The sequence below is a fragment of the Aureispira sp. CCB-QB1 genome, assembly GCF_000724545.1.
In the GTDB taxonomy this organism is placed as follows: Bacteria; Bacteroidota; Bacteroidia; order Chitinophagales; family Saprospiraceae; genus Aureispira.
In genome coordinates this window covers 115,344-173,014 of sequence record NZ_JHBV01000032.1, presented here as the reverse complement: position 1 = coordinate 173,014, position 57,671 = coordinate 115,344, and the positions used below count along the sequence as shown (strand labels likewise).

The following is a 57,671-nucleotide window of genomic DNA, read 5'->3' as shown; positions in this document are numbered from 1 at the left end:
TTGTCTGCAATAACCATTTTTTGAAAAAAACCATAGACCATCAACCGAAGCCCCAACCATATTTCAACAGCACCAACAGGCTGATTTTTTGCCAATTGCTGAAGCATATCTTTGGCTCGTATAATGGGACCTGCGACTAGCTGCGGAAACATGGACAAGTAAGCAAAAAAGTGCCAAATATTTTGTGTTGCCCGCAATCTGTTTCTATAAACATCTATGGTGTAGCTCATGGACTGAAACGTATAAAAACTAATTCCGACAGGAACAATGAGCGAAAAACTAGGCAAACGGCTGTACAAATCCCAATTTACACCAAACAATAGAGCAATATCATCAATGGTTCCTGCCAAAAAACCACTGTATTTAAAAATTGCTAAACTTCCGATGTTGGCAATGAGGGATATTATCAGCCAAAAACGCTTGTTAACATCTCTTTTTTGCATTCTGAGCGCAGCACCATAATCAACCAAACCACTAAATACTATCAAAAACAAAAATCTCCAATCCCACCAACCATAAAAGACAAAAGAAAAAACAACAATGCAAACCCAACGAGTCAAGTCCTCTTTTTTTGCCCAAATCCAGACCAAAAAGAAAACAATAAAAAACACTAAAAATACAATGGAGTTAAAAAGCACGTTTCATCTATTTAGTAGCAATTAAGTCTTGTTAGTCTTTTAGTAATTGAATGCTAACTTGAAGATCATCTATCAATATAGGTTGTTGACTATTGTTCCAACAATAAACCTGCAATTGCTCTCCTTTCTTCTGAGGGGTGTATTGTAGGTGCTGTGTCATACCATTCCAAGCCGTTCCATCCAATAAATGTGTAGAAAGTTTTTCATTTTTCCAAAGTAAGCTTTCTTTTTCATGCTCAATAGAGGTAACCAAGGATATTTTTTTGCTAGCCTCTAAATCCACTCCTTTCACCCAACAGCTAGTACTAATTTGTATCTTTTGGTTGATCCAGGAGCTATCTAAGGTTATTTTGTAAGAACAAGAATAATTAGAAGGCTCTACTCGAAAAGCGTTCTTACCACTAAATGCCTCTGTTTGTGTCAGAGCACTTTTAGGATAGTCTGTCCAAGAGCTATCCATTGGATATTCAAATAGCTGAATGCTTTTTGCTACTGTAGCATAAGAAGGTTGATTTTTCCCAAAGAAAGAATTGGGGCAATTAGGAGCGTTCACAAAATCTGTTATTTCCCAATCTATCGTTAAAGCATCTGTAAGTATTTTTTTATTTGAGGCATCCAATGCAATGGCAACAACCTTTTTTTGCTTATGCGGATGCGTTGGATCTATTACAAATGGGTTAATCCACAAACCATCTACTGCATTTTTGGGCACAATTCTGTATTTTTGGATAGAATGATCCGCAAATTTTAGATAAATAAAAAACTGCTCGTCTTTGTAGAAAAAGCTCTTCATTCTTTGTACCAAAGCCTTATCAAATGAAAGTTTTGCTCGTAACAAACCCGCCATATTAGAAGGACTCTTTACCCATTCTCCCCATGTTGTTTGATTGGTTCGAATGATACTTGAAGTTGTCTGTAAAGGGTATTTGCGTTGTTTGTAAACCAAATAATTTTTGTCTTGATACCACAACTCGTAGTGTTGGAGCAAAGTCAACATAGTTTGCGGCTCATCATTCAGCAGATGTCTATAATCTAAGCTGGACATCGTGCCTATATCCAAGCCCGTTGTAATTTTATTCAAATCCCAAATTAAATAAGTTGGCGCTTGATCTGATTTAAAATGATTGGCATCTTGCAAGTCCAACCAAGATGTATAAGCTGCATAACTTTGTAAGATAGGTCTTGGTTGAAAATTAAAGCCATTGGCAGGAATGATAGTATAGTCCCAAGGGTATACATCTACCGTTGCATTTCCTATTTCTTGAACAATTTTTTGAGGCAGTCGATTACTCGCTATATTTTTTTGAGTAACTTTTTGGGCATGGACTTTTATAGCATCCAAACGTTCTATGTAAGTTACCAAATTAACGACCCCATCCAATAATGGATAGGTTCTCGCCTGATAAGCATAAGCATTTTGCATATTTAGGTTAAAAAGTGCCAGTGCTACCCCTGCAAAAACTAAAAAAGACAGCTGTTGTTTGCGATTAAAAATATAGAATAATAAGAATGTTATAATGGCGTAATGATACGTTCCTCTAATATGATAAACGTCTTCTCTTGCCATTCCATGCTTCCATGCCGCAAATAAACTTAATGTAGTAAGGGCAGCAAAAAACAAACTTCGTTTGGAACGATACACCAAAGGATACCCAAATGTAAATATTAAAAAGGGCGTTAAATACCACCAATTATTAACAGGATAATACGCTGCCGCAGAAGAATTGTCTTGTGCTAAATTAAACAAACCAAAACAGTATCTAAAAAAACCAGTACCCGTACCATACATGGCTAGCCAAAGTGTAAAAATAAATGCCCACAAGACTAGTGCATCAACAATAAAAAGCTTGTATTTTTTCTTGACAATGGCTTCGTATAACAAAAACGAACCACTAATAATACAGGTGATAATCCCAACATAAGACTTGATATAAAAGGCAAATCCTGTTAGCAATAAAGCTATGTATTTATCTCTTTTTGTTGAAGTTTCAAAGTAATTGCAATAGCTTAATATAATAGAAAAAATAAGTAAGAAAATAAAGTTCGATAACAAAACAACTCCATATGCGCCGACAAAACCAATCAACCATCGCAAGGAGTTTTTAGAGTCTATCAACCGAACTAATTGAGCTGATAAGAATATCTTGAGCAAGACTTCTACGCTAATTGCTAATTCTATATTAGAGATAGTAGGATAAACTAAAAAAGCAAGTGGTCCATGTGGGAATATGACATTTTGAGCTACCTCCCACTGTGTATTAAAGAAAAAATTAGAGATCCACATCATAGGTGGATCAATACCGATGTTATAACTAAGGTGAATGCTTGGGAAGGTAAAAATTGCTATCGCTATCCCCAATATAATGATTGATGCGAATTCTTTGAGTTTGGAATAAGTAGCTGCAATTTTTTGTCCCACTAGTCGCCATTTTAGAAGCTATAAATAAAAATGCTCTTTGACAATTCCTATTCAATATTTAAGCAATTGCCAAAGAACGATCCTGTCAGTAGCACTAAAAGTAACTAAGAAATTGGTTAATTCAAAAACAAAATCTTACAAACGCCCTTTTGAGTTCCTTCTTCATTGACAACAAAAACCAAATAAACCCCTGACTGTGCTCTTCTTCCATTGTAATCTGTTCCATTCCATATTGCTTGTCCTCCCAATGCAGTCGTCTCATAAACCAATCGACCACTGGCATCTGTAATTTTCACATTGGCTTCATCTACCAAGTTAGAAATAGCAATTGGTCCTGTATAACCAGGCTCTACAGGGTGAGGGAAAACGACTACATTTTCTTTTTTCATTCGATTCTGTCCAGTAGTAGCCTCACCTCTAAAAGACTGAATCCCAACTGTACTAGAAATATATACCGTTCCAGTAACTCCATCTATTGCTAAATGATTGACTTCGTTGTCAAACAAAGGACTATTTTCTTTAGTAAAATAAGCGAGTTGGTTATAACCATCGGCTGAAAGTAAAAACAAACCATTGGTAGTTGCGACCCACTTTCTATTAGCAGCATCGACCACAATATCTAAGATGGTTTCCCCTTCCAATAAATATCCATTAAAATTATCTTGCGTAATAACAGGGCGATTTCCTCCACAGTCATTGTCAAACACATTAGAAGAACAATTAAAGATCGTAATTCCCGCATTCGTTCCAACCCAAATAGTTCCATTTTTATCAGCTACCAAGCATTTAACATCATTGTTAGGCAATACAGTATTGTTATCTCCCAACTGAATGCTTCTATCGTCTGTATCATCGTCCAAATCTCCGCTATCAAAAACGGTTATTTTTCCAGTAATATGTTTCACCCACTTATAACCATTTCGATCAATTACGACCTCCTCTACTTGAATTTGATTGCTAAAGTATGTGCTAGGAAATGCTTTCCAGCTTCCGTCTCGTTTTCTTACGGTCAAGGTGGCATCAAAAGTCCCCGAATTAGTCATCCAAACATTACCATCATCATCCACAGCCAATCCCAATACTCTTGTTCTAGCATTATCTCCATTCGTACCTTCTAGAGGGACATCAGAACTATACTGATCAAATACAGATACAGTTCCATTAGCATCCATTTCTAACACACCACTCATAAAAGAGCCTACGTATATTTTATTGTTAACAGGGTTACTAATAATTCGAATCGGATCCCAAAAAGTATCTGTTAGCACATTCGTTCTTGTGCTAAATTCTTTCCATTCACCATCTTTATAACTATAAAAGCCATTTCTACTAAAATAAGCCGTAATAGAGTTATATGGAGCAGAGGCTACCCAAAGTGTTCCTTCTTCATCCACGTGCATGTCAGCGACCAAATTACTTCGTGGTGAGTTCGGTTCAATGTATTTAAAATCTCGGTGCATATATGCTTCATCAGCAGCCCAATGAATATTGTCTTGATCAATCACTATATCTTTAACTCGCCAAGAGCGAGCATACGATTTTGTTTCGATTGTATTGGACACATCAATTAAATAATAAGTAGGGGTATTGGTCGTAATAATTAATTTATTTTGGGCATAATTTAAAGACATATTATAGTGTGGAACAAAATCTCCTGTTCCTGTTGGTCTCCAAAAGCTAATAGCCTGTCCTGCTGCCTGATCGAAGCCATCAAAATGATGCCATGTTCCGTTATAATATTGATACAATGTATCTTTTGCTGCGGCATACACTCTATCATTAAATGTAATTAAATTTCTAGAAGAATACGATGCAATATTAAGATTTACATGACTTCCTTGAAATTGCCATGTTCCAAAATCCAACAAGTTTCGACCATCCATTATTCCTTTGTAAATTCCTTGATCTGTCGCTATAAATAAAGTGTCTCCGTATTGAGTACAAGCATTTACATCAGCTGGCGTAAACGTTGTTTGGCTAAACGCCTCTATATCTAAGTCATAAACTACCAATCCGAAAGAACAAGAAAAATAAATTTGTTTTCCAGAACAATAAATCTGGTTAATCGACTTATCTCCAATGATGTTATTATTAGTAATAATAGCAGATAGATTAACAACTTGACCATTATCATATAACAAGTCAATATTTCCATTTGTGTAAGCAATTACCAATAGCTTCTCAGAGCGATTATACTCTATGGTTTTTATCCGCATATCGCTCAAACCAGAAACCTTATTGAGGTGCTCTAATGATTGGTCTTCCTTGTAAACTTTTAGAATAGCTTGGGTAGATGCATAAAATACGGCATCGTCACTTTCTGTCAACGCCACCATACTCTCATACGACAAGTGCGAGCGCCACTCCCCTAATGCTACGGGATTATCTTGTCCTAATACTTGACTACTAATTAATGCAACTAACAGGGCTGTTAAGCACTTTATTTTATTATATATCATAACCTTATACTCTAATTTAAATCTTTAGACTGTACATTTATTTAGTATAGCAGACCACTAATAACGTTTAGCTACATTACAACTGCATAAGATACCAAACCTTTGCAGGGTAGCACTATGAGTATAATTCCAACAGATTGTTACGAGTAGTAATAAAAAATAAATTAATTGTAATTCATCTTTTAAACAACTTCACTATTATATTTCTCAAATTTAAAAAATGTATAGGTAGATTCTATAGAATATCGTTTTATATTGTCAAGTCAAGGTAATTAATAGTATTCCTTTGCCATTTCATTCGGCATTCGATTAATTAACAGTCTGTTTTTTCAAACGTGCCCAATACGAAATACGCTGCTTTGAGTAGACACCAACCATTTCATACTAGCATCCTACTAGAACGCCAACTCACAATTCACTGTTCCATCCCTAAAATATAAAAAGAACAGCCAAAGACTGTTCTTTTTAACCCTATGTTTCGCTATAAAAATAGCAATTTAAATTTTAGTTGCGTTTCAGTTCAGGAACAGGTTGAGGTGGGATTGCCACCTCTAGCTTTTAACCTATTCCATCCCAAGCTGCAAAGTAAGTAAGTAAGTAAGTAAGTAAACTTGTTGTTGTAAGTATGTTGTTGTTGTTGTAAGTCAATTTCAAAATAACAGTTGAAAAATACTACTGATTGCTTTTTTGGTCGTAATGTTTTAGCAGTATTTTTCAAACTGTTAGAACTATGTTTTCTATTTCTACTGTTTAATCAAGGTATTTTGATATAGAAATAGATGCCTTTTATTTAAATAAAAACGGTTTTATACGCCTGTTATTGGTGAAAACGAGGGTAAAAAAAAAAGGGTTGGGTCTTTTTTTATTTTTTTTTACAATTCTTCAAAAAAGATTATTTTCTCTTTTGCACCTTAGTCTATTTCAACTCTATAAACCCCGCTACAATGGGCATTTCAAAAAAAAAGCCTGTATAAATGTACGTTAGAAAAACATTTATACAGGCTTCATTTTTTTTATTCTAAGTTTATTCTTTTTCCATCGGCAGGTTTGCTTGTACTCGATCAGAAGCCACAACTCCCATGGTAGAAACAGGCAACGAACTTTCTTTGTATCCCATACACTGACCAGAGATGGTATACTTTTGATCAGGCTCTAATCGCACCTCTATTTCTCCTTGAGCATTTACATCCAAAACCGTTTCTTCTTGTGTAAACTTATTTTTGACAACTACTTTAGCATCGCTCAAAGGTCTAGAATTCGCAACATCCATTACTTTTAAGACAACAGCAAGCACAATATCTTCGCTAGGTGTCGGTGTTGGTTCTGTATTTACTGGAGGATTGTTGGTTGGGTTTCCAGTTGAACTAGGATTGTTGGTTGGTGTCGGCTCCGTATTCGTTGGATCTGATTTGTCGTCAGGAAGTGGAGTATTCTTTGGCTCATCAGCCTTCGGTAAATCTATTTCTCCTTTGTTAGCCTTATCCGCCAAAAAAGCAATGTACTCATCATCTGTCATACCATCTGGGCGTTTAGGAATATCGCTTAAAATAACAGGATGTTCGATTTCTGAAATACCAATACTCGTTCTAGGTGGAATTCCCTCTGGCAAGATTTGTTTTTCGGCACCAACCAAAACAAATTTAAAAATATCATAACTCTTAGCTCTATTAGACGATAAAAAACCTTGAGTTTGATCATCTGACATAATAAAAGAAACGTCACTAAAAGAAGAATTAAACGGCTGCCCTAAATTTTCGATTGGCAACCAATCTACTCCATTTCCAAGTGGACGGGTGCGAAAGATATCATAACCACCAAAACCAGGGTGTCCTTTTGAAGAAAAATACAAATCTCCATCTGGATGAATATAAGGCCAAGCATCATCTTTCTCGGTATTAATATCTTTTCCTAAGTTAATAGGATACGTCCAGCTATTGTCCTCATAATTACTCATCCATATATCTAGCCCTCCAAATGTTCCCTTCATATCAGAAGCAAAATACAAGGTTCTGCCATCGGCTGATAGTGTTGGATGTGTAAAATTACTTCCTTGCATTAAAAATTCCAATGGGCGCGCTTCTGTCCAACGACCATCTCGAAAAGACGAAGTCCAAATTTGCAAAACAGTTCCTCCATCTCTTGTTGGAACACTTTGAGAATAAAATACATGCAGACCATCTCTTGAAAAAGCGGCAGGACCATCGTGGCGTTCGTTACTATTCAAAGATTGTGTAAATTTTTCAGAACGTTTCAAATTTCCTTCGGCATTAACACCACTTACACGCATATTCAAAAAGCCCCTTGTGCGCATATCCCCCAAATCTTCGCCCAATTCATCCGAAGCAAACACAACCCCATCTCCGTAGTACGTAATTCCGATTTGGCGAGTAGCAGTATCATTAACCAAATCTTGGTTTAAGATATCAACATTCGTAAACAAAGGCTCAATATTCTCAATATCTTTACATTGCTGTATCAACGCGGCTGGCTCAGTCGATTCTGGGTTCTTTTGAGCATATATTTCAAATTGCTTGATGGCTTCGTCATACCTTCCCAAAGACATTAAGACTTTTCCATATTCCAAATAAATAGATTGTCGGTCATCCCCGTATTGCATGACTTGCTGATACAGTTCTTTAGCTTTAAATGGATAATCCATTAAGCGGTAACTATTTGCCAAGTTCATTTTTGCATCTACCCCTAAAAGCTTCGCTCCCGCAGTAGAGTTCCACAGCTTTTCGTATTCTACAACAGCATTCGTATAGTCTTTTTCTTTATAAAAAGCATTTCCCTTTTTTAAGTGCTGTATTCTTTGGGCATGAATATTGGATACAGTTAGCAAAACGCTAAATACTAGTATTATAATTCTCATATTTTTTTTTATTTGATAACGTTTTGCTAAGATAGCAAGTTTTGCTTATTTTAGACAAGCTTTCTTTTACAAAACATTACTTTTCTTATAAAAATACTTAATTCCCAGAATCAATAAGAATGATTCTCTTTCAATTGATAAAGTAGTAGTAGTATTATAAGCCCTTTAGTGTTGAGAGTACACATTTGATGAGAACTCCTAAAATACAACATTATTTTGTGAAATCCTTTTTTTAAGCAAACAAAAACAAAAAATTATGAAAACATTAATGCTTACACTTTTTGCTCTTTTGGCTTTGGTGTCAACTAGTTGGGGACAAATAGAATCTCCTGTCAAAGAAGAGACAAAAGCCAACAGCAAAGGTAGTTTTAACGCCTTAACAATGGAATTACCTGGCACAACAGCAAAGGGGGTCAACAAAGCTTGGGGGAAATTCATCAAGAAGCTAAAAGGCAAGACAAAATTCGATCGTAAAATGAACGAATATATTGCTGACGATGCCACGATCAAAGATATGAGTGACAACACCGTCGATATTATTCTAAAAATCGAAGAAAGAGGTCAAGAAGGAACAGCAATAGCTGTTTGGTTCAATTTGGGTGCTTCTTATCTCTCCTCTAAAGATTATCCCGAGCGCTACCCTGCTGGTGAGAAAATACTAAAGGATTTTGCCAATGTAGTATCAGCAGATATGATTGAAGCAGAGCTAAAAGAAGCTGAGAAAAAACTAAAAGAATTGGAAGATGCCCTCAAAAAATTAGAAAAAGAGGAAGCTCAACGCACAAAAGATATTGAGACTTACCGTGCTACCATTAAAAAAATGGAGGACAACATTGTAACAGCAGAAAGTGATATCAAAAAAAGTGAAGAAGAACAAGGCAATACAAAGTTGACAATTGAAGAGCAACAAAAAATTGTTGAAGAAATTCAAAAACGCTTAGATAGCGTAAAATAACTCGCTAAATTATTTCGAAATTTTATTCATACAAAGCCACCTAATGAGCTTTTGTCGTTCTTTCACACAGATCCAAAAGCTTAATTCGGTGGCTTTTTTCATGAAGTTTGTTTCCTTTTGCAACAACTTCTACCAAAACAGATTAACATGCAAAACACCGCACTACTTTTTATTATTTTCTTTAGTTGTATCGGTTACAACACGCAAGCACAGGAGGGTTGGACACTTTGGTTCAACAAGAATCAATTTGCCGCTCAAGATATCCCCAACTCGTTGCTTGATAAACAACAAAAACTGTCCGCTCGTTCGTATGCTAATGTCAATTGCGTTGGCTTAGCCCCTGACGGAGGATGGGTTATTTCTTATACCAATACAGCTCAGCAACCAACTGAATCGCACCTGTCTTGGGACGGTACTCATCGTGACTTTATGGCTATCTTGCAAGATATAAAAGCAGCAGGTTCTTCCATTCAACAAATTGCTTTTTCTCCAATTAACTCTTACAACAAACAAAGTTGGATTATTTTATATGATAACAATGAAGCCAACTGGAAAAATATTGCCCCCTCTCTAATCGACAAAATTATAGAACTCAATCAAGCTAATAGAACAATAAAGAGTATTGGATTATCTATTAATGGAGGTTGGGTTTTGATTGCTGATGACAATACTGTTTTTTGGGAATTGATTCCTGAAAAAATGATTTCAGAAATTAAGTTATTACAAAATAGCAATAAATTAATTCGATACGTTTCTTTCAACTTAGATAATGGTTGGGTTATTCTTTATGATAATAATGGTGCCAGTTGGGATAAAATTCCCAATAGCTTAATCACGCAAATACAAACACTACAAAAGCAAAACGAGTTTATCAAAGGAATTAATTTTTATACTATCAAAGGAAAATTATAAAATTTGAGTTGCTAGATAAGTTTTCAAACACCCCCTAACTCCATCTTTTCGCAACTGCACCTCTGTCCTTTCCCTTATTTAGGTCGATAACAACAAGTGTCAACAAACAGCGTGTGGAAGTAATTAAAAACGCATCAAGTAGTTATTTCGGTTACAAAAGTTTATATCTTTGCCAAAACTTTAATTATTAAGAATGATAAATCGCAGCAAAGCACCTCATATACAAACTGTTGGAACACTCAATTTACATCGTCCTATTGTTCATCAATTAAGCAATGGAATTCCTGTTTATGAAGTTAGTTTAGGTAGTCAAGATGTTATAAAACTAGAACTTATTTTTAAGGCAGGACGTTGGTGCGAAAAAGAAAAATTAATTGCTCGTATTACCTCTCAACTGCTCAAAGCAGGGAGTCATCAGCACAATGCAGAGCAGTTGGCTGATTTTTTTGAGTACTATGGTGCTTCTTTAAATATATACGATGGTTTTAACACCGTCAATATTCAAGTGTATTGTCTTGCCAAGCATCTAAAAATGCTGCTTCCTATGCTAGAAGAGTTGTTGACAACTCCTGCATTCCCTACCGAAGAATTGACAAAATTACTCAAACGCAATCGACAAAATTTAAAGGTGCAACTGCAAAAAAATGATGTAGTGGCTTACCGTTTGTTCACCGAAGAGTTGTTTGGATCTGAACATCCCTACGGCTACAATTCATCAGAAGATTCTTTTGACAAGGTTACACTAACTAGCATTCAACAACATTTCAAAGACAATTACACTGCAAATAATTGCACTATTTTTGTTTCTGGTAAGGTTTCTACAACAATTATTGAGTTGTTAGAGCAACACTTTGGTAGTTTGCCTTCTAGCACGACTGCTCCAGCCCCACAATGGGAATTAGCTCCATTGCAGTTACCAAAAAAAATTCATCAAGTACTTTCTGACGACAGCTTACAAGCTTCTATTCGTATTGGACGACGTACTTTTTCTAGAGAACATCCCGATTGTGACCAATTTTATATGCTTAATATGGTATTGGGTGGATACTTTGGAGCTCGGTTAATGCAAAACCTTCGAGAGGAAAATGGATATACCTATGGCGTTTACTCTTCTTTGGAAACACTGCGTTATAGTGGTTACTGGTATATTCACACCGATGTAGGAAAAGATGTTAAAGATGCAGCCTTAACTGAAATATATCGCGAAATAGAACGTTTACAAGATAGTCCCATTCCTTTACAAGAAATGGAAATGGTACGAAATTATACGTTGGGCATGCAATTAACCGCCCTAGATGGTGTATTTAATGTCGCTAGTATCCTTAAAAGTTTGGTAACAGCTGATTTGGATGATTCGTATTATTACAAATTTATTCAAACCATCAAAACGATTACTCCTGAACAAATACAAGCGATGGCTCAAAAATATTTGAACAAGGAGGACTTACTAGAAGTTGTTATTGAATAGTAACTTTATTATTTCGTTCTTTGATTCATTCATTAGTATTTAGCTATGCTGCTACTGCGTGGTTGTGGACTTCTTGTATCATTCCATCTTACTTATCAAAGAATTTATTACGTTAAAAACCAATGATGTATCTAAAAACTATTATTAGCCTCTTTTTTTGCCTCTACTTAGGACAACAACTACAAGCGCAAGCACCAGAAGTTTGCGCTCGTTTACTCTTGGGTTCGGGACAAGACTCCGTTACTTGGCAAGGGACTCCCTGTGCAGGTTTTGGAGGTTATGTCATTTTGGGGCAAGAAAATAATACAGGACCATTTATTCCTTTAGATACAGTTACAACAAACAATATTGTCCATTCTAATCCTAGCGAATCAATTTGGAACTATCAAGTTGGTATGTTATGTAACGGTACATTAACCAGCCTTTCTACAACGGTTAGCAATCAACGACCAGTTACCCCTGATTTGTTAAGTGTGAATATTGTTGGTAATTTTCCTGTTATCAGTTGGTCTGCCAGCCCTAGCCCAGAAGTTATTGGTTATCAACTATACAAAGAAAACCCTTATGGCTCAGGGAATTACTTTCCCTATCCCAATGCTAGCACCATCATCACCACAACAACTTATACCGATGTTACTGCTGTTGATTTGCTTGCACGGTATGCCATTATTGCTGTCAGTTCTTGTAACAAAAGTCTTCTTGGCTTGGGTGACCCTGTTGATGGAACCACAGGACCTCATACATCAATGGTTCTTCAAGGTACAATTGATTCTTGCAGTCGTGCTATTTCGATCCAATGGAATGCCTATGAAAATTGGAAAGATGGTGTTTTAAACTATGAAATATGGTTGAACAAAAACGGCACTGGTTTTCAGCGTCTGGAAACGCTTTCTAGAACGGCTACAGAATATAATTATAACAATGCGCAAGACAACGATATTTTAGTTTTTCAAATCAGAGCAATAGAAAAAAACAAGACTAATCAAGCACTGTCTAACCACTTGCGTTTTGATGTTCGGGTCAACCGTCCTATGGATTTTCTACATTTAACCAAATTAACCGTTACAAATGACAATGAAATTGACATCAGTTGGGAATGGGATACTGATGTTGATTATGCTGGTGGCAACCTTTTGAGTGGCACAAATCGGAATGAATTATCCTCTCGCTTGTCGTTACCTGTCATCGGTTCAGTAGCCAATGGTTTTACAGACAATCAAGTAGAACCTTACAAAAACAGTTATTATTACCAAGTTCAAACAGAAGATGCTTGTGGACATATTGTTACTAGTAATTTAGGGCAGACCATCTTCTTAGAAGCAGAGGCTTTAGAAAACTTTGAAAATCATATTACTTGGACCGCCAATACATTGGAATATGGCACGGTTCAAGAATATTGGTTGTACAAATATACGGGCAATTCTCCTCAACGCATTGCTATTTTACCTCCTACGACTCTTTCCTATACAGACGTCTTGGATGTAACCAATGAAAATGAGGCAGAAAATTGTTATTTTGTTATTGCCAATGTCAGCTTAAGCTTTCCGAATGGTCAATCTACTTTTACTCAAAGTCAATCCAATAGAGGCTGTGCGGTTCAAGGCTCTAATATTCAAATTCCCAATGCTGTCTCTCCCAATGGAAAAAATCGTTCTTTTCGTCCTCTGATTGTTTTTAGTCGTAGCATTCACAACTACTCTATGCTTATTTTTGATCGTTATGGTCAACAAATTTTTGAAACCAACGATCTGTATGATGGATGGGACGGCACGAAAGATGGGCAATCGCTCAAAATGGGTATGTATGTGTATTTGATTCGATTTCAAGCACCTGACGGTACTTGGATTGAACGTCGTGGAACGGTGATGCTGGTGCGGTAGGGGCGGTTATTTTCTCTTTAATCTCTTTCGATCCAATTACTTTATCTAAAATTTCATCTAGTTTATACTTTAACTTAAAGTAAGTTCTCAATAAACTCTTTCTAATAAAAGTTCCTTTTTTTCTTCAAAATTTTATTAATATTCTAAACCTTTCTTCACATAAATTTTAAGGTTTTATCACTCTCCTCTATTGCTTTTCTCCTCAATCATTTGTAAATTGCTAGTTTATTATTTATTATAAAAAAAGAGAAGATAATAACACACAACAATTATACATATGAAAACAAAAAAAGAGATTGTCGATAATTGGCTGCCTAGATATACGGGCACAGAACTAGAAGAATTTGGTGAATACATTCTCTTAGTCAACTTTAGCGGCTATGTGGTAGAATTTGCAGAGATGCACAATGTGGAAATGAAAGGTTTTGGCAAAGCCATGCAAACAGCTACCGCAGATGGAATTACAATTATCAATTTTGGTATGGGAAGTCCTAATGCTGCTACAATAATGGATTTGCTAACAGCAATTAGCCCCAAAGCTTGTCTATTCTTAGGAAAATGTGGGGGATTGCGAAGTGATAAAAATAAAGTAGGCGACCTAATTTTGCCAATTGCTGCCATCAGAGGAGAAGGTACGTCAGATGATTATTTCCCACCAGAAGTTCCTGCACTACCTGCCTTTGCTTTACAAAAAGCAATTTCTACCACTATTCGTGACAATGACCTAGATTACTGGACAGGGACAGTTTATACCACCAACCGCCGAGTTTGGGAACACGATTTGGAATTTAAAGATTATTTGCGAGCCATTCGTTGTTTGGCTATTGATATGGAAACGGCAACTTTATTTATCACAGCTTTTCGCAACAAAATTTCTGCGGGGGCATTATTATTAGTATCTGATATGCCAATGACCCCTGAAGGTGTCAAAACGTCACAAAGTGATAATGCTGTTACAAAAAATTTCGTTAACAGGCACTTAGAGATTGGAATACAATCACTAAAACAATTAATTAATAATGGATTAACAGTTAAACATTTGCATTTCTAAGTTTTACGGTGCTATAACGTATTAGACACCATTACGATTCACTAAGGACATCTGGATAAAACCGTATGTCCATTTTTTATGCATTGTGGTAAATTTCGCTAACTTTGTTTTGTTCCTTACTCCGTCAAAAAATCAACGGAGTATTATTGATTAATACTTTGTATAAAAATGTTTTTATAAACTCGGATTTAACGCATTGTTCTTAAATCCTGCAACTACATTAATAAAATGAAATTCCATATAGAAATTATTGTTGATATCTCTTTTGCGAAATTACTAGAGTTGTTTGAGAATCCTGATAATTTAAAAAAATGGCAACCTAATGTTATCAGTTTTACTCCCCTATCTGGCGAAATAGGTCACGTTGGGGCTACTGCCGAAATTCGTTACAACATGGTTGTAAAAGAAATTGTCATGAAAGAAACTATTCTGAAACGCAATATTCCAGATGAATTTGTATTGCGTTATGACTCTGATGGTGTTACCAATACTGTCACCAATAATTTCAAAGAGATTGCTCCCAACAAAACTCGCTGGATTATGGAGAACAACTTCAAATTTAGTGGTCTTATGAAATATGCCGCCTTAGCGATGAAAGGCATTTTCAAAAAACAAACAGAACTAACGATGGAGCGTTTTAAAAAATTTGCTGAAGAAATTTCCAAAGAAGAGGCCTAGCCCTCTTAATACTATACTTGATTAGAAGATTGGAGTCAATACATTACTATTATTCCTCTTTTAATCTTCTAATCAAGTATATCGCACCATTCTTTAACCTTTTAATCTCCCGATTTGAATGAGAATTGCATGCACGCTCTTGCTTTGTGGCCTCACTATTTTATCTTTTGGACAAACGGTAGCTCCTGTTGATTTGAATAATATTACAATAGCACGAGATGAATGGGGCGTTCCTCATATTTTTACCCAAACGGATGTTGAGGCAGCCTATGGGCTAGCTTGGGCTCACTGTGAAGATAACTTTGAACAAGTCCAAGAACCTTTTTTAGCTGCCAAAGGAATATTTGGAGCTGTACTAGGAAAAGAAGGCGCTTTATTTGATGCTATTAGCTTTTTGATAAAATCTAGGGAGGTCGTTGAAGAAAAGTACGAAACTACTTTTTCGCCCAAATTCAAGCAAATGCTAACAGCTTATGCCAGTGCTGTCAATCGTTATGCCGAACTGCATCCTAAAGAAATTAGACACAAGAAATTATTTCCAATTACGCCCAAAGACATTGCCGTTGCCTACAATATTTCAACGTCCTTGATTTCTAATATTCAGTTTAACTTAGGTCGTTTATTTGAAAATAACTTAGAGCCCATCACTTCTAGCAATAAAAAAAACTTGAGTGCGGGGTCAAATGGAATTGCTATTGCGCCACACAAAACGCAAGAAGGTAAAACTTTTTTGGTTTCTAATTCTCATCAACCACTTCGCTCTTACTTATCGTGGTATGAAGTCCACATCCATACTGAAGAAGGTTGGAATTTTACGGGGGCAACATTTTGCGGTGGTATTACTCCTTTTGTCGGCACCAACGAGCACTTGGGATGGACGCACTGTGTCAATTACAACGATTATTCGGATGTTTTTGAACTAAAAATGCACCCAAAAGAAAAATTAAAATATCAACTGGATGGAAAATGGTTGGATTTAGAAGAACGTATTTGGAAAGCAACTGTAAAAGTTTGGATTTTTAAGTTTGGCATTAGAAAAAAATTTTATTGGAGCAAGTACGGTCCTGTTGTTAAAAACAAAACTGGTTTTTATGCCTTGCGTTTTCCTTCTAATATGGTTATTGGTGCTCCTGAACAATGGTACCACATGAATAAGGCAACTAATTTAAACGAATTTAAAGCAGCGCTCAACCTTCAGCAGCAACCTAGCATTAGCACGACATACGCTGACAAGGAAGGCAATATTTTATTTGTTGACAATGGCTTGTTTCCTTATAGAAATCCCAATTATAATTGGAAAAATATAGTTCCTGGCGATACCTCAGCAACACTATGGGCAGCCAATTTCATGCCCATGGATAGTATTCTAACGGTAGAAAATCCTCCCTCTGGATATGTATTTCATATGAATGGGACAGGTTTTAATTCTACGGCAGATGTTGACAATCCTAATCCTGCGGACTACAACCCAACGATGGGATACATTACAGAAAACCTTCCTAGACAGTTGCGGTTTAAGGATTTGATAGCACAATACAACCAACTGAGTTATGAAGATTTTAAAAGAATTAAATACGATTATAAACATCGTTTCCCACTCTATACGAGAACCATACAAAATTGGGATTTGATTAGGCACTTATCTCCAAAGAAATACCCTAAAATTGCGGATATTATTGCTGTTTTTTCCAAATGGGATGGCAATGCAGATATTCACAACAAACAAGCAGCTATCTTTCTTCTTTCTACAATTTATATTTCTGATTATAGAAATAAAAAAGGCAATTCTGATCTTCCTATTACAATGGAAGAAGCTACTTTTGCCGATGCCTTACTATATGCTAAAAAATATCTTTTAAAGCATTTCAAAAGCTTAGAGATAGAACTAGGTGATTTGCAAAAACATGTTCGAGGTACTAAAGTAGCACCTATTGGGGGCGTTGGTGAATCTATTGCAGCCATGTATACAGTCCCTTGGAAAAAAGGTATGCGTCAAAGTGACTTAGGAGAATCGTTTATTCTTTTTGCCACTTATAACAAAAATGGTGTTGAAAAAATAGAAAGCATCAACTGTTATGGTGCTTCTAATCGTCCAGAGAGCCCTCATTACAACGATCAAATGGATTTGTTTTTACAACAAAAAACAAAGGTAATGAGCCTTAATAAGACAACTATTCTAGAAACCGCTAAAAAAATCTATCATCCTCAATAATTAAAAGTAAACCGCTACCTTGGCGACTCTATTGTTATACATTCCAATAGAATCGCCAATTGTTGGGTATAGCGGATTAAAAGAATATCATTTCGCCCCTAGTGCTTCTCCTTTCAAAATGCCCTAGTTATTCCTCTATAAGCTGGATGCCATCATTGGGATTTTTAGCCCCTACTTGTGTGATTTTGTATCGAGCAGAGAGCATTATATAACGTCCTAATGTATTGGCTCTACTCTCCAAAATCATATCATTCTGGCTAATGCGTCGAACAGATAGTTGCTGATCTAAAATATTAAATACTCGTAGCTCAATTTTTAATTGGTTGGCATCTAAAAAGGTTCGGCTAATTCCTGCTGACCACATTGGAATGTATAGATTTTCTTCAAAGGAAGGATCAGCATAAATCTTATAATCAAAACTTGTATTGATGTTCCATTTTTTTGCAATAGTCACTTTTACATCGCTATAAGCAACATAGTTGAGATAACTTGTATTGAGTGAATTATTAATTGAGAACGCACTTTTATTGAAGTCTATTCGAGTTCCAACGATTGCATCAACTATTTTCTTTTTACGATTTTCTAAACTTGCTTTAAATGTATACCGCTGCGTCAACTCCTCGTTAGCAACTGCATTAATTTGACTTGTTCGTTGATTCACTTCAGCATTTACTCCTATATTAAACTTGATTCCCAAGACTTTGATTGGTCGACTAAAACTCAAGTACAATCGCCCTTGATATCCCACCGTTGTATTTTCTGGTTGGTAACGTATTCGCAAGTTTTCATCAATTATCTGATTGTCTACAATCTGATTTTGTAATACTGTAAAAGAAGCATTTGCAAAAAATGAAGTAAATGAGAATTGTTCAAATAAGTTGTATTGAATATCTATTTCGTGGTGGTACTCTGGATTTAAATTAGGATTACCAATATACAAAGCTAAAGGACTATTATTATTAATAATTGGTTGTAACTGTTGTATTTGAGGCTCTTTTATCCTTGTTTGATAACGAAAATCCAAATTACTTGAGTTACTAATTTTATAATCTAGAGCAATTGCGCCCAATGGATAATAATAAGTTCTTGCTAAATCAGCTTGACCATTGGTAAAAATTCCTTTGAGGAAACTGCGTTGCAAAGCGGCTTCTATTGTAATGGTATAGGGCTTTTGATTTCGTTGGAAACGTGCTGTTAGGGTTTGGTAATTGTATTCTTTTTGAAATAGATTGCTCAATGCGGAATTGATTCGATTATTTCCATGCTCAATATCATATACTTGCCGATCTTTTGTATCTAAATTCAACATTCCGACCAACTTAATATCTAAAAAGTTTCGTTTACCGAGCGGCTCTATAAAAGAAAATTCAGCTCCATAAATTTGCTGATTGCCCAGCACCAGTTGATCCTGATTCAGAGAATCGACCAATTGTAAACTACCACCATCATTGTACAAATTAGTTGTCGAAATATTGGTACTTGTTTGATTGTCTTTGCTATAACCAAACACCAAATTTGACATTAATACTCGTCCTTTTTTCTTGAATTTTTTTCGATACAGTACGTTAGAGTTTAACCCCCATCCCAATTGTTTTTGGTTATAACCTTGATCAATTTCATTAAGCAACTGGTTGTTTCCACCAAAACTCTGTTCTCTTGTCTGGCGATTAGATGCAGCATCATTCCATTTGAACCTTATCTCAAATTTTAAGTCTTGTGTTGGGTCAAACTCATGCGTAAAAGTCGAATTAAGGTTGTGATTTCCTGCTTGAACAGAACTATTAAGCCAACTATTACGAATAAAAAACTGATTGAGATTGACGGATCTCGAAAAATTATACGCATCCTTTTCTCGATTTAGAATACTATAAAAATAATGGGTGCTCCATTCTGTTTTATTACTAATAAACCAATTAAAATTGACGCCTCCACCAATTGTTTGTGCGATTCCTTCTTGATTATTCATCAATAAAGCTCCTAAAGGATCATCTTCACTAATTTCCAAATTAAGGCTTCCACCAGACATCATGGATTGAATGCCTCCCATCAAATTAATATAATCCATAAAGCTAAAACTTTCCTCATTGATATTATTAATTGCCCCAATGGTAGACAAGCGCATTTTGGGATTAAAATAATTCAAACTTACATTGCCCAAATAACGATGGTTTTCTGAAGTAGCTTCAAACTGATCTGGAACAGAATAACCATATCCACCTTCTAAGTGTCCAAAAAAACCATGCTTTTTATCTTCTTTTAGGGTTAGGTTAATGGTCTTTTTTTCAACACCATCATCCACACCAGAAAACTCAGCCATCTCTGATTTTCGATCATAAACCTGAACTTTATTAATCGCATCAGCAGGCAAATTTTTCATTGCCACTTCAGGATTATCTCCAAAAAACTCTTTTCCATCGACTAAGATTCGATCTACTGTTTCTCCCTGCGCCTTGATCGTTCCATCACGTTCGACCTGCACCCCTGGCAATTTTTTTAGCAACGCTTCTACATTATCGTGTTCTTGTGTTTCAAAAGCATCTGCACTATACTCTAGCGTGTCCCCATTCATACGAATAGGAATACGTTCTTCAACGACCTCTATAGATTCTAGCAACTCACTTTTTTCTTTCAAAACAATAGTTCCCAAGTCCATTTTTTGGTTCAAGTCCAGTATCTTTTCATAATCTTCATACCCCATGTAACTAATTTTCAACAGGTAATTCGTTCTTTTAGGTGCTGTTATTTTGAAAATTCCCTTTTCATTGGTCAGTGCATATTCCTCCATGGTAGAGTCTGGTAAATTTAATAGCAAGACCGTTGCACCAACTAATTCTGTTGCATTTTCATCTGTCAAGGTTGCTGATAATCCGTAATAATTTTGTCCATACCCAAAAAAAGATAGGCATAAAAAGCAGGTTGTAAAAAAGATACATTTCATAATTAAGAAGAGGATTGATAAGGTGAATTAAAGTGATAGCATGCAGCTTTTACACTGCATGATCTATCACTCAAAAGCACAAGCTATTATTGGTTATGGTTTATCGTTCAATTGTTTCGGTTTGAATAATAATATTGCCATCTCCACCATATTCATCCGCCATTTCTTTTTGTTTTTGTTCTACAATTTCTTTGAATTGAGCAGCCGTTACTTTTTTACCTTTTTTAGGGGCGACAATTTCTTTTCGATCTACTTTTTTAAATTCTACTTTAGTCGCATCAATCTTATAGGTACCATCTTTCATACGGACACTTAGAATTGCACCAGGTAACCCATGAAAACTACTAGGTCCCACTTCTACAGGAATAGCATTAGTAAACCAAGCTTCTACCGTTTCTCCATCTTCTGAAGAAGTTGTGGTAGCTTTAGTACAGGTATAACCCAATATTTCCTTTGTTTCTTTTGTTATTTTCCATTTTTCAGGTTTGGTTTCGCCAATTAGGAATTTTTTTCCAAATAGCTCTCGGCTTTCTATAGAAGATCGATTCTTAATGTTGTAGAAATAAGCACTTTCTGGAACTTCCATTTTTATTTCAAAATCAATATCTGAATCCCCATCTTGATAGGATATATCTTGCTCTGTCTCTTCTGGACTATTGGTATACAAAGATGCCTCTGGATGAAAGGTTAGTACATTTTGAGAAGACTGCTCTGTTGGTATTTGTGCCTTCATTTCTTCTGGAAGGTTTTTTAATTCCTCTAAATTGATATCTAATTGTATGGTTTCTGTGTAATGGATGGTTCCTTCTGTATTTTGTGAAAAAGCTGGACTGATTAATAATAATAAAAGTACGCTTGCAAATAATGACTTCATTCTTAGTTGATTTTATAAGTTTATGATTGAATTATCTGTAGGCTGCTTAATTTACTCTTGAGCATCTTGTGTCGATCATTTTGCCAACAAACAGCCATTGAATAGCCAAACTACTTGTTTATAATTCGTGCAGCTATTCGACCTTACAAAGGTAGAGGGAAGAAAAGTTAAGGGGTGTTGAATAAAGTTAATTAAGGTTAAAACAGCATTTTTAGGGATACTATAGACCTTTATTTTTTGCAAATTTTTTCAGAGAACTAAAAAATGAAAACAAGTTTAGACGGCTTGGCACTATTTTCAATACATACTTTGTATCTTAGGTGATAGTCTACTAAAAAACAGGTAGTTTATTGGTCACAGGTAAACTTTATGATTAACTTTTTTTACATGAAATTAAGTCTCTATCGATTTATTTTTTATTTCTTTTTAACAACTGTTCTTAGCTACTTTCCTAATATTTTGCTAAGTCAGGGACAGGTTCCTCAGCGTTCTTGTACTCCTCCTTCTGAACAAGAGTTGGGGCTGTTGCTTCAAGAAATTATTTCCACGACACAACATCAAGGGCTTCAAATTGGAGGAGTAATAACAGGAGCTTTTTCTCAAAAGGAACAAATGGATTGTGTTTTGTGGCTAAAAGAACAAACAACCAAAGGAACAACGACCAAACGTCAAATCTTTAAATTGGTTTGCCAACAGTCACAGTGGCAAATTGTTGGACAAGACAACCTCCCTCCTGGTATTCATCTATCTGAAAGAAATTTTATAGACGTTACTGGAGATGGTCTATTGGAATTGGTCTATAGTTTTTCTTATGTTAATCAACAATGTATTGATGGCTGTGCTATTGCCTCCTTTCAACAAGATCACCTTGATGTTTTGTATCAAAAAAGTGAACAACATCATTGTCAAGATATTGATTGGAGTCTTTATCAACAATCTATGGGTTTACCGTTTATCCGTTATCAATTAAATTTAATAGAACACCCGACAGAACCTTACATCATAGAGAAACGGTTTGTAAAAAAATTTCAAGGAGGGCATTCTCAAGAAACAGTCATTCAACAAGCAAGCATTGACAGTTCTTCCATTCAACTATTTTACCATCAAGGAAGCAAACAGTTTATAGAACCGATACAAGCCTCTTGCAATGCATTGGCTTTTGAGAACAATGTCATTGATATTCGGCATCCAGCCGTTCGTCTTGCACATCAACACATCAACAAAAATGCTAAACAATACTTTGATATTGAAGGGGTCTATAAAGCTAATTTTTCTAATAAAGATCAAATTGATTATCTCTTTTATACCAATACATTTCAACACCATAACCAAAGTCCAGTCAGGCGAAAAGCAATTAAAATCGTTTGTGATGGTCTGGCATGGAAAATAGCAGGCATTTTATACGTTTCTGAGCATTTTTCTGCACAACATATTGTCGATGTCAATGGAGATGGTATAGACGAAATTATAGATGAGCAAATACAGCCTGAAAAAAATGGTTGTACCAAAACGTACCGCATTCTCTCTTTTCAATCTAAAGTTGGGCAATTAATTTATAGCCATAAAAATCGCTATACCTCTTGTACCAATCAGCCTCCTACTCCAAGCCCTAATAATGGCACGCCTATCGGATTAGAATATACCATTCATTTTGAAGATGTAGACAATGATGGTGTTAAAGAACTGATACAAACTTCTGGGCAAGAAAAACATACCTTTGTTTACAATAGCCAACAAAATCGCTACATTCTCGAACGTTAAGTCAAGTTGAGTAAGGTTAAATAAGGTTAACAAATTCGACACGGCATTAATATCTTATGTATCTTGTTGTATGAATTTTGAGAAACAATATAGAAAATCGACTATTTTCTTCAGTATTAGCCTTCTTTTTTTGATTGCATTTTTAGGCGTTTGGCTACAAAACATCTATCAAGATAAACAAGAAGAATTGGAAACTGAAGTGAGTTTTTTGTGGCTAAAATCAATCAAAGGCATCGAGGAAAAGAGTTTTTCCAAACTAATTTTTGCAACCATCTCTGAAGTAACAGATTCTAGTAGTTTTACAGACAAACAAGAACACATCCAATCCATCATTAAGCGAACATTTGGAGATAGCGTTCCTCATGAGTTCAAAACCATTGAAAAAAAGACAGGTGCTAAGCAATTTATTTTCAAAAGTAAGCAAGAACATCAAGATGTCGAAATCACATTCGAGCAAGAGGATAGCAGCTTTTATTCTATTGACTCTCAAAATACGCAAATTACCATTAGTACAGACATAGACTTTGTTTCTGAAAGTTCCGATTCATTCTTTGAGAACATTTCATCTAGTCAGTTGCAATTTTTGGAAGTATTCTCTCTAGACACCAATCTCGTTAGTTCTAAATTAGAACAAGAATTAAAACTTGCTCAATTGCCTATACGTTATCAAATTCATGCCCTTGAAGATTCTATTAATACCCAAGACATGATGAACGATCGCTTTTTTACAGAAACAGCAACAGGAGGAAAATATAGACTGGAACTCGATTATGCTGCTTTTTTTCTCTTAAAAAAAATGTGGTTGGAAATTTTCATGAGCCTGCTGCTATTAACTGTCATCACCGCTTCTTTTTACTACATGCTAAACAGCTTAAAGGAACAAAATAGATTGGTTACCATTAAGAATGACTTAATTAGCAATATTACCCACGAGTTAAGAACACCTATTTTCACAGTATCGGCAGCATTAGAAGCCCTCGAAAGTTTTAATGGTCTAGACAATCCCGAACGAACAAAAGAATACTTGACCATTTCTAAAAATGAGCTCAATCGATTATCCATTTTAGTAGAAAAAGTTTTAAAAACTTCCTTGTTTGAACAAGATGCTCTAAAAATCAACTACGAAGTTTTTCCAATTGCACCATTGTTGCAAACAATTTCTAATTCGTTGCAACTACAATTAGAGCAAGAAAATGCGCAGTTAGAAATTTCATTTCAAGAAGCAAATTTATTGGTACGTGCAGACAAAATTCATTTAACCAATGTTATTTACAACTTGATTGACAATGCGTTAAAATACAAAGCTGCTCGTCCGTCCCAAATTCAAATAGAGGTTTTTAATACGCCAACTCAAACTAATATTGTTGTTAGTGATAATGGTATTGGAATTCCTGAGGCATACTTGAATCAAATTTTTGACAAGTTTTTTAGAGTTCCCAAAGGGAATCAACACAATGTCAAAGGATATGGTTTGGGGCTGAATTATGTTTCTAATATCATACAACAACATCACGGAACGGTTACGGTTCGGAGCCAAGAAGGCGAAGGCAGTCAATTCACTATTTCACTTCCTAAATATTCAACAACATGAGCGCAATAAAAATCTTTTATGTGGAAGATGAGATTTTTTTATCTAAAATCATCAAAGAAAGTTTAGAAAGTCGTGGCTATGAGGTTTGCTTGGTTCGAGATGGTCGCTTTGCCGAAGAAGAATTTCTTGCCTTTGAACCAGACATTTGCGTCTTAGATATAATGCTACCGAATAAGGATGGATTTGAGATTGGACAAATGATCAAAGCAGCCAATCCAACCATTCCAATCTTGTATCTTACAGCCAAAGACCAAACAGATGACGTTTTGAAAGGCTTTAAAATTGGAGCCAATGACTATATCCGAAAGCCTTGTAGTATCGAGGAGTTGATTGTTCGAATTGAAAATCTTTTATTATTAACCTCTAAAAAAACAGCAACTGAGGCAACCAACAACTATGAAATCCGCATTGGTGATTTCACTTTTTTTACCCACAAGTATAGTATGCAACACCTTGATGGCGAAAACATTTCGTTATCACACAAGGAGGTAGAATTGCTCAAGTTATTTGCCCACAATATCAATCAAACCATTAACCGCCAAGATATATTGGATCAGGTCTGGGGCGATGACTCTTTTTTTAATTCTCGAACATTGGATGTTTATATTACCAAACTGCGGGGGTATCTGAAGAAAGATAAACACATCAAAATTATAACCCTTCGAGGAGTTGGGTATCATTTTTTAGTAGAAAAAGCTAATTCTTAATTTGGTATTTTATTTTCAGCATTACATAACGCCCTAGGAGAATCGATTGATGTTCGGATATGACACCATCTTGATTGTAGCGATTTACTTGCAAAGCTTCATTAAGTAAATTTTCTCCCATCAGCTCAATTTTCAACACATTGTCTTTCAAAAATGTTCGGTTGATTCCTGCCGTCCAAATAGGTACTGCAATCGCATCGCCATATCCTGTATTGGTATAAATCTTATACTCAAAATTACTGGTCAAGTTCCATTTTTTGGCAATCGTTACTCGAACTTTCGCAGCGTAACTGTGATTGATATAAGAAACATTTAATTCACTATTATTGGCATATAAAGCATTTCCAACTACTAGTTTGGCGGTAGCTAAAATGTCTACAATTTTTTTCTTTTTATTACTTAGTGTTAAGCTTGCATTATAATCGTGATTGAGTTGCTCCGTCAAAATCCCATTCAACATAAGAGGACGTTGATTTAGACTTGCTCCTCCTCGCAAAGCTACCTTCATTTGTAGTTTTTTGAAAATAGTATTATAACCAAAATGTATCCCTGCTCGATAAGTCAGACCATCATTGATAGGTTGATAAATAGCTCTAAGATTTTCGTCAAATGTTTGGGCTTGGATAATTGTATTTTGTGTTAAGTTAAAATTTAAACTGGTATAGAAGTTGGTAAAAGTCAATTGTTCCCACCAATCCAATCGAATCCGAATATTATGATGATATTCAGGTTGCAAATCGGGGTTTCCTATTCTCAATACCAAGGGATTTTGGTTGTTAATAATCGGTTGTAGTTGTTGCAACTGAGGCTCAGAAAAACGAGTCCGATAGGTCAATGTTATTTTTTTGCTTTTGGAGATGTAATACCGAAATCTAAAGTTACCTGTTGGGAAATAAAACGCTTGAATAACTGGACTTGAAGCGGAAGCTACGACACCTTCTAAGGCACTTCGCTTGACGCCCAAACCAATATTTAGCTGATAAGCTTCTACTTTTCGTTTGAAGGTAATATTTAGTTCTTGATAATTATAATGCCTCCAATAAGCATCTGAAAAAGCAGTATTTTCAATTCGTTGCTGCCCCATTATATCATAAGCAGTTTGATCATTCTGTTCGTTTTTAATTCCTCCCAAGAGCTTAAAGTACAACTTATTGGATGTTCCAATTGGTTCTCGAAACGTTATATTTCCATTGTAATTCTGTTTATCCCCCATACCAATTTGTTCTTGTTGTAACGTATCCACAACCTTTAACACCCCATTGTCATTATACAACTCTGTTAAGGAATTGTTTTCAGAATCGTTATTATTAAAAGTAAAATCAGAGGCTATATTAACAACCAATTCTCGACCTTTTTTCTGAAATTCTTTTTGGTAATTTAAAGAAGGAGCAATCGAAAAACGCATGGACTCGGAGACATAGGCTTGGTTAAGTCTATTCTCCAAAGAATCATTGCTTCCTAATGTTTCCTCATTGATGGATCTTTTGTTGCCTCCAATCTGGTATCTTGTCCGACATCGAAAACTTATTTGCTGAGAAGAATCTATTTGATGCTTGATACTAGCAAATAAAAAATGCATTTGTGGATAGGATAAGTTTTGCTCTATGCTATTTCTTATGTACTCATTGTTGGGCAATACAGATTCTCTATAACTGTTTCTTTCAATGGTTGTCAAACTATTATTATAATAATACGTCAACCCTAACTCTGTTTTTTCAGAAGCAAAGATATTCATATTCATTCCAGATGTTATAGATCGAATAATTCCTGGGCGCAAATTATTAGAAGCCCCCCTCATATCACCCACGGGATCTATTTGCCCTGATTCATTCACATTGTTAATATTACCAAACAGGGTTGTGCGAAATTTAGGGTTGAAATAATTAAGGCTTACCACTCCTTTGTATCGATGGTTTCCCAACTCCGCAGGCAAGTTTTTCACAACCCTTGGCGGTAACGTGTAGCCATATCCCAATTCAACATTTCCTATTAACCCCGTTTTAGCAGACTCCTTGAGTTTGAGATCAATTGTTTTTTCATCCTCTGTTGTTTCAACTCCTTGTTTATTTTTTTGGGTATCGGTAATATCGATGTTCTTAATCGCATCTGCGGATAAGTTTTTAAGAGCAGCTTGAGCATTATCACCAAAAAAAGTCTTCCCGTCTACTAGGATTTCGGTTACTTTTTTGCCATTCATGGTAATCACTCCATTGGGGTCAATCTCTAAGCCTGGCAATTGTTTCAATAAGCTTCCTACATCATCATGTGTCCGAACATTAAATGCGGCAGAATTGAAAGACAGTGTATCTCCTTTCATCTGAACAGGAAGGTGTTCGGCTGTAACTTCTACCCCATCCAACAAAGTATTTGCCGCCTCCATTTTCACAACTCCTAACAAAGTATCTGTTGCGAGTAACAATGTTTTGGAGTAGGCACGATACCCCAAATAACTTATTTGCAACAAATACGTACTATCCCTCTTAGCTGATAATTGAAATTTTCCAGCGTCGTTGGTCAAACCATACGAAGAAAAACTAGAATCGGGCAAATGCAACAAAACAACCGTAGCGGCAATCAGAGGTTGTCCTTCTTCGTCCACAACACTCCCATTTATGCTTGCTGTTTTTTGCGCATGTAAGGATGGATAAAAAAAAGAAAATAGAAACAAACAGAAGATAAATGGTCTCATAAAGATGGAAGATAAAATGCTAGTGCTAAACAGGGTGCTGCACGGAACTTTTTAAAACTTCAAATTTAGGTTTTTTTTATGTTAACTGCGTTGTTTATGAACTGATATTGTTTTTTTGAGTACAGCAATCATCTAAAAATTATAGGCAAAAAATACGTTTATTTTTTGCCTATAAAGCTGATTTGATCACTCAACTAGCCTATTGATAGGTTTGTACTTATTCAAGAAGAATTAACCCACCTCCTGCTGGTGATGGTTGGTTTCCTCCCATCTTATTAATCTTATACGATACAGAAAGCATAAAATAACGTCCCAATAGGTTCGTTTGAGTCTCTGTAATATTAGCTCCCCAATTGTAGCGATTAATTCTGAAAGCCTCGTTGAGTATATTCTCTGCACTCAACTCAATTTTGAGTTGGTCTCCCTTAAAAAAGGTACGGCCAACACTTGCCGACCAAATAGGAATAGCAAAGCTTTCACCATAGCCCAAGTCGTCAAAAATAGTATATTCAAAATTCGTTTTGAGTTGCCATTTCTTGGCAATTGTTACCCTTACTTTTGCATTATAACTATGCGTGAGCGACGTAACATTCAGTGCATCGTTCTGCGAATAGTAGGAGTTATTCAAGTTTGCTCTTGCCGAAATAGATAAATCAACTATTTTTTTCTTTTTATTTCCAAACGATGCATACAAATTATAATTGTGGTTCAATTGTTCTGAAGTTTCCTCATTCAGCAAAATTGGCTGTTGTCCCAAGCCAGCTCCTCCTCGTATATTGTATTTGATTATCTTTTTAATCTCACCATTATATCCAAAGTGGAATCCAAAGTTAGAACTTGTTCCAAAATTGACAGGTTGGTAGGTTCTTCTAAAGTTATCGTCAATCGTCTGTTTACTAGTAATGGCGTTTTGTGTTAGATTTCCATATAAAGAAACATATAAAGATGTAAATGTCAACTGATCCCATAAGTTATAACTTAACCACACATTGTGTCTATATTCAGGAATCAAATTTGGATTTCCCAAACCAATAGATAGTGGGTTCTGGTTATTCAGCATGGGCTGCAATTGATTTAAATTGGGTTCTTGTACATTCGTTCGGTAATTAAGATTCAACGATTTGCTTTTTGTAAATTTGTACTTGAAGTTCGCATGACCAACAGGATAATAGTACGTTTGATTGATGACCGTGGCACTCGAAGCCAAGATTCCTTTAAGTCCGCTGCGTTGTATTCCTGCTGATAATTTCACCGACACCTTTTCTCCTTGATGTTTAAAATCCGTTGTGAATGCTTGAAAATTATACTCTTTTTGATACAAATCTGTCAAAGCACTATTAAGTACTTCTACCTGTTCTTTGATATCATATGCCTTGCGGTCGTTATTTTCTACACTAAACCCAGCTCTTAGTTTAAACTCAAAATGATTTTTCTCTCCCAAAGGTTCTGTATAAGCAAATTCAGCTCCATACACTTGCTTATCATTGGCAGAAGTTTGATTTTGATTTAAAGTGTCTATCGTTGTTATTTGTTGGTTTTGATACAATCTTGTTTGTGAAAAATTATCAAAGATATCGCCATTATTAGCCAATGCTATTGCTACATTTGCCCACAAAGAACGTCCTTTTTTAGGTAATTTTTTTTGATAATGAAGATTAGAAATTAATCCCATTCCCACTTCATCTTTTCGAGAATTCTGATTAATATCATTCTCTAAGCTATCGGTTCCTCCCAGTGTTTCAGAATATCGGTCATTGTCTTCATCCGAATCAGTATACTTCATTTTTAAACGCAAACGAATTTCCTGTGTGCTGTCAAACTTATGAGAAAATTTGGTATTAAAAACATGACGTTGTGCTAACAAAAACTGACTATTTTGGCTATTGGTGGTATAAAAATTTTCGGGAGCAATAGACCGACGGAATGTTTTGGTCAACATCGACTTATTGGCATTGGTATACATATAATGAGCACTTAACTCTGTTTTTTCTGAAATGAAAAAGTTCACATTAAAACCACCTGTAATAGCCCGAGTTTCTCCAGAAGTATTGCCCCATAATAAGCTCAATACAGGATCGTTCCAACTGTTTCCAATCGACATGCCCGAATAACCAGACATAAAATTATCATAACCACCTGTCATTCCTTGAAAGTCTTGATATGAAAAGCCAGCCTTGTTGACATTATTAGAAGCGCCAATAATAGAAATTCTCATTTTAGGGTTAAAATAATTGATCCCTAATTTGCCTTGATAATAATGATTGTCAGGATAATAACCATATCCCCCCTCAATATTCCCCATATAACCAACCTTTTTGTCTTCCTTCAAGGTTAAATTAATTGTCTTACTTTCGTTCTCATCATCGGTGTCTGTTAGTTCTTCTTGGTCTGTTTTTTTGTCAAATACCTCTACCTTTTTGATGGCGTCTGCTGGTAAGTTTTTTAGGGCAGCCTTGACATCCTCACCAAAAAACTCTTTGCCATCCACCAAGATTTTTTCTACTTTCTTTCCATTAATTTTAACGGTTCCATCTTCCTCTATCTCAACACCTGGCATTTGTTCCAATAGCTTCTCTACATCATCGTGTGCTTCTACATTAAACGCAGCAGAGTTAAATTCCAGTGTATCTCCATTCATCCGAATGGGAATATGCTCTGCCTCTATTTGAGCTGCCTCAAGCATATTGGTCGCCTCTGTTAGTACTACTGTTCCTAAGTCATAATCTTTGTCTAGTGTTATGTCTTTTATAAAAGCAGCATATCCAACATAGCTAATTTGAAGTTGATACTCTTTGTTTGCTTCCCCTGTTAATTTGAATTTTCCATTATCTGTAGACAGTCCATAATTAGCAAAAGAAGAATCAATCTTGTTCATCAAAACTACGGTTGCCGCAACCAAAGGGGCTTCATTCTCATCTTGCAAAACACCTGTAATGCTATGCGTTTTTTGTGAGAATAGTATTTGGCTAAAAAGAAGAAAAACGAATAAAGAAATAGTTCGAGTTGACATTTTGTTTTGTTTTTGGGTGATAATCTGTGAGCATAGATTTTGTTCAAAAGTGCCTTATTATTAGCATTGTAGGCATTGTTTTTTTTTGCAAAAAACAATTTTTTTAATTGTTATAAAATTAATTGCCTTCCATTGACAAAACTTTAAGAACTACAGGTCATCTATTCAGCGAATTATATCGTGGAATTTAAGGCGCTGCTCTATTAATACGAATTATTATAATAGGTTACACCTTCAACAAAAAAATGTGACAAAAGCAGTACGCCCTTGTCACATTCATTGCTTGACATTTACCCTCAATTTACAACCTAGTGTAAGTTGCTAAACAAGTATCTATTCGTTGATTGGTCGTATCGTTGATCATATATTCAATTCGGATCAAAGTATCTACTACCCAAGTTCCTGTTCCTGAAAAAATCGTGTCGTTACTTTTCCAATCTATTTCAAAATTAGTAAAGTTCGTATGTGTGGCAGGCACTGTACGTCCTGTATTACCCAAATTAGATAAGGTTAAATTAGCCTCATCTACCGCAGCAATGGTACTGTTATAGGTAGTTGTTCCTGCATTGGGTCCTGTACAGCTATCCGATACAGTATAAGAACCAATCATTTTTGTTGTCCATGTTACCGTACAAATTCCATTCAGATCTGTTTGGTATCCTCGACTACAAATACATTCTCCAGAAATCGCATCACAAACGCCATTATCGCAAGACACACCTTCACAAGGATCTGTTTCACAAGATATTAACACAACAAAAATAAAAACAGTAGACATAAAGAAACGCACGATATTACTCATATAACTTATTGATTTATTAATAATTAAACGTGATGATTGAATCATTGACTCTTACCATATTTAGAGCCACAAAATAAGCAAATATAGGCTTGTTATACAATTTCTGCTAGAAAATCCATGTATAGAAAAGCCTGCTACTCGTTTATCATCGGGAGCTACACAGGTATCCAACCAATTGACATGGTTAATAGTTTCACCTTGCATACTATAATAATACATATAAACCTATTGTCTATGCAGTCAATTTTATAGCACTCCATTAAGACTTCTTTCTAATGATATAGTAGTTCGTTGATTAGCTCCCTGCGGTCGTGAGATCGCTATCGCTTAGTTGTTTACTTTTTTACAAAAAAAAAACAAAAAAACACATTTATATTAACTTGATAATCAAAATTTTAACACATAATACAATAAACACACAACTTATTAATTATCAACTGCGCAGCACTCACGAAGTAAACTAATAAAGTTTACTTCGTGAGCGCTGCGCTTTTAGTTAGCTTCGCTGCTACTGCGTGGTTTCAACGAACTATTGATGATATAGAAAACGAATAAAATACATCAAAAGGCTATGCTAACTATTTACATTAACATATAAATTTAAAAATACTTTATGAGAGATTACTTGGGTCTTTTCGCATTTGTCCTCCCCTTTGTTTATTCCTGTGACAAATAACCCAATAACAAGATACAGAAGCATTGAATGGTGCTATAGAAGATTCAGGTGTAGAGGACACTTTTTAAATACAATTCAAGGAAAAGGTGGCTCATTTTCATTTTCGCCTCCACGCTTAGTAAGGGCTTGCTCATTTTGTCGATTCAACCAACGATACATCATTGTAGAAGCAGAACTAAAGTTATTTTGAAACAACGCATCTAGTTTTTCCTGAATCTCTGTTAGTTTCTCTTTTTGTTTTCCTTCGTCTACGATATAAATAGCTTGTATATGTTGGTAAATAAGCTTTGAGTATGCGATAAAAACCTCTTCTCTTGGCGTTTTGTATCTATGATTTTGTATTAAGTTATACGCTTCTCTTTCAGCCAATTCTAATTCATTTCTAGAATAATACAAGATTGTCAAGAGCAACCGAGCATAGACAAAATCATTTTCGGGGCGCTGTTGAATGTTGTGTTCCAAAAGCATATCCATAGGTTTTTGATATTCTCCCTGCATCACATAAGCCCAACATAACATATATTGTATACGGTACATAACTTGGGGAACCTTTTTCCACGCTCCTTCATTCGACTCGTACCATTCGATCGCCCTATTGTAAGCTTCCAGACAAATCAAGTTTGAAATGTAATTAAAATAAACGGCTGCCTTTTTGGGCGTGGACAACATCTGCGCCTTGTTCAAGGCACGAACATACAACTCATCTGCCTTTTGATATTCTTTCAGCAAAAAGTATTCAAGTCCAACCGTTATTTCTACCATTGTAATTGAATGTTTTAAAGTAGGGTGTTTGGGGTATTGAGCTAGCAATGGTTCTGCGCATGCTAGAGCCTTTTGAAGGATATTAATTTTTTCTGTTCCGCTTAAGAAGTAACTTTGAATTCTATAATCCAAAAAATCAACTAAAGTATCGCTATCCAAGTAGTTCTCTCTTTTATAATAATGAGGTCCCCGTCGAAAATCATACTTTTGCCCGCTCAAGGCATACAAATTGCCTTGAATAAAAGCATCTTTTAATTCTAACTCTTTGTAATCAATCTCCATTTGAGCAACTGTAGCTTTTAAGGCTTCTTCCGTAAGCAATTTTAGCTCCTCATACAAAGCAGTGTTAACTTCTGATGAAGCTGTTTTGTAACTAAAAAACAAATTGATCAACTTAACTTTTAAGGAATATAAGGATTCTGCTACGGCTTTTTTATAAAGCTTCTTCCATATCTGCTCAAAAAGAGAAAACTCCTTTCGTTCTAAATAAATTGTCATCAAACTCAGCTGTGTTTCATCTGAGTTGATACGCAGATTTTTGCGCCAAACTTCTTCCACCATAAAAAGCTCTAATTCTCGATTTAACAACCTTAACTCATTTCGAAACAACGCATCTTTTTTAGTAGTATACTGAGCATTAAACGTCTTAAAAAAAGCCATTTCTTTATCCACTTTTTGATGTTTCTTCAAATAAGCATAGAGTCGCTTTAGAGAAGCTCTTTTGTGTGAATGGAGCACTTTCTTTTCAAAGTGTTTCAATTCACTGGTGGTCATAAGCTGTATTATTTCAATGGTTTTCAATACTTTATTATTTTTTATACGCTTCTTATTGTACTATATTTTATCACAAATCCGAATTTTAAATTTGTTATCATGATTTATCCAACCTACTTTTACAATCGTTAGAGCAACATTCAACAAAAACGCCATCCATACAATCTATATCTATGAAATATATAGTCTTAATCAGTTTGTTTTTTTTATTAATCAGTTGTGACCCAAGTGTTGATTGTAAGCGAATTATCACCAATAATTCGAATCAAGACATTTGGCTAATCAATTTAGACACCGCTTTTTGCAATACATTTGATAGCATTTTAGTTGTTCGTAATACCAGCTATGTATTGGATGTAGATCATGACATAGGAGGCTCCTTACGTCAATATGAAGATTGCCAATATTACCCAATAGCCTACTGTATGGATAGTTTAGGGACTAGTATTGCAACCGATAGCTCATTAAGCCTTTCTTTTCCTCTCACACTAGATGCCAATTGGATATATCAAGTTATCAAACCTGGTAAAAATGGCAGCTGCGAATGTAGGCTTAGCATTACCGATGCCGATCTTCAATAAAACTCAATATTGATTCCTCAAATTATTTTTTTAGCGGCTACCTGTTCATTCTGTTTTGTCAACCAACGATGTAGCATTGTAGATGTATAAGTAAGTTTTGTTTCATACATTTTGTCTAATTCCTTTTGTATTTCTTGCAATTTAGTACGGCGTTTATCTTTATCAGCAATGTAAGCTGCTCGTAAGTGTTGGTAAATAAGCTTAGAATATTGAATAAAAGCAACTTCTTTTGCCAATTTGTAGCGGTCATTTTGTATAATATTGTACGCCTCTCTTTCAGCTAGTTCCAGTTCGCCTCTTGAATAATACAAAATAGTTAACAATACACGTGCATAGATAAAATCATTCTCTGGTCGTTGCTGAATGTTATGTTCCAAAAGAATATCCATCGGCTTTTCATAATCTCCGATCATGATATATGCCCAACACAGCACCCACCCAACTCGATACGTTACAAGCGGAGAATCTTTCCAGTCCTCTCCACTATTTTCGTACCATTCAATTGCTCTCTGATAATCGCCCAAACAAACCAAATTAGAAATGTAATTAAAATATACCATTGATTTTTGAGCAGGATGTAGTACCGCTACATTTTTTAATGCCGAAACATAAATAACATCTGCCTTACTATGTTCTTTTAATAAGAAATATTCAAGTCCTATGGTCATTTTCATCATAGGAATAGATGCCCTTAACTTAGGATGTTGTTCTTCCAATAATTCAGCCTGTTTCAACGCTTTTTGAAGTACCCTTATTTTCTCTAATCCATCTAAAAAATAACTTTGAATATTGTACTCCATAAGTGCAATCATATCATCATTCGGCACAGGGTTGACGACACGATAATATGTTTTAGCCCGATGGAAGTCATACTTATGCCCATTTAAAACGTATAAATTTCTCTGTATATAAGCATGCTTTAACTCCAGTTCTTTATAATCTACTTGCATTTGGGCAACAGTGGCCTCCATTGCTTCTTCCAACAATAATTTTATGGCACAGTACACGTCCATATCAATTTCTGACGAGGTTGTTTTATAGCTAAAGAACAATTCTATTAATTTAACTTTCAACGAAAATAAACCCTCTTCTTTAGATTTCTTGTAGAGCTTTTTCCATGTTTGTTCAAATAAATTAAACTCCTTTCGTTCTAGATAAAGTTTTATCAAATTAAGTTGCGTTTCATCCGAATTGATACTTAAACCTTTCTTCCATGCTTGTTCTACTATAAAAAGCTCCAATTCTCGATTCAATAACCTTAATTCATTGCGAAAAATAGCATCCTTTTTAGAAGTATAGGGTGTATTAAACACCTTTAAAAAAGCTGCTTCTTTATCTATTTGAGGCTGTTTTTTTAAGTAAGAATATAATTTTTTGAGTGTCACTCTTTTGTGTGAATTTATCACTTTTTTTTCAAAAAGCTTTAATTCACTCTTAGTCATAACACTAAGTATTTCAATTGTTTTCACTGACATTTTGCGTTTATTATTCGGGTATTACAGCATTTTTTTTCATCACAAAGGAGAAAATTCATGTTGTACTCATAATGTACATATCCTAATTTTGATACAACTAAACAACTATTATTAAAAAAATAGAATTCTCAACCAACTTAATTACCCTTTTTAGTTCCAATGCTTTATCAGGTTGAAGATTCTGTATAAAAAACCAAACAACAATGAAACCAATTATTAAAAAAATTTGCTCTATTGCCTTGCCACTTGTGGTACTTTCTTTTGGTGCTTGTAAAATAACACCACCACCAACCCCCTGCGATGCTATTACCATTTCAGATTTTAGCCATTTTAAAACAGACCAAACCCTAACCGATCACTGTGCTGGAGTAGATTATATTATTAAAGGTAGCTCTTATTATGACGTTACAGCCAATCTAAAGGTTGAAAGTGGTGTTACGATTCAATTTGAAGATGGAACAGGCTTAGCCATCCAAGAAACAGGCAGTATCAATGCCATAGGAACTTCTGCCGAGCCAATTACCTTGATGGGTTCTAGTGAAAATGCTGTTGGTGCTTGGTTGGGCGTTATTGTTTATAGCGATAAAACGGCTAATATACTAGATCATGTGACCATCAAAGGCGCAGGAAGTGATGCCTTTAACTCCAATGGCGAAAGAGGATGCTTAGTAATATACGCCGACTCTAAAATTAAAATAGACAATTGTACCTTTGAGAATAGTGCTGCTTATGGGATAAACTCCAATTATACGTCTGCTCAAATCACTTCTTTAATGAACAATAAATTCAACAACAACAATACCCCGATGCTTATGAGAGCTAACTATGTGAATGTTGTTGATGCCACCAATTCTTTTTCTGGTAACACCAATTCTTACGTACATATGAGAGTTGGAAATGAGATAAAAACGACTCAAACATGGCAGGCACTTAGTATACCTTACCGTTTAACAGCTTCTAGTGGGGGAATTTTTGGAGATCAAGAAATTGGGAATAGCGGAAAACTAACCATCAATGCTGGTGCAATAATCGAATTTGAAGTTCAAACAGGATTGCACATTGACGATGGAGGTGCTTTGATTGCCGTGGGAACTCCCAATAACAAAATCCAATTTAAAGGCGAAGATGACCGCTCTGGTATTTGGAATGGCATTCAATTTACCTTTACTCAAAGTCCTTTTAATGAAATTGGCTATGCAACAATAGAACATACAGGAAGCGATAAAGGAGCGATTTATATGTGGGCAGACCCTGTTATTAATATCCACGATGTTTCTATTAATGATGTTTCTAACTGTGCCTTTTACGATGCTCCCAAAGGAGCTAACGATGCTGCCAATCCCAATTTAACTCGTACCAATATAAGTTATAATAATGTGGTCAGTCAATATTGTAAGGGGAACTAGTTTAATTTTTATATTAAATATTAAGTTGTTTGAAGTATTTTTAACTTCAAACAACTTCGTTTTTTAATTTGTCATCAAATCATTTTTATGAAAACTCTCAGGACTTTATTTTTATTATTTATCTGCACTTGCGCAACTTACACCAAAGCACAAAACGTAACTATTCCTAATCCTAATTTTAAAAGTTATTTAATTGGGAACAATGCTATTAATACAAATGGGGACAATGAAATACAAATAAGTGAAGCTACTGCATTTACAGGTACGATCAACTGTTCTCTCCGCAATATTACCGATTTGACAGGAATAGAAGCGTTTGTCAATCTTCGAGTTTTAGATTGTAGTGTTAACCAAATTCAAAGCTTAAACCTAAGTCAAAATGTTCATTTGGAAGAATTGCTCTGCTTTGGCAACTGGTTGCTAAATTTAGATGTCTCTCACAATCCCAAACTAAAGAAATTAATTGCTTATACAAATGGCTTTACAACTATCAACCTAAATCAAAACCCTGACCTAGAAGTTTTAGCGGTTTACTTCAATCAAATTAATACAATTGATCTTAGTCAGAACCCTAATTTAATGACGTTAAATATTGGCAACAATCAACTCTCCAATTTAGATATAAGCCAAAATCTAAATTTACAAAATCTCTATATTTATAACAATCAAATAACAAACTTAGATCTGAGTCAACACTCTACTTTGTTCAATTTTAGTGGTAGTAACAACCAATTAAGCACATTAAATATCAAGAATGGAAATAACGCTAACTTTAATACTTTTAACACCTCCAATAACCCTAATTTAACCTGCATAGAAGTCGATGACCCCGTATTTTCTACCAATAATTGGACAAATATAGACTCTACAACGACTTTTAGCACAACCTGCATAACGAGTGTATTACAAACAGAGAATACCTTAGAAAATATTTCTATATACCCCAACCCAATAGAAGATAACATAACAATTGATTTGGGACACTTGTGCCATAGTGTTTCTGTAAAAATTACAGCATCAACAGGGCAAACCCTATATACACAAGATCTTGGCAGCACCCAACAAATCAATCTAGGTGTAGAGATGTACAATACAGGTATCTATTTTGTAACCATTCAGACAGAACAAGGCACACACACATCCAAAATACTCAAACAGTAAAGCACAAAAAGCAAGAAGGAATTATGCGATTAACGCATAATTCCTTCTATTTTATATCGTTCTTAACAATCGTTTCATCTAACGATTACGACCATATTGCTCATGACTAGACACCCAATCCGAAGAAGAAATAGCCGATCCCAAAGAAATCTCTCCTGCCAAAACAACGCCAGCAATAATTTCTGCCAACTTATTGACACGGTCTCGACCGACACAATCTAGCATTTGTAGACATTCTTTTTGTGTTGCTAGTCCTGTACCACCTCCATAAGTAGCTATAATTAAAGATGGTATGGTGATAGAAAGATACAAATCGCCCTCTTTTGTGATTTCGGCATAAGTGATTGCCGCCGATGATTCCGAGACATTAGCAACATCTTGTCCTGTTGCGATAAAAATAGCTGTAATAGCGTTGGCAGAATGTGCTCCATTATTATTAGCACCGGACAAAATTGATCCTACATTCGATACACTAGAGTGGTACGCCAATTGTTCTGGCTCCACACGCATATGTTGAATTAGTACATCTCGTTTTAAAACGATTTCAGCCGTCACACGCTTACCACGTGTACGCATGATATTCACTTGAGAAGCCTTTTTGTCAGTAGCAAAATTAGACTCCAAGTAAAAATGCTTAATTGGGTTTTCTTTGTAAGCTTCTAAAATCCAACTACAAGCAGCAAAGGTCGCACGACCTACCATGTTTTGTCCTGCAGCATCTCCTGTGGAGTAATTAAAACGCAAGAAAGCGAATTTGTTAGACAAATAAGGATCTATGTACTGCAAACGAGCTACACTTGAAGTTGCTTCTGCTTCTTCGGCTATTTTAGCAAAATGTTCCTTTGTCCAATCCACAAAGTCACGTGCAGCACGAGCATCTTCAAAGACAAATACAGGAGCACGTTGCATGGCATCACGCACTACGGTACATTTGACACCTCCACAAAGATTCATTACTTTGATACCACGATTATAAGATGCCACTAATGTTCCTTCTGTTGTTGCCATAGGCACCAAGTACTCCCCTTGTGCGTACTCCCCATTAATTTTAATAGGTCCTGCAATTCCCAACGGAATTTGAGCTACTCCTGTAAAATGCTCACAATTGCCAGAGAGCGTATGTGGGTCAAACGAGTATTTTGTTACATGCTCTAATTTTGCACCAGTATAATCTTCTGTAAATTTTTGACGTTCTTTGATAGCATGATCAGAGTAATCGTCATTTTTGTCTCTAGGAATCGTTACTCTAGAATCATCTTTTTTCGAAACACCATCCTCTACATCTAAAGTCAAATCTCCAAAAGGATCTGCTGTGAATGTTATTTCTAACTTGTACTTTCCTGTTTGTAAATGCGGAATAGCACAAACCATATTAATGGTTTCTCGTAAGTTAAATTGAATTGGATTGCTACTAGAAACGTCTTTGGCAGATAGTATCGTTCCATCGCTCAAATGTAGTTTTATGGAATCTAGCGGCACTTTTTGTCCATCAATTTTAACTTCTTTTAAACCTGCAAATGTAGCGTCACTCAAACGGTTTTTGACTGTAAATTGGACACCACCATCAATGTTTTCTAAGCTATTAAAAGTATATAACTGTTTAAGAATTAAGCTCGGAATTTTCATTATTAAAATTCATTTATTGGGTGAAATAACAAATTATGTAGGACCACAATTCTTTCATAGAAACATTGTATATAAAAGAATTATTAAGTTTAATCTTTAAGTTAGTAAATACTTATGAATATTTACAACCAAGGAGGGGTCTTTCTTATAGAAGATTTGATAAAAAATGTGCTTTAATACTACTATTTTGGTAGTCTCAAAAACCGTATTAATATCTTTTAAACATTACTCTGCTACTTCTTTGTACAAAACATGGAGCAAGACATCTCCTACCGATTCCAACGTATAAGGGTCTATAATTTGCATGTTATCATTGTGGGTATGCCAATGGTCTCCAAAACGGCGCTCTGGGCGATTTTCTTCTCTATTCATAACAATTTGGCCATTTGCATCTCTCAACACAGGGCGGTTGATAATATCAATTGTTTTGATGCCTCCTATATCATTAACATAGACATGGTCATCAATCAATTGATCGTCTTTCTCTTTTACAAACAATTCATTTAAACCCAATTCCAAGGCTTGATTCCATACAATATTTACAATTTGTCCAGCACGAGCTAAGGAAACCCCTTCCTTGGGAAACTGTGCTCCAGAACGACCAACCATATCCAATAAAATACCAAATCGTGGTTGCACTTTCATATTGTGCTGATTTCGACTCCAATATTGTGCCCCCAAACACCAAGTTTGTTCTGCTGGTCTAGGAGTACCTGATTCACCTTGATCTTCAGCATCAAAAAAGACAATTTCGATACCTGCATTTAAAGGATTTTTGCTAACGGTACGAGCCAATTCCATCAAAACGCCAACGCCACTTCCACCATCATCAGCCCCTAAAATTGGTTCTTCTGTTCGTTCGGTATCTTGATCCGCCATGCGTCTAGTATCCCAATGTGCACACAAAAGCACTCGCTCATCAGCTTCGGGTTTATAAGTTGCTATGATATTTCGTATCTTCATAGGTTTATTATCAAACCCTTCTATTTCTGCATCTTGAAATTTAACTTCCCATCCATCATATGATTCCAAAGTTGTCTTTATCCATTCTGAACAAGCTTTATGTTCTGCTGTTTCAGGTACTCTAGGTCCAAAATCCACTTGTTTTTGTACAAAATAGTAAGCACTGTCCTTGTCAAAACTAGGCACAAAAACTTCTGGTTCTGGCTTAGGATCTGGGTCTATAACAGGAGGTTTGGTAGGACTCTCGCAACCTACAAAAATAGAAGTTACCAATAGTAGGCTAAAAAGAATTGAAATAATATTGGGTAATGTTTTCACTGTAATTTTATTTTATTAAACTTCTGATTCTTTATTAGTTCGCTTAAACGACATGGTCGATAATCAGTATTATCCCCTTCTAACGCAAAGGGTTTTAAATCTAATTATCAACCTAATACAAAACACTTTCTTATGTTTTATTAAAAAAATCAGCGAACTATTAATTCTTTACAATATGACTATACTAGTTCACAACTAATGGTATTAACTGAACTTTTAATTCGTTGTTTCTATTAATAATCTTAAGCTATTAATACCTTCTAAATTAGCTTCCCTAGTGTTTTGTTTGAATACAATTTTGTGTATTCCTAGACGATTAAATTGGGTTTTGATAATAAAAGGAATTTTTCGATTGCAAACCTCCGTACCACAATCATCACTTTTCCAATTACCTTTAGAATCAGCCAATTCCAAAGAACATAAATCTTCTCGAATCTGCTTCTTTAATTCAAAGGTTTCAACCAAACAATAAATATTTTGATAGGCATAATTCGCATCATGATTCACTTCTATAAAAATATCATACAGTTGGGAAGTATCTTGGATTTCAAATTCAAACTCAATAAAATTATCGGCTGTCCAGACACCATTTTCAATAATAGTTGTTTGATCGTAAACTGTGCTACAACTAGCAAGGTTTAAGCATAAAACAAAAACAGTTGCCCACTGCAAAAATAGCCGAGAGCAACTGTTGAAATTAATCTTTTTTTGTGGAGTTGTTAGTATCGTTTTTAGCATTGTTATTAGACTTCGGTCCTTGATTTTTTCTTCTATTCCTATTTCGGTTACGATTTCTAGAATTCGTTTTATTTTTAGGAGTTGTATTTGAATTCGTAGAGTTACTATTGGGATTTGAATTTACTTTTTTCTGTCTTGAATTAGTAGTTCTTTTGGAATCTCCCGACTTATTATTAGAAACTGTTTTATTAACCGTTTTATTTTGTTGTTTTGATTTTGTCTTAGGATTATTATTGGACTTCTTGCTTCTATTAGAGCTTTTGGATGTTCTCTCTGTCTTGCTTTCGGTCTTATTTGCAACTGGTTTATTCGAGTTTGATTTATTGGAATTGTTCTTATTTTTATTCTTATTACGATTTCGGTTGCGATTTCGTTTTTTCTTCGTTTCCAATTGTTTCAATTCCAAACTTCCAGCACCATCCACAAATCCAATTTCTTCTGTCTCTTCGATAAACGTGTTGGGTTGCGTTACATCTTTTAAATCTTCTGGTAAAATACCTTTTTTGTTTTGGGCATTTAATTCTTTTACTTGCTCCACAGACAATTGATGTACTTCCGAAATACCAAACTCAGTTCGATAAGCAAAATACATAATTCGCTTAAAAATGTCCGTTTTAATTAAAATAGCATTTCCTTTTTTGGTTTTGATGCTATTCACATTTTTAGGGAACTCTTGTAAAACTTCCAAATACGTATTCAACTCATAGTTCAAGCAACATTTCAAGCGCCCACATTGCCCCGACAACTTAGACTGATTAATTGCCAAATTTTGATAACGAGCAGCAACCGTAGAAACAGATTTAAAATTAGTCAACCATGTAGAACAACACAACTCTCTTCCACAAGAGCCAATCCCTCCAATACGAGCCGATTCTTGGCGGGCCCCAATTTGACGCATTTCGATTTTTACTTTATACTCTCTAGCAAAAACACGAATCAATTCTCGAAAATCAACTCGTCCATCGGCTGTATAATAAAAGGTAATCTTTCGTTTGTCACCTTGGTACTCAACATCTCCAATTTTCATTTCCAAGCCTAAGTCCCGCACAATTACACGCGCACGAATCATAGCTTCTCGCTCAGATTCTCTTGCATTTGTCAAACGCTCTAAATCGCGCTCATTAGCAATTCTCAAAATATTGGGCAACACCGCATTATCTTTGATACGATGTTTTTTGAGTTGAATATGCACCAACTCCCCCATCAACGACACTTTTCCTACATCGTATCCACTTGCTGTACTTTCTACAGCAACATGGTCACCTGTTGCAATGTGTACAAATTCTGGTTTCTTGAAAATTTCCTTTCTTGCCCCATTTTTAAAGCTGACTTCAACTAAGTCATAACTTCCATAATCAGGCAAATCAATATGTGACAACCAATCGAAGGTATTTAATTTATTGCAGCCACCAGTAGAGCAGCCTCCCTTGCTTCCACACCCTTTTGGCGTGCCATCGCTACCACTCGAACAACTCGAACATCCCATTCCGTATATATATTAATACAAACCACTTTTAGTTTGTTAGATTTGATAATGAAATAATACCTATTTTTCAAAAAGGTTATCAGCCACAATAAGCACGCTTCTATAGGTATTGTTTTTTATTTTGGTCGTTCATTGATATTAGTTTGACAATCAAAAGCAATAAATTCGAAAACCACTGACTATCAAGCTAATATTTTTTTTTCAACGAACTATTGTTATTTAAGAACGATTTTGAATTTCTTTTGGTAACAATCCACTAAAACGAATACTTGTTAAACAGATAACTAGCCAACTAATTGGGCTATGTTTGAGGAACAGATTAGCTTGATGTTGTACACTACCTCGCAGTTTGAGCTATTAGTGGACTATTATTTTCAGAAAAAACCTCTTTACCTAAAAAGGTATGACTTACAAAAATAATAAAAAATACGAAATAACTCTTTAAGACTTCGTTAAACTTCTAAAGCAAAGCCTTCTCGACGAGTGTCTCCAGCAGCGTATAAGCTGCTATTTTTGCGCTGTATAGTATGAACACCTCCAAAATACATGGCTGGTTGTTCCCATTGTATGACTTTTAACGAATCTTGAGCAAGATGCTTTCCAACAAAATCAGGCTCGAGGTTTAACTCTAAATGCTCGTTGTGTAGTCGGGCGGCATGAACGGCCTGCTCAACATCCATTTTAAAATCAATTAAATAATGCAATACCTGCGCTATTGCCGCAGGAATACGACTTGCGCCACCAGTTCCTATAGCAATTTCAAACCTACCATTTGCATCCAAAACCAAAGTAGGTGCCATCATAGACGACAGGCGCGTATCAGGTGTCCACGAATGGAAGCCATTTGGCAACAGCGACGCCTCTCCTAACATATTATTGAGCATAATATTTGTCCCAGGAACCATATACCCACAACCTTCTCCATTGGACATAGTGATGTTAATTGCATTTCCCTGCTTATCTACGATATTAAAATGAGAAGTACTGCCCCATTTTTTATTTAGATTGGTCACACTTCGCTCTATCCTAAAAACTTCATCAATGACTTGTTGCAACGTTTGAATATGTTCTTTGCTAAAAGCCTGATAATTTTGCTGGTATCGCTTCTCTAGTTTTCGCATGACCAAGCCTAAGAGTGTTCCTCCCATACTAGGCAATGGATTGGTCAAAATAGTTTTATCCCGATACTTGAATGACAAGGGTCTACTTACCTTCACCTCATATTCCAATAAATCCTTTTCTGTCAAAAAGCCACCTTTTGCTTTACTATCAGCAACCAAACGCTGCCCAAATTCACCCTCATAAAATTCCCGCTTGCCTTCCTTAACTAAGAATTCTAAATAATCGGCCATGGCAGGCATTTTTAAAAGACTTCCTACGGGTATTGGCTTTCCATCTGGGTAGAAAATTTTTCTAGATTCTTCCTCTTTGGTCATAATTGCTTCTAAAACACGAATATCAAAGAACTGAAAATCATTAATCGCTACTCCTTTTCGAGCCAACTCTAACGCAGGTTCTATCAAAACAGACATGGGACGACTAGCAAAATGCTCGTGTATATAGTAAATCCCTGCAATAATTCCAGGAACAGCTATAGACCCCATACCAACATGAAAAGTTTCTGTTGTAGAGCCAAAATTTACAACCATTGGACCAAAATCGACTTCTGAAATAGGTCGTTTTCTCTTGGGAGTTTGACAAAAACAATCCAAAAATATAGATTGCCCTTCAGCAGTCAAGATATTGGCAAAAGCTCCTCCTCCCGCTGAACTCATACAGGGTTCATTAATAAAAGAGGCAAAAAAAGCAGCAATAGCTGCGTCAAAAGCATTTCCTCCGTCTTTTAAGATTATTCCTGCAGCTTCGGCTGTTTTTTTATGCCCTGCTGCTATAATTCCATGCATCATGCTAATTTTTATTGTAAGTACAATTCTAAAATAGTTCGTTGAACCCACGCAATAGAAGTTAGTACTTAGTAACGCAGTTAACTAAAAGCGTAGCGCTCACGAAGTACCACGAAGTAGCAGCGCAGCTAAACTGACACGATTTTTCTTTTGTAATAATGTAACAATCATTTATAATACAATTGTTTTAATAGTTAAAAAGTCTAGAAGATACCCAATGTTTTTCATCTTTTCAAATCTTCTTTTCTGCTTCTACAAGCAAGTTATTAGCTTGCTCAAACGCACCAATAGAAAAGAGTTAAAATACTAGTCTTTTGCATTTTAAGCAAATAAAATTAATATAAAGTATAAAAAATTGATTTTAAAAGATTTACACCAAATACAATATAAATGTTTTTTTTTAGTCAAAAATTAGAAGTTGTCAATATATAAAATTACTTTTGTGCTTTATTTATTTTAAATTTTTAATGATGAACAACGGAACAGTTAAATTCTTCAATGAATCAAAAGGATACGGATTTATTACTCCAGATGACGGAGGAAAAGACGTATTTGTACACGTAAATGGACTAATCGACGATATTCGCGAAGGAGATAAAGTAAATTACGAGACTGAAGAAGGTAGAAAAGGGCTAAATGCTGTAGAAGTAAAATTAGCTTAAGTATTACTTTTTTTAGTAATCTATTTGGAAAAGCCTATCATTCGTGGTAGGCTTTTCTTATTTTATAAATGTAAACAGTCACGCATTCATTTAATAATCATCTCCTTTGTCGTTTTTTGGTTGAATATTTGCTTAACTCTTCTTGTCATATTCCATTTTGTTTAAGAGGGTTATTTTACTCCATTAATATCCACCACTATGATTCGTTATTTTTTTGTAGCACTCATAATTCTTGTTATCAACCATCACGCACATGCTTGCTCTTGTGATTGCTTTCAGACGGATGTTCCTGTAGAAGAGATTGAGGGATTGGTTATCAAGAAGAAAAGTGATTTTATTAGTTCTGTCATTTTTGAAGGCGTATTAAAACAATCCAAAACCCAAGCAGAACAACTTCAACTTACTTTTTCTGTCCAGTATTATTACAAAGGGCAACAAGCAACCACAGAAATCGACATTCTAACCTCAAGGGGAGATTGTGGTTTTAGAGCACCAATTGGTGATACTTGTCTAATTTTTGGCTACGAATTCAATGGAGAACTACATACTTATTCCTCTCAATGTTCAAGAAGTGTTGGGCAAACTAATCAGCAGGAAAAATATACCCGATACAAACGTTTCATGGAAATTATTACAAAGAAACCAGATGGAACCTATCAATTTTCTCCTCTAAAAAAAGATCCTTATGTTTGCAAAACATCAAAAAGTCAGATTACTCATCCAGTAAGTTTGATATTTAATATCAAAGAAAATAAACTAGATGGCGAATGGGTTTTGTATAATTTTGACGGAGCTATTATAGAAAAAGGTCAGTACAAACAGGGCATTCGTACAGGTGAATGGATGTTGGGCAGCAGAAAGATACGCTTTGCAACTCCCAAGCCCGACTAAATATCTCCTTAAATTTGTTCTAACATAGTGCTAGGTACCCACCCTATCAAATGATTGGGTAGTTCTATATGCGTCCAACTATCTTGTACCTCTAATATAGATACTTTTACTCCTTCAAAAACCAATTCTATTTCTTCGCTAGACAAGTCTGGCTCTTGGCGCAGACCTATTTGTTCATTAACAACAATAGCAGCGTTGGAGCTTGTCTCTAATTCCTTTTGTTGGAAGCCCCAAATCAATGGAAAAAAACTAGAGCAAAAGAAAAGAATAGCGATTCCTTTAAATAAGGATTGATGTTGCCATTGCCAAACAACAACAGCTGTTACTCCCATAAAAATTAAACACAAAAACAAAACAGCCCAACCTGTAGAACTAAATGCCCCTACAATAGAATGCCACCACTGCACAAAAAATAAGGCTTCGGGTGCCTTATAAGTATCTTCTATCCGTTGTTGTGCTGCTTGCAAGTTATGTTTCGCATCGGTATGTTCTGGAGCCAACTTTAATGCTCGTTCAAACTGTACAATAGCAAAGCCAAGCTGTTTGTTATTATAATAAGCCAAGCCCAAATTATTATACAAAGCAGGAGAAACCATATCTGTTTCTAATATTTGTTCGTATAGTTTTATTGCTTCTTTGTACTGACCATTCTCCTGTGCCTGAACAGCTTTGGCAAAATCAGTAGCTGTTGAATCGTTGGCTAAAGCCCATTCTGTTACCAATACAAACAGCAGCACAACTTTCCACAACAAGGAACTCTTTTTCATCTCTAATTGGTATTTTAGCTCATTAATTGAATTAAATCCGTACTTTCTTGATACACCTTTTCCATGGATTCGTGATTCGTCAAGCCTGCAAAAAGTGCCATTTCTGAAGTCTGCAAAATACTTACCAATGAATCAATTTTTTCATCCGCAATATCTTGAGCGGCTAGTTTTTGTCGCACGTTATCTTTCGTCAATTCAACTGTTGGTATATGATACTTATCGCTTACAAAGCCCAACAACGCTTTAGAAATTTCATTAAAAAACAGTTTAGAATCATCGAGATCCAAAGCATTTTTAGCTGCTTGCAAGCGAATAGAAGCTTCTGAACCTGCATTTCTCTGTTTCCGTTCCTTGTCTGAAATATTATTCAAATCATCATATTTTTTCTTCCATTGTAAAAAAGCAATGAGCGCTATAAATGGAAAAATTGCCAGTCCCCAAAACAATACAGACCCTAAAAAAACTCCCTTCTTTTCTCTTGAAAATTGAGCTGTTTTTAAAGGCGCTTTAAAACTCATTAAGTCCATTGATTCTGTTTCTTTTATTACGAGTGGCTGGTCACCAGCTGCATCCCGTTCTGCTTTGGTAGGCAAGTTACTTTTGCCTGGCACTACCTCAATAGTAATTGAAGTATCAATGGTTACAAACTTTTTTTCTTTAGAATCAAAATAAACAAACTTTGGATTTGCGGTAAAGGTTCCTGTTGCTTTTGGAGTCAATACATATTGAAATTCCTTGACACCTCCTAACAATCCCCCACCTTCTCGTATATCTTCGTTGATATTAGGTTTAAATTGATCAAAGTACTTTTTATCAACCCCAATATTAGGAGCCAAAACCTGCTTAATATCCCCTTGTCCACGTACACGAAGCGTCAACTCTAATACATCATCAGAAGTGATTTTATTCTTAGACACATGCGCTTGCATTCTATAATTCCCTACGGCACCAGAGAACCCCGAAGCTACTCCTCCTAGTTCACTTACATTTAACTCTACTGGCAAACTTTTAATGGTATAGGATTCTATTGCAAAAGGATTAAAAAGTCCTCCCCCCTGATTCGATGCTATTCCTATATTCAGAATAGCTGGTTCTACAACGATTGTTCCTGGCTTGGAGGGAAACACAACAATTCTTCGAATAATCTGTGTATAATATTGATCTCCTTCCACAACAACAATCTCTGGGCGATCCGCAAAACTTCTAAGATAATGAGAATACATATTTTCAAATGTAGGCTCTTTTACCATCTCTGTTTGCTCTATTCCCACCTGCGTATAAATTCGTATATCAACCGTCACTTGCTCTCCAACTACAGCATCTGTATTGCTCAACTCTGTTCGTAGAAACACTTTGCCCGCCAAGTCTGAATTGTCTTCTGTGCTTGGTCTATCTACTACCTTTACAGTCAGTGGCTTGCTTTTTAACGTTTTTCCTTTATTAGTAATTACTTTAGCTGCACCAATTTTGTACGTTCCTGGTTTATTAGCAACCACATAATAACTATACGATTCATTGGTAGAACTTCGACCATTAACATAAGAAAACGATTGCCCAATATTAGGGCCTTGCGCTTCCAAGCCATTAAAACTTGGTGGGTCTATTTTTTTAACTTTTGCATTTTTTAATTGAAAAGTCACTTCAAAAGGGTTCCCAACCAGCACCTCTCTTGCATTACAAATAGCTTCAAAGCTAACTTGTTGCCCCCAACTCCATGAAAAAGACAGTGTCGTAAGCAAAAATAAAAGTATGTTGGATAATTTCGTCGCCTTCAAATCTAGTTTAGTGCTTTAATTCTCTTGTTGAATAGTGTATCTAATATTATAATCATTGTTTGACTTCGCTATTTTTTATTTGCTCTAATCAATAGATCAGCTCATTTAATTAGACAAACGGCAAGCCTCAGAAACTCAAACAAAACTTCATTAAGAACCTTATATTTTGTAAACCTTTTCTTTCTTTTTAGGCTTTTCTTTTGGAGCAGGCTGTGGATAATACTCTGGCGGCAATGTTTTAAACATGTCGTCAAAACTTTTTAACATCTCATCCATTCCTTGTCTAGGATTTCTTCTTCCTTGATTAAAAAAAGGATCATTAAAGAAAGGATTATTTCCAAATGGGTCTTGAAAAGCATTATTGAGTGGGTTGTTGCGATGAGGGTGTTCGATCTTCTCAACAACAACAACAGCAATATCCTCGGATAACAACATACCTGTTTCTGTCTCAATAGTAGTAGCTGGAATAATAAAAACACCTAAATCCATTGGCTTTAGGATGTAAGTATACGACATGGATTGTGTCATATCTCCATTAATAATAGACATTGATTGACTCGTCATTGGTCCAGCAAGCAATTGAAAGCCTTCTAACGCTGGAGGCTCAAAAGAGGCAATTGCCTTTGCATTTTTTAAAGTAAATTTCAATTCAAATTGCTCCTCTAAAGCAATGGTATCGTAAGCTACTTCCACAAAAAAAGAACTGCTCTTTTCTTCTTGAGCAACACATGAAAAACCCGTTAGTAATCCCAACAGGATTAAAAATAGTTGATTGTTCATAGTTTTCTAGTTTTGATAATGTCTAAAAATTTAGGTCTTTTTTCAATTCTAATTTTAAGCAAAAAATAAGCTCAAACAGAAAAAAAAGACCTGCTTAACAAGGTTTTAACGGACGATTACCACCTGCAAGCAAGTAAAGATACGACTGATTTGGATGAGATACAAGCTAAAAACATAAGAATTTGACACAAGACTACCCTCCTGCTACCAAGCTTTCTCTGGTTTCTTGGTTTTAGAACGTTTGCGTTTCATCAATTTCTCTTGTACTTTTTTATCGTCCTGCTCAATAATTTCTAGCAAACGATCAACTTCATCCTTAGACATCTCTTGAGGTTCTAAATCAGCTGGATTTTTTTGATTTTCATTATCAATTGGCTGATTCTCCTTAGGTTTTTCAGATGGCTTATCCTGCTGATTTTCCTGTTTATCTTGTTGATTTTTTTGGTCTTTCTGATCTTGATTTTTCTGATCTTGTTGATCTTGGTTTTGCTCCTTATTTTGCTGTTGTTGTTGCTGTTGTTGTTGCTGTTGACGCAATAACTTATAAGCAGTTGCTAAATTATTCTTTGCATCATAATCTTGGGCATTGTTTCGCAAAGCATTTTTGTAAGAATCAATTGCTTCCTTTAAATGTTTTTGTCCTTTTTCATCCAACATAGCAGGTCCCTGTCCTTGTTGTTGCATACTGCGTTTAGCTTGTGCCAAACGCGTATTTCCAAAATTATAAAATGCCTGTGCTTTTTCTTTATTTCCTTCGGCTGCCTCTATTGCATTTTGGTAATAAGTCGCTGCCTCATCGTACTTTTGGCGCTTATATAAGCTATTTCCCAAATTAAAATTACCTTTCAAAGAACTACTATTGCGCTCTAAGGCTTTTTCAAACTTTTTAGTCGCTGTTTCAAAATCTCCTTTTTCATAAGCAATAGTACCATCAAGTAAAGCACTATGTTCGGTTTGTGCCATTATTAGATGGCTCAAAAATAATATCAAAAATATACTCCAATATTTCATAGTAATGGTTTTAGTTTTGAAGTTGTTTAAAACAATTTGAACTGTTTCCCATACAATTTTGACTTTTCTAACTCTAGCAACAAACGTTTTGCTTCCAAACCATATGCAAATCCTGTTAAGCTTCCATCTGTCCCTATTACACGATGACAAGGTGCTATAATCGCAAAAGGATTATTGCCTACACAACGCCCCACAGCACGAACAGCATTTTTAGTACTTACTTTTTCGGCTATCTTCAGATATGTTGTTGTCCTTCCGTACGGTATATTCAGCAATTCTGTCCAGACTTTTTGTTGAAATAATGTTCCTTGCTCCAACTTTAAATCAACCGTGAATCGTTCTAACCCTTTGTTAAAATACCCATCTAGTTCATCCACACAAAGTCTCATATAGTCAGGCAGTTGTCCTGCAAAGTCCCTTGACGTTTCATCAACAACTATGGACATTATTTTGTTCATACTTCCTGTAATTACCAAACGACCTATAGGGGAATTGTAATAAGTTTTCATATGATTATCTAGTAGTCCGTTTAAAAATCATGTTAAATTGAGGTGCTACGCAGCGCAACTACCTCTGTTTGCCGAGTAAGCTTGTACTAGTAACACAAAAACGCGATTCAAAAGCGTAGCGGACTATTAGTTATCATAACCTTTTGTATGTTAACAGAATTATTCATTAACAACTTGTCCTATCTTTTAGCGATTACCTTAATCAATCATTAAAAAGATTAACAACCGCATTTTGTTGATTTACTTAGGAGGAATTCCTGGTTGTCCGTTATTAAAATATCGTTTGAGCAAAATCGGCGAAAAATTACTAACATATTTGCTAATCAGCATAATCATAGCATGTGCTTCCTCTACATCCAAACCTTCTGCAACCCTCGTTCCTTTTAGGACTACTTTTTCTCCATGAACTGAAAAAGCAATACCACATAGTTGCAAATTAATTTGTAACAACTCTCGAAAAAGAACCGTTTGTGATTCATCAGGAATTTCCATAACAGGGGCAACAACCTGTAGATAAGCTACTTTTTCTATTGGGTCGTTCCAAACATCAATCCAAATAGTATATTCTCCTCGATGTAGTGTCCATTCTCCCTCTTGTTCTCCTCTAAATCTAGTTGGGTCTAAGCCAATTTTTTCAATAGCTTGTTCAACTATACCGTAGTATTTTTTTAAATTTAACATCCGTAAATTTAGTATGCTTTTAATTTTGTAGTTCTTACATTATATTTAACTCTTTGTGTTACCACAAAAAACCTCAATAGGTGTAAAAACAGTGTTCAATGGTTCGCTAAAAAGTCATGTTACATGAACTATCAAATTCATAATTCGTTTAGTAAATAAGTGGATCCCCAAACGTATCAATAAAGATTCGTACCAATCAATCCCATGTTACACCATACCTTGTTAGAGATGAGTATAAATAGTCATGGAGTAATTATACTGAACTGCTCTTACATGAGCTCATCGAAATATCAAAAAATTAACGAACTATAAATCGTTTACTACTCAAAATTATGAAAAGAATTGCAGATTTATGTATATCAATACACTAATGTTTTCTTAAAGCGACAAATACTAGTTTTATTCAGATTAAATCATCTACTTGCTCAATAAAAACACTATGCTTCAATCTCTCCGATCTATCCTATTTAGTTGGCAAATTTTACTTAGGTTATTAGTTGCCTTTGCAATTCCCTCTTTTTTCTTCTCTGGTATTATGACAGCAGCTGCCGACAACATTAATAGTTTTTTGGGAGGAACAAAAACGAAAGCACGAATTGGCTTGGTTGGCAAGAGCTATGTTCCCAATGATTTATTACAAAAATTTGAGACAACAGCAACGCTAACTCATTTGCAGCAAGAAGAAGAACTGTTGGAACTTTTGGATAAAGATAGCTTGGATATTGGCGTTTTATTTCCCAACAATTTTGCCAATGACACCAATCGTCAAAAAAAAATCAAGGTCTATTATAATGCCGTACAACACGGTGAAGAAGCTCATACAGCCTTAGATATTTTAGAAAATTACGAACAAAAACTGGTGCTTAACAAAGTAGAAGCAATGGGATTAGCTCCCGAAATTGTCAACCCCATTGTCATTCAAAAAACCAATACGTTTAATGCCTTTATTACCATTGGAAAAATCATGGATAATATCAGAGGCATTGTTTCCAATGTGCTTAACTTCTTATTCATTCTTCTTGTAATCTGGCTAACTAGAATATTGGTTCTAAGAGCTTATTATAGAGCGCCTAAAAATTTTCTCACCAACCTAATACTTATTTTCTTAGTAACTTTGCTAGGTATGGGCTTAGCATTTGTTGGTTTTCAAGCTGGTTTAGATGCCGAGCAAGTAGGCATGGTTCGTAGCATTATACTAAGTATTGAACAGCTTTTAGTTTGGAACAAATTAAGCAGTATGCTCTTGTTGTGGTGTCCTACTTGGTTATTTATTATAGGAATATTTGGCTGTATTGCTGCCTTTAGCAACTCTATGGTTGCTGCTTATACCCGTACGTTTTGGGCTACTATTGTTATTCATGCTATTGCCTTATACGGGTTGGTTCCTATTCAAGAAATGAATGCAATAGATCCTTTTTTACCCATTTTAAATGTTTTTAGAGTTGGGCAATTGGCCATGAAAGGCACCTTGGATACAGGAAGTTGGGCCATTGCCATGGTGGTATCTAGTATTGCTGCGGTAGTTTTATTGCTGCTTTGGAGAATGTTGTATCAAAAATCGGATGAAAATGATCTATAGGGGTGACTACTACTAAGTTTCTTTTTACAATTGGTCGCTATTCTTATCTTAACCGAAATTATATTTAAGCATAGTAGTTAGCTACCCTGCTACTGCGTGGTTTAGCCCAATAGTTTTAGCTTTTGTCGCCTATTCTGGTTTCCTCTATACCTTTTAATACTACCCTTATAACACGCCGCAATAAAAACGCCCATCTCTAATCCAACAAAAAAAAAGAGCCTGCTAAAAAGCAAGCTCTTCATTCTATTGGTAGATTAAATTCTATTTATTGTGACAATGAGAAGCGGATCGTCAAACCACCTTTCAAACTAGTAATAGGGAAAGACGTTGATACAGCTGGTATCGTTTGCGTATAATCAAAGAACAGACGGAATGTCAAGCGATTATTTGGAATCCATTCCAACGATGGTGAAATACGAATCGTTTGCATTCCTCGCGTAGCAACCGATTGATCTTGATCTAAGATATGATTGACCGTTTTGTCATCACGGAAAGAAACATCACATTTCAAGTTCAACTCATCTTTAGCAATGGTTTTTCCAAAATCAAAATTGAAATCCATTTCCCCCAACTTGATTTTTTCTTTTTCCTTTTCTTTCTTTTTCTTATTCTTAAAGAACTCAATTGGTTTAAAGTTTTTGAATTTCCATCCAAAACCAACCGTTACATCAGTTGTATTTTGTTCACTCAATTGATAGTCAATAAAACTCATAGACAAATTTCTACTTGTTTTATATTGGAAATTTAAAGACAAATCATTTTTGAAACGCATGTCTACCCCAATCAAAGGATTGAATGATTCAGAAATCACCAAATTAGGGATTTCAAAGCTAGAATAATAGTTTTGACTATTAACATCTTTTCCATTGGTACCTGTTGGTGCCAACGTAGACGCAAAATCCAAATCCGTAACAAATTGATTGACTGTTAAGGTTGATTTGTAGCCATGAGTTAAGCTAAAACTAGAGAAAATTTTATCTAAGCCAGGCATTTTTGACAAACCATTATAGGTCAATTTCCAGTTTGGCAGAGGCATCGTATTACGGATATCTCCTAACTCTATATTATTAGCATCGCGCCCCGTATAAGCCGCCAAGAAAGCAGGAATCAAAACATCTTGTTGATAACGACCATATCCTTCTGTAAAGCCAGGATTGGTTTCTGTGTCATCATGCGTTCCTGTCCCTTTCCGTTGAGAAATAATAATTCGATTGCTCTCAAAGGTTTCAAAGTTGACCGAAGAGTTCGTTCCTTTGGTTCCCTCCTTATCAAAGAAAGTAGCTAAAGGCAAGTAGGTCATTTTTACAGTACCACTCAACATACCATTCAAATGAGAAAATTCGTCATTGCTAAACTGATCTTCGACCTTGAACAACTCTTGATAGTTCTCTGTAATCGTCTTATCCAAATCAACATCAATTTTCAATCCTTGAATGGGTTCCAAAGTGACTTTTGCTGAATAAGTTTGAGTATGCGTCTGTATCAAAGGTTGATTTTGATAAATACTTGTTGAAATCCAGCCACTCTCTGCGGCTTTGTCCAACCAAGTACGATCTGGCTGCCACCCCGCAATAAAGTCCCATCCTGGTCGTGGACCTGGGTTGGTATTCGTTCCCGTATAGTCTTGACCAACATATTTGGAGGTTCCCATAAAACCAGGAAGCACTGTCGTAAAGTTTTCATTGTAAGTCACCCTCGCTCGTTGCAACAACATTAATGGACGAATTAGAGCACGCTCTGCACCACTAGGCTGCCTTTTTTCTCTAATTTTCTTGACTTCTTCTCGCCAAGCCTTGCGTTCCATTTTTCGTTTTTCCTTTTCCTCTGCACGCTTCTCAGGATCTTCAATCTCTCTTAGAGGTGGATATTTTTTCTTTTCAGGTAATTTAATTTTTTCTGGTTTCTTCTCTTTGCCTTTACCACCAGCAGAAGGACGTTTTGGAGTTCCTATCTTTTTCAGATAATTCCACTTGTCATACAATTTCTTAAATTGGAAATCTCCTGTAACTTGACGTTTTTGAGAGTTTTGAATAACATTTCCTAAGCTATCCAAGCCCAAGGTGGCAGCAGTCCAACTATAGGTTGCTGAATACTGTCCTTTAACAGTTACCCAGTCGAGTGCAGGTATATATTTTAGAGGCAACGTATAGCTAGCACTGACATTATGTTGGTAGTTCTTAGTTCGACCAAAACGTTTGATATTGTTCCACAAAACATCCCTTTCTACTTGCTCATCAATTCTACCTTCTGGTTCATCAATAATTGCGTTATTCGTAGCCGTGTAATTCAAACGCAAGGACTTAAAGATATTCCATTGCAAATTATAAGCTCTATCCCAAATAAACTTCTTATCGTAATAAGTACTAGTAGTTGCATCTGTAAATCGATACGTTGTTTCCCCAAAATTACGCTTCAATTCATTTCTAAAACCAATGGCATTAGGCAATGGATTAATGTTAATTTCTCGAATGAGTCCCAACCATTTTACAGCATTTTTATTTTTTATTTTATTAATCGCCTTTTTAAATGGATAAATAGGTTTAACTCCAGGAGAGTAATTATAATCCAAAACTCCTCTATGCTCCGTCCGTTCTTCTCGTTCAATTATTGGTGAGCGGAAAATATTACTCGATTGTGCATACGTAAAGGAGAAATTAGAAATATCTGTTGGTAATGGGACAAATTTAGACGTTCTTCCCTTTCGAACATTTGTAAAGTTAAAACTAGAAATCGTTCGTATGGTTCTCGCTGCTTGTCGAATAGAATCTCGTCTTCTCAAATCAGAAATAGAAGCCAAACGTTGTTCTAAAGGAACATCCAGTTGATATGGATCAAACTCTGGCGTACTAATCTCTTGAGAATACTGCGCATAAAAAGGAATGCTTAATTTCCATTTTTCGGGAAAGAACTTGTCCAATTTCAAAGAACCTGAAATATCGTATTGTATCAACTCCTCACGACTACGCTCTCCGACACTTTGGTCGATATTTCCAAAACCAATGGATTGGTAACTTCCCGATGCCGTCAATTGTCCAAAATCGGCTAGTTGAACATCCAATCTCGCCAAACCAGCAAATCCACCTCGCTCGTCAAAACCAGTCAAACGCAACTCATTAATCCAAATCTCTGCACAACGTGCCAAACCATCGTCTTTGCGGTTGCGTACCCCAACCATTACCCCTTTTACTTGCCCAAGTGTTGGGTTACCTTTTACTCTAATAATATTATTT

General features: G+C 35.5%; 39 protein-coding genes (2 of these 39 cut by a window edge). 16 read left to right on the top strand and 23 right to left on the bottom strand.

Features of this window, described 5'->3' with window-relative positions:
* From CG11_RS17635 to CG11_RS17620, 4 genes are all read right to left on the bottom strand, one after another.
* Window positions 1-638, bottom strand: partial view of an MBOAT family protein gene (locus CG11_RS17635; RefSeq protein ID WP_052598148.1) — the 5' end (the start) only. Its footprint begins 787 nt before the window's first position; the window shows 638 of its 1,425 coding nt (coding positions 1-638); its start codon is at window positions 636-638; its stop codon lies beyond the left edge, outside the window.
* Between the two features lie 31 nt (window positions 639-669).
* Window positions 670-3,057, bottom strand: a complete 2,388-nt coding sequence (locus CG11_RS17630; RefSeq protein ID WP_052598146.1) for a hypothetical protein — start codon at window positions 3,055-3,057, stop codon at window positions 670-672.
* Window positions 3,058-3,173: 116 nt separating this feature from the next.
* Window positions 3,174-5,516 (bottom strand): two-component regulator propeller domain-containing protein, encoded by a 2,343-nt coding sequence (locus tag CG11_RS17625; RefSeq protein WP_052598145.1) that lies wholly within the window; start codon window positions 5,514-5,516, stop codon window positions 3,174-3,176.
* A 1,024-nt stretch (window positions 5,517-6,540) separates the two neighbouring features.
* Window positions 6,541-8,388, bottom strand: a complete 1,848-nt coding sequence (locus tag CG11_RS17620) for a tetratricopeptide repeat protein (RefSeq protein WP_052598143.1) — start codon at window positions 8,386-8,388, stop codon at window positions 6,541-6,543.
* Between the two features lie 256 nt (window positions 8,389-8,644).
* Here CG11_RS17620 and CG11_RS17615 point away from each other — a divergent pair, with 256 nt between their 5' ends.
* The 7 genes from CG11_RS17615 (at window position 8,645) to CG11_RS17585 (ending at window position 17,544) form a co-directional block, all read left to right on the top strand.
* Window positions 8,645-9,343 (top strand): hypothetical protein, encoded by a 699-nt coding sequence (locus tag CG11_RS17615; RefSeq protein WP_052598142.1) that lies wholly within the window; start codon window positions 8,645-8,647, stop codon window positions 9,341-9,343.
* Between the two features lie 147 nt (window positions 9,344-9,490).
* Window positions 9,491-10,255, top strand: a complete 765-nt coding sequence (locus tag CG11_RS17610) for a hypothetical protein (protein ID WP_052598141.1) — start codon at window positions 9,491-9,493, stop codon at window positions 10,253-10,255.
* Between the two features lie 193 nt (window positions 10,256-10,448).
* On the top strand, window positions 10,449-11,723 hold the full coding sequence (locus CG11_RS17605) for a pitrilysin family protein (protein WP_052598138.1): 1,275 nt from the start codon (window positions 10,449-10,451) through the stop codon (window positions 11,721-11,723).
* A gap of 122 nt (window positions 11,724-11,845) precedes the next feature.
* Window positions 11,846-13,603, top strand: a complete 1,758-nt coding sequence (locus tag CG11_RS17600; RefSeq protein ID WP_081909587.1) for a gliding motility-associated C-terminal domain-containing protein — start codon at window positions 11,846-11,848, stop codon at window positions 13,601-13,603.
* A gap of 277 nt (window positions 13,604-13,880) precedes the next feature.
* Window positions 13,881-14,654 carry an AMP nucleosidase gene (locus CG11_RS17595; RefSeq protein ID WP_052598134.1) on the top strand — a complete coding sequence of 258 codons (774 nt, stop codon included), beginning with the start codon at window positions 13,881-13,883 and terminating at the stop codon, window positions 14,652-14,654.
* Window positions 14,655-14,882: 228 nt separating this feature from the next.
* Window positions 14,883-15,332 carry an SRPBCC family protein gene (locus tag CG11_RS17590; RefSeq protein WP_052598132.1) on the top strand — a complete coding sequence of 150 codons (450 nt, stop codon included), beginning with the start codon at window positions 14,883-14,885 and terminating at the stop codon, window positions 15,330-15,332.
* Window positions 15,333-15,450: 118 nt separating this feature from the next.
* Window positions 15,451-17,544 carry a penicillin acylase family protein gene (locus CG11_RS17585; RefSeq protein WP_052598129.1) on the top strand — a complete coding sequence of 698 codons (2,094 nt, stop codon included), beginning with the start codon at window positions 15,451-15,453 and terminating at the stop codon, window positions 17,542-17,544.
* Window positions 17,545-17,671: 127 nt separating this feature from the next.
* On the opposite strand, the gene CG11_RS17580 is transcribed toward CG11_RS17585, so the two are convergent.
* Both CG11_RS17580 and CG11_RS17575 read right to left on the bottom strand, forming a co-directional pair.
* Complete coding sequence (locus tag CG11_RS17580; RefSeq protein WP_052598126.1) at window positions 17,672-20,482, bottom strand: outer membrane beta-barrel protein; 2,811 nt, start codon at window positions 20,480-20,482, stop codon at window positions 17,672-17,674.
* Window positions 20,483-20,582: 100 nt separating this feature from the next.
* Entirely contained in the window at window positions 20,583-21,356 is a 774-nt protein-coding gene (locus CG11_RS17575) for a GLPGLI family protein (protein WP_052598125.1), read from the bottom strand.
* Between the two features lie 387 nt (window positions 21,357-21,743).
* On the opposite strand from CG11_RS17575, the gene CG11_RS17570 reads away from it, so the two are divergent.
* The 3 genes from CG11_RS17570 (at window position 21,744) to CG11_RS17560 (ending at window position 25,415) form a co-directional block, all read left to right on the top strand.
* Window positions 21,744-23,117, top strand: a complete 1,374-nt coding sequence (locus CG11_RS17570) for a hypothetical protein (protein WP_156039817.1) — start codon at window positions 21,744-21,746, stop codon at window positions 23,115-23,117.
* A 70-nt stretch (window positions 23,118-23,187) separates the two neighbouring features.
* Window positions 23,188-24,708 carry a cell wall metabolism sensor histidine kinase WalK gene (locus CG11_RS17565; RefSeq protein WP_052598122.1) on the top strand — a complete coding sequence of 507 codons (1,521 nt, stop codon included), beginning with the start codon at window positions 23,188-23,190 and terminating at the stop codon, window positions 24,706-24,708.
* Window positions 24,705-25,415 (top strand): response regulator transcription factor, encoded by a 711-nt coding sequence (locus CG11_RS17560; RefSeq protein WP_052598121.1) that lies wholly within the window; start codon window positions 24,705-24,707, stop codon window positions 25,413-25,415. The genes CG11_RS17565 and CG11_RS17560 overlap by 4 nt, the downstream gene beginning before the upstream one ends.
* Here CG11_RS17560 and CG11_RS17555 read toward each other — a convergent pair.
* The 4 genes from CG11_RS17555 to CG11_RS17540 form a co-directional block, all read right to left on the bottom strand.
* Window positions 25,405-28,104, bottom strand: a complete 2,700-nt coding sequence (locus CG11_RS17555; protein ID WP_052598118.1) for a TonB-dependent receptor — start codon at window positions 28,102-28,104, stop codon at window positions 25,405-25,407. The two genes, CG11_RS17560 and CG11_RS17555, sit on opposite strands and share 11 nt — an antisense overlap.
* Before the next feature lie 217 nt (window positions 28,105-28,321).
* Window positions 28,322-31,114 carry an outer membrane beta-barrel family protein gene (locus CG11_RS17550; protein ID WP_052598115.1) on the bottom strand — a complete coding sequence of 931 codons (2,793 nt, stop codon included), beginning with the start codon at window positions 31,112-31,114 and terminating at the stop codon, window positions 28,322-28,324.
* A gap of 301 nt (window positions 31,115-31,415) precedes the next feature.
* Window positions 31,416-31,916 carry a hypothetical protein gene (locus CG11_RS17545; RefSeq protein ID WP_156039816.1) on the bottom strand — a complete coding sequence of 167 codons (501 nt, stop codon included), beginning with the start codon at window positions 31,914-31,916 and terminating at the stop codon, window positions 31,416-31,418.
* A gap of 751 nt (window positions 31,917-32,667) precedes the next feature.
* On the bottom strand, window positions 32,668-34,128 hold the full coding sequence (locus CG11_RS17540) for a hypothetical protein (protein ID WP_052598111.1): 1,461 nt from the start codon (window positions 34,126-34,128) through the stop codon (window positions 32,668-32,670).
* A 173-nt stretch (window positions 34,129-34,301) separates the two neighbouring features.
* On the opposite strand from CG11_RS17540, the gene CG11_RS17535 reads away from it, so the two are divergent.
* The gene (locus tag CG11_RS17535; RefSeq protein WP_052598110.1) at window positions 34,302-34,709 is read left to right on the top strand and encodes a hypothetical protein; all 408 of its coding nucleotides are present in this window, start codon (window positions 34,302-34,304) and stop codon (window positions 34,707-34,709) included.
* Window positions 34,710-34,726: 17 nt separating this feature from the next.
* Here the strand turns inward: CG11_RS17535 and CG11_RS17530 are convergent, their stop codons facing one another.
* Entirely contained in the window at window positions 34,727-36,151 is a 1,425-nt protein-coding gene (locus tag CG11_RS17530) for a hypothetical protein (protein WP_156039815.1), read from the bottom strand.
* Window positions 36,152-36,387: 236 nt separating this feature from the next.
* Here CG11_RS17530 and CG11_RS17525 point away from each other — a divergent pair, with 236 nt between their 5' ends.
* Complete coding sequence (locus tag CG11_RS17525; protein WP_052598107.1) at window positions 36,388-37,590, top strand: hypothetical protein; 1,203 nt, start codon at window positions 36,388-36,390, stop codon at window positions 37,588-37,590.
* Window positions 37,591-37,677: 87 nt separating this feature from the next.
* Window positions 37,678-38,751 (top strand): T9SS type A sorting domain-containing protein, encoded by a 1,074-nt coding sequence (locus CG11_RS17520; RefSeq protein WP_052598105.1) that lies wholly within the window; start codon window positions 37,678-37,680, stop codon window positions 38,749-38,751.
* Window positions 38,752-38,829: 78 nt separating this feature from the next.
* Here CG11_RS17520 and CG11_RS17515 read toward each other — a convergent pair whose 3' ends face one another.
* The 5 genes from CG11_RS17515 to CG11_RS17495 form a co-directional block, all read right to left on the bottom strand.
* Window positions 38,830-40,377 carry a hydroxymethylglutaryl-CoA reductase gene (locus tag CG11_RS17515; protein ID WP_052598104.1) on the bottom strand — a complete coding sequence of 516 codons (1,548 nt, stop codon included), beginning with the start codon at window positions 40,375-40,377 and terminating at the stop codon, window positions 38,830-38,832.
* A gap of 225 nt (window positions 40,378-40,602) precedes the next feature.
* The gene (locus CG11_RS17510; protein ID WP_052598103.1) at window positions 40,603-41,658 is read right to left on the bottom strand and encodes a M28 family peptidase; all 1,056 of its coding nucleotides are present in this window, start codon (window positions 41,656-41,658) and stop codon (window positions 40,603-40,605) included.
* A gap of 216 nt (window positions 41,659-41,874) precedes the next feature.
* On the bottom strand, window positions 41,875-42,396 hold the full coding sequence (locus tag CG11_RS17505; RefSeq protein ID WP_052598102.1) for a gliding motility lipoprotein GldH: 522 nt from the start codon (window positions 42,394-42,396) through the stop codon (window positions 41,875-41,877).
* On the bottom strand, window positions 42,356-43,882 hold the full coding sequence (locus CG11_RS17500; protein ID WP_063833139.1) for a regulatory iron-sulfur-containing complex subunit RicT: 1,527 nt from the start codon (window positions 43,880-43,882) through the stop codon (window positions 42,356-42,358). The genes CG11_RS17505 and CG11_RS17500 overlap by 41 nt, the downstream gene beginning before the upstream one ends.
* Window positions 43,883-44,334: 452 nt before the next feature.
* Window positions 44,335-45,789 carry a gamma-glutamyltransferase gene (locus CG11_RS17495; RefSeq protein ID WP_063833138.1) on the bottom strand — a complete coding sequence of 485 codons (1,455 nt, stop codon included), beginning with the start codon at window positions 45,787-45,789 and terminating at the stop codon, window positions 44,335-44,337.
* Window positions 45,790-46,256: 467 nt separating this feature from the next.
* Between CG11_RS17495 and CG11_RS17490 the strand changes: the two genes are divergently transcribed.
* Together CG11_RS17490 and CG11_RS17485 are read left to right on the top strand one after the other, a co-directional pair.
* Window positions 46,257-46,448 carry a cold-shock protein gene (locus tag CG11_RS17490; protein WP_052598101.1) on the top strand — a complete coding sequence of 64 codons (192 nt, stop codon included), beginning with the start codon at window positions 46,257-46,259 and terminating at the stop codon, window positions 46,446-46,448.
* A 198-nt stretch (window positions 46,449-46,646) separates the two neighbouring features.
* Window positions 46,647-47,339 carry a hypothetical protein gene (locus CG11_RS17485; protein ID WP_052598100.1) on the top strand — a complete coding sequence of 231 codons (693 nt, stop codon included), beginning with the start codon at window positions 46,647-46,649 and terminating at the stop codon, window positions 47,337-47,339.
* Window positions 47,340-47,347: 8 nt separating this feature from the next.
* Here CG11_RS17485 and CG11_RS17480 read toward each other — a convergent pair whose 3' ends face one another.
* The 6 genes from CG11_RS17480 to CG11_RS17455 form a co-directional block, all read right to left on the bottom strand.
* Window positions 47,348-48,106: an SH3 domain-containing protein gene (locus tag CG11_RS17480; protein ID WP_052598099.1), complete on the bottom strand. Its 759-nt coding sequence runs from the start codon at window positions 48,104-48,106 to the stop codon at window positions 47,348-47,350.
* A 14-nt stretch (window positions 48,107-48,120) separates the two neighbouring features.
* A complete protein-coding gene (locus tag CG11_RS17475; RefSeq protein WP_052598098.1) occupies window positions 48,121-49,845 on the bottom strand; it encodes a BatD family protein in 1,725 nt (574 codons plus the stop codon).
* A gap of 195 nt (window positions 49,846-50,040) precedes the next feature.
* The gene (locus CG11_RS17470) at window positions 50,041-50,661 is read right to left on the bottom strand and encodes a BatD family protein (RefSeq protein WP_052598097.1); all 621 of its coding nucleotides are present in this window, start codon (window positions 50,659-50,661) and stop codon (window positions 50,041-50,043) included.
* Between the two features lie 204 nt (window positions 50,662-50,865).
* The gene (locus CG11_RS17465; RefSeq protein WP_052598096.1) at window positions 50,866-51,672 is read right to left on the bottom strand and encodes a tetratricopeptide repeat protein; all 807 of its coding nucleotides are present in this window, start codon (window positions 51,670-51,672) and stop codon (window positions 50,866-50,868) included.
* 26 nt (window positions 51,673-51,698) lie between these two features.
* Window positions 51,699-52,181, bottom strand: coding sequence for a methylated-DNA--[protein]-cysteine S-methyltransferase (locus CG11_RS17460; protein WP_052598095.1), 483 nt, complete (start codon window positions 52,179-52,181; stop codon window positions 51,699-51,701).
* A gap of 240 nt (window positions 52,182-52,421) precedes the next feature.
* Window positions 52,422-52,862 (bottom strand): YbjN domain-containing protein, encoded by a 441-nt coding sequence (locus CG11_RS17455; RefSeq protein ID WP_052598094.1) that lies wholly within the window; start codon window positions 52,860-52,862, stop codon window positions 52,422-52,424.
* Between the two features lie 439 nt (window positions 52,863-53,301).
* Between CG11_RS17455 and CG11_RS17450 the strand changes: the two genes are divergently transcribed.
* A complete protein-coding gene (locus CG11_RS17450; RefSeq protein WP_052598093.1) occupies window positions 53,302-54,441 on the top strand; it encodes a hypothetical protein in 1,140 nt (379 codons plus the stop codon).
* A 265-nt stretch (window positions 54,442-54,706) separates the two neighbouring features.
* Here CG11_RS17450 and sprA read toward each other — a convergent pair whose 3' ends face one another.
* Window positions 54,707-57,671 carry the 3' portion of a cell surface protein SprA gene (sprA, locus tag CG11_RS17445; RefSeq protein WP_052598092.1) on the bottom strand. The gene runs 4,439 nt beyond the window's last position, so 2,965 of the gene's 7,404 nt are visible here — the last part of the coding sequence; its start codon lies off the right edge, out of view — the gene reads right to left on this strand; the stop codon is at window positions 54,707-54,709.

Bases quoted from the DNA above. Each gene is read 5' to 3' on its own strand.
- CG11_RS17540 (WP_052598111.1), bottom strand. From the start codon at position 34,128: ATGACCACCAGTGAATTGAAACACTTTGAAAAGAAAGTGCTCCATTCA.
- CG11_RS17565 (WP_052598122.1), top strand. From the start codon at position 23,188: ATGAATTTTGAGAAACAATATAGAAAATCGACTATTTTCTTCAGTATT.
- CG11_RS17515 (WP_052598104.1), bottom strand. From the start codon at position 40,377: ATGAAAATTCCGAGCTTAATTCTTAAACAGTTATATACTTTTAATAGC.
- CG11_RS17575 (WP_052598125.1), bottom strand. From the start codon at position 21,356: ATGAAGTCATTATTTGCAAGCGTACTTTTATTATTATTAATCAGTCCA.
- CG11_RS17580 (WP_052598126.1), bottom strand. From the start codon at position 20,482: ATGAAATGTATCTTTTTTACAACCTGCTTTTTATGCCTATCTTTTTTT.
- CG11_RS17615 (WP_052598142.1), top strand. From the start codon at position 8,645: ATGAAAACATTAATGCTTACACTTTTTGCTCTTTTGGCTTTGGTGTCA.
- CG11_RS17600 (WP_081909587.1), top strand. From the start codon at position 11,846: ATGATGTATCTAAAAACTATTATTAGCCTCTTTTTTTGCCTCTACTTA.
- CG11_RS17465 (WP_052598096.1), bottom strand. From the start codon at position 51,672: ATGAAATATTGGAGTATATTTTTGATATTATTTTTGAGCCATCTAATA.
- CG11_RS17550 (WP_052598115.1), bottom strand. From the start codon at position 31,114: ATGTCAACTCGAACTATTTCTTTATTCGTTTTTCTTCTTTTTAGCCAA.
- CG11_RS17495 (WP_063833138.1), bottom strand. From the start codon at position 45,789: ATGATGCATGGAATTATAGCAGCAGGGCATAAAAAAACAGCCGAAGCT.
- CG11_RS17605 (WP_052598138.1), top strand. From the start codon at position 10,449: ATGATAAATCGCAGCAAAGCACCTCATATACAAACTGTTGGAACACTC.
- CG11_RS17595 (WP_052598134.1), top strand. From the start codon at position 13,881: ATGAAAACAAAAAAAGAGATTGTCGATAATTGGCTGCCTAGATATACG.
- CG11_RS17500 (WP_063833139.1), bottom strand. From the start codon at position 43,882: ATGGGATGTTCGAGTTGTTCGAGTGGTAGCGATGGCACGCCAAAAGGG.
- CG11_RS17455 (WP_052598094.1), bottom strand. From the start codon at position 52,862: ATGTTAAATTTAAAAAAATACTACGGTATAGTTGAACAAGCTATTGAA.
- CG11_RS17450 (WP_052598093.1), top strand. From the start codon at position 53,302: ATGCTTCAATCTCTCCGATCTATCCTATTTAGTTGGCAAATTTTACTT.
- CG11_RS17570 (WP_156039817.1), top strand. From the start codon at position 21,744: ATGAAATTAAGTCTCTATCGATTTATTTTTTATTTCTTTTTAACAACT.
- CG11_RS17470 (WP_052598097.1), bottom strand. From the start codon at position 50,661: ATGAACAATCAACTATTTTTAATCCTGTTGGGATTACTAACGGGTTTT.
- CG11_RS17530 (WP_156039815.1), bottom strand. From the start codon at position 36,151: ATGACTAAGAGTGAATTAAAGCTTTTTGAAAAAAAAGTGATAAATTCA.
- CG11_RS17460 (WP_052598095.1), bottom strand. From the start codon at position 52,181: ATGAAAACTTATTACAATTCCCCTATAGGTCGTTTGGTAATTACAGGA.
- CG11_RS17560 (WP_052598121.1), top strand. From the start codon at position 24,705: ATGAGCGCAATAAAAATCTTTTATGTGGAAGATGAGATTTTTTTATCT.
- CG11_RS17525 (WP_052598107.1), top strand. From the start codon at position 36,388: ATGAAACCAATTATTAAAAAAATTTGCTCTATTGCCTTGCCACTTGTG.
- CG11_RS17555 (WP_052598118.1), bottom strand. From the start codon at position 28,104: ATGAGACCATTTATCTTCTGTTTGTTTCTATTTTCTTTTTTTTATCCA.
- CG11_RS17490 (WP_052598101.1), top strand. From the start codon at position 46,257: ATGAACAACGGAACAGTTAAATTCTTCAATGAATCAAAAGGATACGGA.
- CG11_RS17545 (WP_156039816.1), bottom strand. From the start codon at position 31,916: ATGAGTAATATCGTGCGTTTCTTTATGTCTACTGTTTTTATTTTTGTT.
- CG11_RS17520 (WP_052598105.1), top strand. From the start codon at position 37,678: ATGAAAACTCTCAGGACTTTATTTTTATTATTTATCTGCACTTGCGCA.
- CG11_RS17505 (WP_052598102.1), bottom strand. From the start codon at position 42,396: ATGCTAAAAACGATACTAACAACTCCACAAAAAAAGATTAATTTCAAC.
- CG11_RS17620 (WP_052598143.1), bottom strand. From the start codon at position 8,388: ATGAGAATTATAATACTAGTATTTAGCGTTTTGCTAACTGTATCCAAT.
- CG11_RS17480 (WP_052598099.1), bottom strand. From the start codon at position 48,106: ATGAAAAAGAGTTCCTTGTTGTGGAAAGTTGTGCTGCTGTTTGTATTG.
- CG11_RS17610 (WP_052598141.1), top strand. From the start codon at position 9,491: ATGCAAAACACCGCACTACTTTTTATTATTTTCTTTAGTTGTATCGGT.
- CG11_RS17625 (WP_052598145.1), bottom strand. From the start codon at position 5,516: ATGATATATAATAAAATAAAGTGCTTAACAGCCCTGTTAGTTGCATTA.
- CG11_RS17485 (WP_052598100.1), top strand. From the start codon at position 46,647: ATGATTCGTTATTTTTTTGTAGCACTCATAATTCTTGTTATCAACCAT.
- CG11_RS17590 (WP_052598132.1), top strand. From the start codon at position 14,883: ATGAAATTCCATATAGAAATTATTGTTGATATCTCTTTTGCGAAATTA.
- CG11_RS17585 (WP_052598129.1), top strand. From the start codon at position 15,451: ATGAGAATTGCATGCACGCTCTTGCTTTGTGGCCTCACTATTTTATCT.
- CG11_RS17535 (WP_052598110.1), top strand. From the start codon at position 34,302: ATGAAATATATAGTCTTAATCAGTTTGTTTTTTTTATTAATCAGTTGT.